The organism is Cytobacillus sp. FSL R7-0680, from assembly GCF_038009245.1.
Classification (GTDB): Bacteria; Bacillota; Bacilli; order Bacillales; family Cytobacillaceae; genus Cytobacillus; species Cytobacillus kochii.
On sequence record NZ_JBBPAO010000001.1, the window covers coordinates 1,900,901 to 1,958,571 of the forward strand.

Below are 57,671 nucleotides of genomic sequence, written 5' to 3' on the forward strand. Positions count from 1 at the left end.
TTAATTCAGTTAGTAATTCAAGTGTTCGATAAACAGTTGCTAAACCGATTTCTGGCGACTTTTCTTTAACAAGGAGGTATACATCTTCCGCACTCAAATGGTCCTCTTCATGTTCTAACAAAACGCGAACCGTGGCTTCACGTTGTGGTGTTAGCTTATAACTGGATGAATGCAACTGTTTTTTGATTCTGTCAATTCTGCTTTCCATACCGAAAGTCCCTCCCTCACCACTAACATTCTCATTATAACAGATAGATGTATAGAATCAAACTAAAATCATTATAAAGAGACCTTTATAATAACTCTTATATTAGAATTGTTATAATAGCTAAAACAACATAAAAGTACAGAACCTAACGTAGGCTCTGTACATGATAATTTATCCAAGTAGTCATTATTACTAAACTCATATGATAAAAGAATTATAGCATTCAAATCTTATATAAGCAATCGATGAGTTTAGAGGACTGAATCAATGACTGACTTCATTAACACCGGTGAAATATACGCCTCAATAGCTGATGCACCAGCTAATATAATAATGGCAATAAGGAAAGAAATTAAGTATTTACCTAGCAACGGCATAAATGGATTATTTACTTTCTTCATAAACAACCGACGAATCATCTTCATTGAAAATGAAATCGCAAAAGTAGATGTAATAATAAAAATTGGAATGATAATCATATTTTGTGGCAAAATGGACACAAAAGATAGTAAAAACCCATGCCACTTTAATTGACTTACTAAAAAACCGACAGTAAATCCAACGACCATCCCTTTCACAAATAATAAAACTAAAATAAGCGGTAATCCAATAATAGATATCCCCAATAGCCATATCACGCCTATATATTTACCATTATGAAGTAAGCTTTGTTCAAATATGTTAGCCGGTGTCGCCATTTCTTCATTTGAAACATGACCAAAAAACTGAGTCAAGTATTGAAATAAATCCTCTTTTTGCGTCAAACTTAAACTGTTTACGACCACCGCTCCAAATATGACACCCATCAAAAACAATATAATAACAAACAAGTAGATTGAGGAATGCTCACGGAAATGATTTGCTACGACGTTCTGGTACATTTTTTTTATCATTGCTCTTCCTCCTGAAAATGATTTCACTTACTAGAATGTATGCTAGACTTGCTGAGATCATGACAGAAAGATACGAAATAATATAACTAATCTATTAAAATTTTTATTGTCAATAAGATGTTATTTATTTACACTTTAAGAAAGTTACATTTACTATATGTAAAAGGGTATGATAGACCGGCGATAGGCGCTATTAAATTAAAAAGGAGAATAAAGAATGAATCCCATCTTAGTAGATTTTCCAGAGAAAATAGAAACAACACGTTTGTATTTTAGACCATGTTTGCCTGGTGACGGCAAGATAGTGCATGAAGCCATTGCAGTGTCGCGAGATTCTCTAAAAAAGTGGTTGCCTTTTGCTGTAAAAGAAGAGACTGTTGAAGAAGTAGAAGCTGGAATACGCGCATCTTTTGCCGAATTTATTAACCGAAGCGATTTCCGTCTACATATCTATCTGAAGGAGAATCATCTTTTTGTTGGCTCAATCGGCCTTCACCGGATAAATTGGGATATTAAAAAATTTGAAATTGGTTATTGGTGTGATAGCCGCCAAATTAAGAATGGCTATATAACAGAAGCTGCAGAAGCTTTGACAGCTTTCTGTTTTGAGCATTTCAAAGCGAATAGAGTTGAAATCCGCTGTGATGAAAAAAATATAGATAGTCGGCGAATAGCGGAACGTCTCGGTTTCCCATTAGAGGGCATATTGCGTAACGATAGCTTAGCAACCGATAACATATCCCTAAGAAGTACATGTGTGTATGCAAAAGTAAAAGTTGATGACTAATTGATATCCTCATACAAAAAGGTGAGGGCCTTGTCAAAATCTTAAACAAAGCCCCCACCATCTCAAGAAAAAAATAAACATATCCCCGATTAATTAACTCGCCTTTGACGACTGAATGAGGTCGTGGTCCTTTTTTGTTTTATGAGCCACATTACCATAAATAATCCCTAAAATGATAATACAAACCCCTAACCACTGAAGCGGGACAAGTTCTTCCTGTAAAACCAGTACAGACATTAGTAAAGCAACTGGTAATTCTGACGATGTCAATATTGTACCTAACCCAGCACCCACATGAGGCATTCCGATTGCAAATAACAATGGTGGTAAAGTGACACCAAAAAGACCTAAAAACAATCCGTACGGCATAAGTGCCGTTACAGTTGCTGCATCAGCTAAGAAAACTGGCGGGAAGATGACAAAAGTAATGAGTAATCCACCAATGGCAAAGACAGCGCTTCTTTGGATCGGCGGTACTTCTTTCCCTACCGTGCTACTAATATAGGCGAAGATGGAGAAGGATAATGCCGCAAGCATACCCCATCCTGCACCAACTAGAGAAAAGTCATTAAATCCTTGTGACAAAATACCTGTTGCCAAGAAAGAGCCAATAAGTAACAGCAAAATCGCACGTAATTTTTTCATTCCTGGTTTTTTTCTATCAACAATAAACTCAATAGCCGTACCAATCCAAACAAACTGAAATAAGAAAATGATGGCTAACGACGCATTTAAAGACTGTAAGGATTGATAATAAAATATTCCCGTTAAACCAGTTGGCACACCACATAATACGAGAAAGCTAAAACGCTTGAAGCTTATCTTCTGTTTTTTTGTAAACAAGAATATAAGCCAAATCAGTAACGTCCCAGCTAAAAATTGACTTCCAGAAACTTCAGCAAGTTCGAACCCCTCACCGTAGGCAAGCTTGACAAAGGTTGATAATACACCAAAGCAAGCACCTCCGATAAGGACTGCTAAAGGATACATTGATTGTTTCATCCGTATTTCCTCCTCAATCTACCGGTTGACAAATATCGTTTTAATAAAGATAAGAGCATTTTTTTAAAATACAAAAAGCCACACATCGATGCTACTTGCATCAATGTGTGGCGAAAAAAGAGTGTCTACTCTTAAAAAGTCCACAAATCCGTACCGGTTTTGGCATTCAATTATTTATACCACTGTATCTTATCCCCGACATGGGTAGTCTGTCAAGTCTAGTATTTAATCAATGCGAATTCTACCATATCTTCCTCCGCCACCTACGTCAAATTGTAAACTCCCTGATCTCGCCTGCTCAATCAGAAGCGCTGCTTGTTCAGGTATGACTTGTTGCAATGAGGCAAGAGGGACATCATGGATGATGGCCATTTCTGTGCCATAATGAAGAAGTAGCTTTTCTAATGTCTTTACCCCGATTCCGGGAATAAACTCTAAAGGAATTTGATGGATATATGGTGGTCGTTTCCTCCCTTGAGCCATTGAAGTTACATTTGCTAACTCTTGAATACGATTTTTTACCCCTTTAATGATTTTCTTACTAGCACAGTTACTGCATAGTACTGTCCCTTGTGGTTGGGCCACACCACATTGAACACAGACCGTCTCATGATATTTACCCAGAAGCGGATCTAATCCATAATTAGCTTCAACTGCTCTTCCATCCATTTGTTGCAGTGCCATAGTTAACTCCTTAAAACTTAATTCTTGGAGGGAGATTTTTTGGTATTCTCTTGCAATTTTCGCTAATGAATGCGCATCAGAGTTTGTTATAAATGGATAGTCATGTAACTCAGCTATCCTGTCGGCCATTTCTGTATTAGCGCTCAATCCTAATTCAATTGCATCAATCGAATGAGGGTCAAATACTTCCTTAAGTGAATGCTTTACGCCCTTTCCATATAAGCTTTTAAAAGGTGTAAACACATGGGCAGGAATAAACAAACCTTCTAATTCCTTTACCTTTTGTTGAAGCATACGTCCTTCTATATAAACACGCTGTGAACTCAGTTGAATATTCTTCATTAAAACTGACAACCAGTTTGAAAAATCTTTCATGTGGCTAAGTGTTGGGAAAAACGATAGAACATGGATGGGCCCATGACAATATTGATCATAAATCTCGAGCTCTGAACCAAGAATAATCATCATATCATCAAATAATAATCCGCCATCCTCATGTTCTTGTAACTCACCCTCCTGAAGTAAAGCCTCTATTTCAGTTATCACTTCTGGAGAATGACAATCGATAATCCCAATGATGTCTAACCCTTTTTGATTTTTTGCATGATGAATAATGTTTGTAAAAGTCAAGTTTTTTGAACCTGTGATTTTAACCGGCTTTCCAGTAGCGGTTCTCCCAATATGAATATGCAAATCTGCATAATAAGATTTCATTTTTCCTGCAATGCTTCTTTTAGTTGCATATATTGAACTGCATAAGCGGTTTTCGCATCATAGATTTTTTGCTCTCCTATTAATTGGACAGCTTCTTGAACAGTGACTTCTTTCAGATTAACAAATTCATCTTCATCAAGATTGGCCGAATTTTCTATCACATGTAAACCTTTTGCCATATACAAATGAACAATTTCATCAGCAAAACCAGGAGAGGTATAAAAAGAAATAAGCCACTCTATCTCATCACACCCATACCCTGTTTCTTCTTCTAATTCTCTTTTTGCACATTGTAGGGGATCTTCGTTTCCTTCTAATTTACCTGCTGGTATTTCAATTATCGTCTTCTCAAGTGCTTTACGGTATTGTTCAACCATAACCATTTTTCCTTCATCTGTTAGTGCTAATATTGCTACTGCACCTGGGTGCTTGACTACTTCTCTTTTCGACAATTGTCCGTTCGGTAGTTCAACTTCCTCTACTTGGAGTCGAATAATCCTACCGTCAAAGATTTTTTCCGTTTTTAACGTTTTTTCTTCTAGGCGACTCATTTTCTCTCGTCACTCCTGTTCTATCCGATTATTCTGCTCATACATTTTAACATACTTATGTTTAGGAGAGCTCTTGATGAAAATTTACGTTCATGAAAAGGGTATTACCTTTGTTGGTAAGGCATGGGAAATTAAAGAAAAACTAAAGGTTTATCAGAAGTCATTTACTTATGTTAGAGAATGGATAGATGGAACAACAAATGATGATTATTACAAGGAGCCCAAGAATAGCGAACGTGACTCATAAATTCTCCATGCAATGAATCAAAAGATTTGTTTAACCTCTCTCAGTATCGGTAAAATAGATAAAAAATACTCAGAGAAGAGCGGAGGTTCACAAATGAAAAAAGTACAGTTAGGTAAATCACCATTAATGGTTACTCCACTTGGTCTTGGTTGTATGTCACTTGGAACAGATAAACGAAAGGCACAAGCGATTATTGAAACAGCACTAGAAGAAGGTATTAATTATTTTGATACAGCCGACTTATACGACTTTGGTTTGAATGAACAGCTAGTTGGAGAAGCGTTAAAACGCGTACGAGAGGATGTCGTTATTGCCACAAAAGTAGGTAATCGGTGGACTGAAGGAAAAGAAGGCTGGCGCTGGGATCCGTCAAAAGCTTATATAAAAGAAGCCGTAAAACAAAGCTTGAAACGATTAAGTGTAGAATATATTGACTTATATCAATTGCATGGCGGGACGCTAGAAGATAATATACTAGAAACAATTGACGCGTTTGAAGAGCTTAAACAAGAAGGTTTTATTAAGGCATATGGTATCTCCTCCATTCGTCCTAATGTGATTCGCGAATATGTTAAGCATGCCTCTATTGATTCAGTAATGATGCAATATAGTTTACTTGATCGTCGTCCAGAGGAAGAAGTTTTACCACTATTAGCTGAAAATAACATTAGTGTCGTTACGAGAGGTCCACTCGCTAAAGGTTTATTAAGTGAAAACTGGATTGATAAACTATCGGAACAAGGATATTTAGATTATAGTGAAACTGAATTGCGTGCTCTTCTGACTGAGCTTAAAGCAAAGTTTACTGAAACACGCCATCTACAAGAAGCGGCTATACAATATAACTTGGCACATAAAGGGGTTACTTCTATTATTGCCGGTGCCTCTTCTATGGAGCAGGTTAAAGAGAATGTTGCCGCCGTTCGTGCAGAGCCATTATCTAAGTCAGAATTAACTTTCATGGAACAATTAGCTAAAATGAATAAGTACGAGGCACATCGTTAACACTTACTTAAATCAAAAAGGATGACGTACCTTTGGATACGTCATCTTTTCTCGTAATCTATTATTTAAATTCTTTCCAATTTAAGTTACTTTCGCCTAAAAGCTCTTCAAAGCTTTTATTTTTCTCACGTAATTTACGCTCTTCTGCTTTTCTACGTGATTCTTCCTCAAACTTTATTTCTTCCGCTTTTTTTAGCTCATTTTTCTTCACTTGCAACCCTCTGACAAGCTCAGGATTTAACATATCTCCTAAAGTAAGCGGCTTATCTTCACTTATTTTCTTTGATTGTGCTCGCTGTTTTCTCTGCTTCATGACTGGTGTCCTACCCCCTCATTCTTTTGTATAGAATGTATGGTTATTATAGCATAGAACCCTCTCACCATAAATTATTCTGCAAGCTCTATTACAGTTGCCACACCTTGGCCGCCACCAATACACAATGTTGCTAAACCTTTCTTCGCTTGGCGTTTTTGCATTTCATGGATGAGAGTAACTAAAATTCGTGCGCCACTTGCACCAATTGGGTGCCCTAGAGCAATTGCGCCACCGTTTACATTTAAGATGTCTTTCTTAAAGTTCAATTCACGATCAACCGCTAGGGACTGGGCCGCAAAAGCTTCGTTTGCTTCAATTAACTCTAATTCTTCCAATGTAGTATTTGCTTTCGTTAATGCTTTCTTCACCGCTTCTACTGGACCAATTCCCATAATACTCGGGTCAACACCAGCATTCCCATTTCCTTTAATTGTAACAAGTGGCTTAATTCCTAACTCTTCCGCTTTTTGTTTACTCATTACTACCACTGCCGCTGCACCATCATTGATACCAGATGCATTGCCTGCTGTCACACTTCCTTCTTTTCTAAATGCTGGGCGGAGTTTACCTAATTTTTCTGCCGTTGTACCTGCTTTTGGATGTTCATCTTGATCAAAAATGATTGGCTCTCCTTTTCGCTGCGGAATCTCTACCGGAACGATTTCATCTTTAAAGCGACCAGATTCGATTGCTTGCGTTGCTTTCTCTTGGCTCTCAGCCGCAAATTGATCTTGTTCCGCTCTAGAAATCTCATATTTATCACATAAGTTTTCAGCAGTTACACCCATATGATACTGATTAAATGCACATGTTAGCCCATCATCAATAAGGGAGTCATATAAAGTAGTATTACCCATTTTAAACCCATCACGTGCACCTTTTAGAATATAAGGTGCTTGGCTCATATTTTCCATGCCACCAGCGACAATAATGTCTGCATCTCCAGCGACAATTGCTTGCGTTGCTAAATGAACGGCTTTCAAGCCAGAGCCACACACTTTATTAATAGTCATTGAAGAAACACTTTCAGGTACACCTGCTTTTATAGCTGCTTGTCTTGCTGGGTTTTGGCCTAATCCTGCTTGCAGCACATTCCCCATAATAATTTCGTCAACTGCCGATGCTTCTACCCCTGATTTTTTTAATGCTTCCTTAATAACTACTGCTCCTAGATCTATCGCTGATACCCCTTTTAAACTCCCATTAAATGTTCCTAACGCTGTTCTTGTAGCGCTTACAATAACGACTTCTGCTCGTTCCATACTGTTTTTCCCCTCCATGGTTACCTTGTTATGAATCTACCTCTCTATTATGCCACACTTTACTTAATTCTTGCATTTCTGAATATTAAACCACTACAATAAAGTAAACGCTTTCTATAAAAGGAGGAATATAATGTTTACACTGCCAAAAGAAGTGACGATTATTGAAGTGGGCCCGAGAGATGGACTACAGAATGAAAAAAACTTCGTTCCAACAGATATCAAAAAACAATTTATTCAAAAATTAAAAAGTGCTGGTGTAAAAGAAATGGAACTTACCTCATTTGTTTCGCCAAAATGGGTACCGCAAATGAGTGATGCAGCTGAAATTGTTGCTGATACCCTCACATCACATACGCGAGATATGGTGCTTGCTCCCAACCGAAAAGGGATTGATCGTGTTTATGCTACTGATTGCCAGGCCGTTGCTACTTTTGTTGGTGTTAGTCAAACGTTCAACAAAAAGAATATTAATAAAACAACCGAAGAAAGTGTCGCTGAAATTGTGCCAATAATCAAAGAATTAAAAGGAAATGGATATTTTGTACGTGCTTGTATTTCCACAGCTTTTTATTGTCCGTACGAAGGAAAAGTAGATGTAAATGATACATTAAAATTATGCCAAGCCTTTGTCAATGCAGGAGCAGATGAGTTAAGTGTTGCTGATACCATCGGAATGGCGGCTCCGCATGAATCATTTGATGTATTTAAAAAGTTAAAAGATGCTTTTCCTGAAACACTCATTACCGCTCATTTTCATGATACACGAAAATTAGCTCTTCCTAACATCCTTGCTGCTCTTCAAGCTGGTGTCGACCGTTTTGATACTTCTGCTGGTGGGCTTGGCGGCTGCCCTTTCGCTCCAGGTGCAGCTGGGAACGCTGCTACGGAAGATGTGGTATATATGTTAGAGAGAATGGGTATCTCAACCAATATAGACTTGCAAAAGTTAGTTGAAGCCATTCATCTCGTTAAGCCACATATGACAAGGACAATTGAAAGTAGTTATTTTCAACTAAATGCTTAAACAATCCGTCCATCTTATGACACGAACCGGTGTTTTAAGATGGATATTTCTTTTGTCCAAATGGTAAAATAAAGGAAAACACCATGGAGGGAAAAAATGAAAAGAATCCTGCGCTATAGTTTATTACTGCTAACTGTTATTCTCTCTATTGGCACCTATTTCACAAATAAATTAATGTATATTCGTAAAAAAGATAACGCGGTTATCGTTGAAAGAGAAAGCATCGCTGGCAGATTAAATGTCTCAGCCTATGATCAATTAGAAAAGGAAGAACATTTTATCCATTCTCCTTTAGGATACTCTCTTAAAGTTGTCGTTGCTGCACCTTATCCTAGTAATAGATACGTCATCATTTCTCATGGGGTGACAGAGAATAAAACGAACTCTATAAAATATATGAACTTGTTTTTATCTCGCGGGTTCAATGTTGTTATTTATGATCACCGAAGACATGGTGAATCTGGCGGGAAGACAACGAGCTATGGCTATTATGAGAAATATGATCTTAAAGCTGTGGTAGATTGGCTCAAAAGGCAGAAAGGTCCTGATGTACTCTTAGGTATTCATGGTGAATCAATGGGGGCAGCGACAATGCTCTTATACGCTGGGAGCCTTGCTGATGATGCTGATTTTTATATTGCTGATTGTCCTTTTTCTGATTTATCTGGTCAACTTACTCATCATTTGCGTACGACCTTTAAATTACCACCTAAAGTAATCTTGCCAATAAGTAACGTTTTTCTTAGATTGCGTGACAAATATTCCATCCATGACGTGTCACCACTCGCTGTCGTATCTTATATCAGTAAGCCTGTTCTTTTTATCCATAGTAAAGATGATACATTTATCCCACCTGTTATGACGGAAATGCTGTATGAACAAAAAAATGAACCCAAAAAACTGTTCATTGCTAAAAATGGCGCACATGCTCAATCATACAATGAAAATAAAGAAGCCTATGAAGCAGCCATCGACTCTTTCTTTACGGATAATGGAATCCCCTTTCAAGTGGAAGATTCACCTGCCCATAAATTTGAGCGATAGCCTACCATAAGCTGATTTTTAACCAAATTCCCACCCTCTATCATTGACTAGACTGAAGCTTTTGTTTTTACTTGTTGCTCATTTCTCTTTTTAGCGCACACAGCTCTTTATAGATGCCCTCAACCAAGGCATAGAAAATCAAATTTGCTTAGCATAACTTTTCTAACCTATTATTCCTCGGGTTTATGGTGATAGCCTTTGTCATCATAAGCCTCTTCTTTAAGAATCCATTCTTTTCTCTTTTTTTGCAGTTCGAACTTCATATCGTTGATCTCACTTTTATCCTTCTGCCAGAGTACTTCATAACTAAACACTTCTTCACCGTATTTATGCCAATCTTCTTGTAATTCTTTGTTCATATGACGACCATCATTTAAGATCATTTTAGAAGTAAGCCAACGATTTTTCACATTTGGTACAGCATCAATAAATTTTTTTCCATTGCTTTCGTTTTTTATTCTAATCACACCATAATAGGTTTTCATCTCTTTATACTGTTGTTTTAATTCTTTCTTACGATCGGGTTTCAATAGTATTCCTCCTTAATCATTTACCCAATAGGCTTTGCCATCTGGCGTCCTGTTCATATATCCATAATCGATTAAATACCTTCTTATAGTGACATAATCATCGTATATGCCTACTAGTATTTCTTTTATTTCATCTTCTCCGTATGTGCGCCCAGTAACAAATTCTTTGATGATGCGACTTAAAATCGCGATTTTCTTTTTCTCTTTTTTCGGTAATCGTTTTAACTTGAGCGGATGGAGGCTCTCGAAATTTTCATTTATGATTTGCTCTCGTTCTTCTATTGTCATAAAGTAGCGTTCATCCACCATAGTCGCACCGTTATGAATAGGGATGATTTCTTCCTGAAGATGACCTAGAAACGCATTTTCATATATGGCTAAGTATAGCTTTGCTTGCTTTGCCTTTTCACGAAATGAAAACTTTTGATGGCGAATCGTTGAGTGAGATACATTCATCTCTTCTGCAATTTGGGCATCTTTTTTACCCGATTGAAAGGCGCTTAACAACTGCTTTTGTTTATCTGTTAGCGTATTATATTTACTCTCGTTTGAAAGTAGCTGCAGAAAATTCCCTCCGTGCTCTTCGGATATATGCCACTCTACTGCTTGTTTTCCTAAAAACATTTCTTCGGCAAATTGATAAACCCGCCCTGTTTCAAAAGTCTGTTGGCAATAATTACATACGTAAACAGCTTCTTGTGATCGATATTGATATCCTTGCTTTAGTTCAGTGACAGTTAATGATTGAAAGTCCATATTACCCTCCTTATATAAACAAATTTTAAATATGTTTACTAAATTAGTCAACAAAAAAAAGAGAAGATTTCTGTTTCTTCTCTTTCTCATTTCGTATAATCCATAAAAGCCATACGTGGATTCAAGTATTCATAATTATTTTTTAATTGAAAGCATCTTGCCTTATCACTATAATCAATCGTTACCTCTTCTGATAAAAAGACTTCCTTAGAAGGCTCGATATAAATAGACATGAAATCTGTTTGTACTTCGCTGTCATCTGGCTCTAGTTCTTTCACAAGCCACAAAGCAGTTACACCGCTTACAACACAGCCACAACCTTCAGTATCATATTTTAATTTTAAATAACCATCTTTATTTTTTAATTTTTCTGTTAGTTTCATTATGGCTCTTGGTGTAATTGTTATCTTCAACTTTACCGCCCTTTCTTCCTATGTTAATCATGATTATAACAACGAAAATGATTGAATAACAGCTTCAGTCCATTAGGTACCATTTGACAACCATCCAACTGCCATTATCTAATTATTATTTAATCTTTCTATTTCCAATCTGAGCTTTTCTTGGCTTTTAATAAACCAAAGTTCCTCTGGATATTGCGCCATAATGGCATTTGCAAATTCAACAGGATCATTACCCATAATATCCTGTAATGGAAGTTGCTCAATTGAACTTTCTTTAAATAATTGAAGCATATTTTCTAACACTTCCATAAAATTTTCTCCTTTGGCGAAATTCCACATATACTGTTCTAACGCATGAAGGGCGTCCTTGTAACTTTGTGGCAACTGCTCTTTTTCAGCTTTATAATCGTTATACCGCTTTTTACTGCCAATTAATTTTTCAAATAGGTTTTTCATTTACTATCATTCTCCTTTATGTCATTTAATTTTCTAGAGAGAAAAAACCATTTCTCCCAAAACTTATCGAGCTCATACTTTCCGGAATCATTTAACGTATAAAACTTCCTTGGTGGACCAAGCTCCGATTTTCTTTTTTCAACATGTAACAGCTCTTTCTTTTCAAGTCTAAGCAACACAGTGTACACAGTTCCTTCTGCAATATCTTCAAAGCCTATGTTTTGTAAATACTGTGTGATTTCATAGCCATAAGTCTCCCCCTGCCCTATTTTCTGAAGCACAATTCCTTCTAACACACCTTTCAATAACTCTGTTAACCCTTTCACTCGTTAAACCCCTCTTTCATTCTTAACTAAGTAGTAATACTAGGTAGTATACATAAACAACTTGTTCTTTAACATAAACGATATTAACTATATAGTAAAACTAAGTACTACTACATAATATGACTAAGTAGATAAATTGTCAATGGTTTAAAAAAATAAAAAACCACCTGAACTTCTTTTCTTAAAAGGTTCAGGTGGGAAGCACTTATGCTTACGCAATGATTGCTTGCTGTTTCTTTTCTTTCTTTTTATTTAAAAATAACACTAAACCTACAAGCCCAATACCGATAGCTGTTAAGATTGCTGCTGCGATATAAGCAGTCGTAAAGCTTCCTGTTGTTTCCTTGAAGTAGGAAGCGATACGTGGACCTACAAAAGCGCCCCCAGAATAGCCAAGAAAAACGATGGCATAGTTCATACCGAAATTCTTTTGACCAAATGACTGACTAGTTAAAGGCGGAAACACAACAAGTAAACCACCAAAAGCAAAACCGAGAATAATAATACAAATGGTGAAGTACACAAGTGATGTCGCCATCGTTAATAGTAATAATGCTGCAATCGTCATAACTAAATTAATTAATAGAGCGATATAGGAACCGAATTTATCATAAATAACACCAAACGCTAAGCGTCCAACAAAGTTCGATAATGTGCTAATACTGACAATGACTGCACCAACTGTCGCTGTTAACCCAACTTGGTCTTGAGCGATTACAGAAGCAGAAGATACCATCATTGTTCCTGCCGTACTCGCTGCCACTAAAGTTAAAAATAATAGATAAAACAGTGGCGTAGCAAGCATTTCCTTCCAATTTAGATTGATGATTGCCGCCTTTTTCTTTTGACTTTGTTCTTTTTCCGATGGTAATTTCCAGCCTTTAGGACGGAAGTTAGCTGGTGCAGTGTACATTAACCAACCCACAGCCCAAACACCGATAAAAAAGACGATCCCCAGTATACGAAATGATACTAGCACACCGAAACGTTCAATAATCATCGCCGCAATCGGAGACAATATAAATGGACCAATTGCTGCACTTGATAATAATAACCCTGAAATCTTTCCACCCTTATCAGGGAACCAGCGCATGGCTGTGACTAAGGCCGAATTATACATCATCCCCGCTCCACTCCCAGCGATTAGGCTGAAGGTTACATAAAGCATTGGAATGGTTGTCACTGAAGCAGTTAAAAACCATCCTAACCCAAAGAGTAACCCACCAATATACATCAGCCACTTGACCCCATAGCGGTCAGTAATCATGCCGGCAAATATGGCAACAATAGCAAAAATTAAAGTGTACAATGAGTAAGCTAAGTTATAGTCCGCACTTGACCATCCATGTAATTTTGTCATCGGTTCCGAAAAAACACTAAAAATCGCAATAGAGGCGACGAGAAAAATAATGATCCAGGCACTAGTGAAAATAAACCAGCGATTTGGTACTTTCTTTGATTTTGACATGTTTATCCCCCTTTTTCGAACAATCGCTTCATTTCTTATCTTTAAAGAAAGATAGCCATTAAGCCTTTACTGCTTAATGACTATCTTCAAAAAGTAATTATACGATTGTGTAGCCGCCATCAATTGGTACGACTGCACCGTTCATAAATTTCGATTCATCTGATGCTAAAAATACGGCTAGATCAGCCACTTCATAGTCATTACCGAAACGGTCTAACGGTATTTTATTTGTTGGACGTGTTTTTAACATATCTGCTGTTAATGGCGTACGGATTGTTCCCGGTGCAATCGCATTAATTTTGATACCTTTTGAACCATAGACTGCAGCAATATGCTTCGTATAACCGACTACCGCATGTTTTGACGCCGTGTAAGCGGCTCCACCCATTTGTGCAACAAGACCTGCAATGGAAGCAATATTGACGATTGTTCCTTCACCGCGCTTTATCATATTTGGTAATACAAGGTTTGTAATTTTATAAATGGCTTTCACGTTAATATCAAATATTAAATCCCATTGTTGCTCTGTTGTTTCTAAACTGTTCGTGTATTTATCAAAAATTCCAGCATTATTGATAACAACATCAATCTGACCGTAGTTATCCATAGCTGTTTTTACCATATTTTCTAAATCAGCTTGTTCTGTTACATTGACTTTTACCGCTAAAGCTTCCCCGTTGTTTTCCTTTATTTCTGTTACTACTGCTTCAGCACCTTCCATATTTAAGTCAGCAACAATTACTTTCGCTCCTTCACTAGCAAAACGAAGGGCTTCAGCCTTGCCCATACCAGATGCTGCCCCTGTAATAATAGCTACTTTATTTTGTAATCTCATAACTGTCTCCCCTTTGAAAGTAAATTAAATTAGGATAAGTGATTGCCTATTCCTTTGTCCTACGTTTACTATTGTAAAATAGTCTTTTAATAACGTATAATACATATTTATCTATAATTTATAACTTTGAAGTTATGAAAGAGGTGGATAGTTTTGGAGCTTTTACAGTTACGCTATTTTCAAAAAGTAGCTCATTTAGAAAGCATCACAAAAGCAGCGAATGAATTACATGTATCTCAACCAGCATTGAGTAAAATGATTGCAAGACTTGAACATGATTTGGGGGCATCTCTTTTCGATCGTCAAGGACGAACCATTCGCTTAAATGATTTTGGTCGCTCTTATTTAAATAGAATCAATCGTGTGTTTTTTGAATTGGAGGAAGGCGAGCGTGAAATAGAAGAAATGGTAACGACACAACATCGTATCACTTCGGTTTCCATTGCCCTGCCACATATCTTACCCTTCTTTATTGGAGAGTTTATGAAGGAGCATCCTAATGTTCATATTAAACAATACACCGGTACAGCAGCAGCGATGAAAAAGCAATTAGAGGATGGAGATATTGATTTTTGTATTTCTATGAGGCCTATCGAAGGGACAGAAATTGAGTGGATGACCCTCCTTGATGAGGAAATCTTTTTATCTGTTCCACCTGATCACCACCTTGCCCACCGATCTTCGGTTCATTTAAATGAAGTATGTAACGAGGTATTTATTAATCGTCCGATGGGCTATGATTTTAGAGATTTAACGGATCAGTTTTGCTCTGAAGCAGGCTTCACTCCCCATACTCCGCTTGAACTTGAAGAAGCAGGGGCTATTTTACGATTGATTGAGCTCGGTTTAGGGATTTCTTTTACACCACAGTTATCATTATTGCAAGAGAATTTACCGAAAACAGTGCAACTCCCGATCACTGCTCCTCGTTGTCGACGTAATATTGGACTCGCCTGGCATAAAGGACGTTATTTCTCTCAGGCTGCGACTGATCTCCATCAATTTACGGTGCGTTTTTTCAAACACATCGCTCTTACTTATTTTGACGATCAGAGTGTTGGCGATTGATACGGGGTATAGTTAACTTAACTTTCTTCTATATGAATGATTTCTGGTAGGAAAATGATATCAATACTGTCATCCTCCTTTACTACTCGAAGCGATTGTTTGAATGTATCTACATAATGAATGCGACCGGAAATAGTCACTTGTTCTCCTCGACGGAACAAGGTAAATGTTAACAAAGTATGAAACGCCATGGCCTCGCTAATCACCTCATCGAACTGTTCATATTGTTGTTCATCTAACTGAGGTTTAGTTTGTTTATGGTGACTTTCATCATACTCTCTTAAAAGCTTGACATGTTCCGGTAGCATCATTGAAACCCATTTCTTATTCCCACGATCACGAAGCATCACTTATTCCTTCTTTCTCATTACTATTTTTTATGGCCACCGACAAGTGTTGCTCTATGTCTCGCTGTACCTGCATCGGTATAAGAAACCGCTCGCAATAAGGAAGCAGATCCGAAGCGGGCACGAATGCGATCGACGGTATAGCCGAGCTTGCGCTTGTTAAAGCCGTTTTGATCAAATAAACTAAGCTGATACTCGTGATCATCGGTTATTTGTCCAAGAGAAATAGTAATCTTCCGAACCGTTTTGCCGTTATAATGTTCATCTAATAAAGCTAAACAAACATGATAAATGGTCATTGTTACATTTGTCGGCTCCTCCATTGTCCGAGAACGATAAAATCCACCACCAAACTCATCCTTGCTATATCCAAGCCCAAAATGAACGGTTCTTCCAGCCTTACGATGTGTGCGCGCCCTTCTTGCAACCTCCTCACACATCTCTAAAACAACATGCTTGATTTCTTCTCTATCAGTATAATCTCGAAGCAAGATTTGACTTTTCCCAAAGCTAATTTGACCTTGTAAAATCGGAGCACCGATTTCTGACAAATCTATTCCCCATGCGTGATAATATAGCTGATTGCCCATAATACCAAACTTTTTTTCTAGTGTAGTTAGATTAAAATGGGCAAGCTGACCAACCGTGAAAATGCCCATACTGTTCAAATTTTTCTCCATTCTACTGCCTATACCCCACATTTGACTTAATGGAGAAATCGGCCAAAGCTTTTCTTCTATCTGCTCATAAGTCCACTCAGCAATACCAGCCTTCTTTGCTTCTAAATCAAGACAAAGCTTTGCCATTAACATATTAGGACCAATTCCAACAGATGAAGGTAGTTGAAATTCCCTTTCGATATCATCTTTTATCTTTTGGGCAATCGTATAGGCGTCACCCCATATATGTTCTGTTCCGTCAATACGAATAAAACTTTCATCGACACTATAAGTGTGCACAGCCTCTTTTGGTACATAGCGATGAAATACACGTGTAATTTCCATAGAGACACGTAAATACGTAGCCATCTTTGGCTCTTCAATAATAATGCGCGGGTCATTGGGTACTTCAAATAGCCGCGACCCTGTTTTTATGCCAAATTCTTTCTTCATTCTCGGTGAAGCAGCAAGAATGACACTACCTTTACGATCATGATTTCCCGCCACTACAAGATAGCATTCCATTGGATCTAATCCCCGTATAACAGCTGAACAACTGGCATAGAAGCTCTTCATATCTATACATAAAATTTGTTGTTTTGGCATTACACTATAATCAACCATTAGATTGCCTCTTCTCACTATAAAATAAGAACTTATGTTCCGTTTATTTATACCCATAATATTAACCGAATATACGTTCTCTTTCAATGGAAATTTTACGACGAATTTCTTATATTCGACTGCCTAGACAAAAGCTGGGATTAAATAAGAATAGCTCTATCATTAGATGAGATGGACTATGGGTAAAACAAACTCTTGTACAGCAGAAGGCTGCTCCTTCCATTATTCTATGTATAAATATTCGACATATTATGATATTTTACCTAAATCTATAATCAAAAAAAGTCCCAGCTTTTCCTCTTTTATTTGACATGCCTGTTATTTAACGGGAATGTTTAATGGATAGTCGAAAAAATCAGTGTTGCTCCGCTTCTTTGGCGGTTTGTACGAGCAAATCTCTTTTGTAACCAAAATAAGACACAAAAAAAACATGAACAAATTGTTCATGTTCCTGTTTTCTAAAGATTCCTAGCGAGTAAATGGGACCCAACCTTCTGCAGCTAGGATCACTTCCCATAATCCGTTCGGAATGTCATATTTATCTCTTTCTTTTAAATTCAGGGCATATTCTATTTTCTCAAGACGATCTTCTTGAATATATGCAGCCCATCTTGGTGAAATGAGCAATTCTCTACCTATAGCAATAAGCGGTATATTTCGTTCTCTAACAGCTAATGCATCATCAGGTGAATTCACTTTTCCAACGGCCATCAACGGAACGCGTCCGTTAATTACTTCATTCACCAGCTCAATTCTTGTGCGCTCTGTATCCGCCCCGCGGTGAGGAGTAGATAGTGCATGCATAAGGGAAATGTGCAAATAATCGAATGGAAGATTTGATAAGGCATCCACTAGTTGAAAGGTTTCAGTCATTGTTAAACCAGGTGTCGACGGCTCTTCAGGTGAGAAGCGATAACCGAAAATAAATGGTCTCTTTGCATGCTTATCAATCGCTTTTTGGCAAGCTTCCGCAACAGCCAATGGAAACTTCATCCGATTTTCTACGGATCCACCCCATTCATCCGTACGGTTATTCGTATAAGGGGAATAAAACTGCTGTACTAAATACCCGTTTGCACCATGAATTTCTACTCCATCAAAACCTGCTTCAATTGCTCTTCTCGTTGCTTCTCCAAAAGCTTCGATGATTTCTTCAATTTCCCCTGTCGATAGGGCACGAGCCTTTTGGTTATCACGATCGATATTTGATGCAGATACAACATCACCATCGGGAACAAGTTCAGAGGGACATGAAATGCCGCCGTGATGAATTTGTATCACCGCTTTTGCCCCTTCTTGTTGAACCGTCTCGGCTAGTTTTTTTAAACCAGGAATAAATTGGTCATCGTAAATAGCCGGTTGACCAGGAAAAGCTTTACCATTTGGTGTTACATTGGCGCAAGCAGTAATAACTGTACCTAAATCCTTTGCACGGGCCTTAATAAAGACTAATTCTTCTTCCGAAATAGAGCCATCTTCATTAGAAGAATAATGTGTCATCGGTGCGAGTGCAAGTCGATTTTTAACTGTCACACCGTTAGGAAATGTATAGGATTCAAATAATGGTTCAAATTTTGCTTTCATACCTATCACCTTTTCTCTATAAATATCTTCACGATTTCACCATATAGATAAAAACAGCCCGATGCAAACCATTCAACTTGAAACATTATTTTTTATTAAACACACCGCGTCCAGCCCATTCAAATAATCTGGGAGCAATGGCAAATACTTTACTTCCTAAATTCATCCACCTTGGGAGATTGACCTCTCTTGTTGGCGTCAACATCACATCAACAACTTTTCGCGCAACATACTCCGGCTTTAACATATATCGCTGAACATTTTTCACATATGTGCCTTCTTTATCGGCAATATCAAAAAAATTCGTCTCAATTGGACCTGGGTTCACTGTTGTAATATACACACCTTGAGAAGCAACTTCCATCCTTAGGCTATTAGAATAACCTAATACTGCATGTTTGGTTGCAGAATAGGTACTTGATTTCGGCGTGGCAATTTTTCCAGCTTGTGAAGCGATATTGATAATATGCCCGCTTTTGGTCGCTAACATTTTTGGCAATACTTGCTGAGTGCAAGCAATTAAACCCAGTACATTCACATCGAACATGCTTTTTACTTCTTTCATATCTGCATCATGAGCATAAGTGAAAATGCCGTATCCCGCATTATTCACAAGGACGTCGATTACCTTAAACCGTTCGAGAATCAATGGGAAAACTTCCTCTACCTTTTCCATATTAGAGACATCTAAAGAAAATGTATAAATATCAATAGAATAGCGTTGCTCAAGCTCTTCTTTCATTGCAGCTAACTTATCTGTCCTTCTAGCCACTAAAGCAAGATTGGCTCCTCTTTCCGCACAAAGCCTTGCCATCTTTTCACCTATCCCACCTGATGCACCTGTAATAATAATGTTCTTTCCATGTAAATCTTTTACCATTTTATCACCTCATTTGGCTACTATAGAAAGACACACCGTCCTTCTTATACTCATTTACTTCCCCCATCGCAAGCAAATAGTCGAGCTGACCGATTGTTTCAGATACCGTAAGAGGTAATTGCATTTTGTAAGCTTTCGGAAAAAGGCGTTTACATATATCAAAGACCGTCATTGATTCTTCCATGAGCCATTTCTTGACCTTCATCGCACGTTCATGCTGTGCTTTTTTTCGTTGAGGAATGATTTCATTTACATTTGTGAAGACTTCCCCATGACCTGGCAATACAAGTGCAAGCGGATAACGGCTTAATTTATCAAGTGATTCGTTATATTGCAACAATGATTTAGGACGCTCAGATTGCCCCGGTAAAGGTGGCTCCATTAACGGATTCGGAGAAATATGAGCCAGCAGATGGTCACCACCAATATAAATTCCGTCACTTTCTCGCAATAAACCAATATGACTTTGCGCATGACCCGGCGTTTCAATAACACGCCATCCCTTTAACCCTGGAGGTTCGTCTCCCTCACAAATCTCTTGAGCTAATGAGCGATCACAGAAGTAGGCAAGCTCACTATGTAGTCTTGTCATTACTTTATCGTAATACTGAATCAAGCCAAACTCAGTGAGAACATGCTGATAAAAATCATTATTTTGCTGTAGGAAATCCTCTGTCCGATTGAGCCATCGCTCATTTAAGGGATGACCAATAATTTGCATATCAGCCGGAAAATAATCAAGCAGACCAACGTGATCTGGATGATGATGAGTAAGAATCACTTGCTCAATATCTGACAGTGTTAAGCCTAATTCATTTAGTTCTGACTGCAACGCTACCCAAGCTTCCTCTGTTTTAGGTCCAGCATCTATAAGGGTTAGCTTCTCTCCTTTGATGACATAAAGGTTAACATCACCTACAGGAAAAGGAGTAGGAATCACGAGTCGACCGATATCATTAATCCATTGTGCCATTTTCATACCCTCCAACAATCATTATATTTAAATAAAATATGTGTAGAACAACCTAATCTTTAAACATATATATATTTAATCTTAGCTTTATTTCTCAACAATGTCATTATTTTCACATAACTTTTAACAAATTATCTCTAAAAACGAATGAAAATGTTATTGACAATTTCCCTTGTTATCCCTCATAATCACAATAAATTAATGATTTAACGCGATGAATAAGAATAGTAGATGAACATAAGACGAAAAGAGAGTGAAACTCAATTAGGCTGAAAGGTTTCACCGTCCACTAGTCCATCGAACCTACCTTATGAGTGTTAGCAAAACTAACCGTAGCCGGCGTTAACGGATTCGAGATTGTCTGTTCTAATTTAAAGAACATGACAAATGAAGGTGGTACCACGGAAGCACGTCCTTTCGTCCTTTACAGGATGAAGGGGCTTTTTTTATTGACCTTGACGGAGTTTGCAAGTACGAACCTTATCAACATTATCAAGGAGGAAAAAAAAATGAAAATCGCATTTATTGGCGCAGGTTCGATGGCTGAAGCTCTAATATCTGGCATCATTACGCAAAAATTAGTAAGTGGAAACAATGTATGGGTAACAAACAAATGCAATCAAGAAAAACTCTATGAATTACAACAATCTTATGGTGTCAACATATCTTATGACATAAAAGACATCCTCTCTCATGTCAATATCGTCTGCTTAGCTATGAAACCAAAGGATGTTGGAGAAGCGATTCAAAGTATTCGAGCTTATTTACGTAAAGACATGTTAATCGTCTCCGTCTTAGCAGGGGTATCCATTACTTCTATTGAAGAAATGGTAGACACAGACCTAGCTATTGTTCGAGCCATGCCTAATACTTCAGCAACAATTGGTAAATCTGCCAGTGCATTAGCCATCAATCATAATGTAAACCATTTACAATTAGAAACAGTTAAAGGAATGTTTGAAACAGTTGGTTTAACGACCATCGTAAAAGAGGAAGACTTAGATGCGGTTACAGGATTATCTGGAAGTGGTCCAGCCTATATTTATTATCTAGTTGAAGCGATGGAAAAAAGTGCAGTAGAAATAGGGCTCGAAAAAGAGGTAGCGAAAAAGTTTATTATTCAAACCTTAATAGGTGCTGCAGAAATGCTTGAGAGATCGTCAAAGGAATCTGCACAATTACGAAAAGAGGTCACTAGCCCTGGAGGAACAACAGAGGCAGGATTAAAGGTACTCGAAGCACATGCGGTACAAGAAGCATTTGTAGAATGCATTAAAGCAGCGACAGCACAGTCTAAAAAACTTGGTGAGATTTTTGCTAATAACATGAAAGTTTAACCTAATAAATTGGTATCAATATTTACACTGCTGCACATTCATCATTTTTTTGCATTCTTTCTTGATTATAGATAGGGACTGGGACAAAAAAATACGAACAAACAGGATTACCACCATTTGCTCGTATTTCTATCACTCGATTAGCAGCTTGATATTGTCTCAGTCTTTCAATTGTTACTTGAATAGATCAAATAAACCAGAAGAATCTAAGAACACAATTACAATAATGATTGGTACGATATATCTCATCAAAAAGAACCAAACATTAAATACCCCTGTCAGCGCCGTAGAGTTCATGATAATTTCGCTTTTTAATAAGTCTTTTTTCATTCGATATGATACGAATAGAGCAATCAACAAAGCACCAAAAGGTAAAAGAATATTACTCACTAAGAAATCAGCACTATCAAAAATAGATTTACCAAAAATAGTTATGTCAGATAGTAAGCTATAAGAAAGATTAGAAGGAATTCCGACAATGAATATCGCCAAACCAAATAACCAAGCGATTTTACCCCTATTTTTTGTCGCTCCTTTCGTAACCGAAGCTACTGCAATTTCAAGCATTGAAAAGGCAGAAGTCAGTGTCGCGAATAAGAACAAAGCTAAGAATAACAACAAGAAAACTTTTCCAAAAATAATTTGATCAAATACAGCTGGTAAGACGATGAATAGTAGGCCAGGGCCAGCAGTTGGCTCAAACCCTAATGAAAAGACGGCTGGAAAGATGGCCAAACCAGCCAGTATAGAAATGAATAAGTTCATTGCGACAACAGAAAGTGCCGGTTGTAACAAACTTTCTTTCTTTGATAAGTAAGAACTATACGTAACCATTACAGAAATCCCTACACTAAGAGAAAAGAATGATTGCCCCATCGCATATAATAAACTTTCAGAGTTTAATAAAGAGAAATTGGGTTGCAAGAAGAACTTTATTCCCTCTGAGGCGCCTTCTAATGTAACAGAACGAATAATAATAATAATAAACAAGATAAATAATGCTGGCATCATAAATTTACTTACCTTTTCAATCCCTTGCTGTACACCCTTGGCAACAACGAAAATTGTAATGATGAGGAATAACGCCTGTGCACCTAAAGAAATATACGGATTAGATACAGTTTCATTAAACAGACTCTCATACCCCGACATCCCTACACCTTTATCACTTGTTACTCCATAAAATAAATATTGAATAACCCAGCCACCGATTACACTATAAAAAGAGAGTAATAAGAAAGAAGTAAATACGCCTAAGTAACCAACCCAATGCCACTTTGTTTTAGGTGCAATCGTTTTATAGGCAGTAATCGCTTCTTTTCCTGTACTGCGTCCGATAACAAACTCAGCCAGCAGTAATGGAAAACCAATAAATAAAGAGAACAAAATGAATAATAAAATAAAAGCGCCACCACCACTTTCCCCAGTCACATAGGGTAGCTTCCATATCGCGCCTAAGCCAATTGCTGAACCTGCAGAAGCAAGAATAAATCCAAGCTTAGAAGACCATTGTTCGTTTTGCATGATTTTTTCCTCCTTTTTTAACCTTTATCTATATCTTCCCCATTATTTCATCCCTGGAAATTAGGACATTTGTCAACGTGAATTTTGCTATAAAAATCCTCTATTCCTTATTGAAAATAAAACAAAAAAGCCGCAAAGCTCATAAAGGGACGTGTGACTCACGCGGTACCACCCTTTTTGAAAGCTTGCGACTTTCCACTCGAATTCATAACGGTATTGATAACCGTCCTTACTGTCTTCGGCCGAACATGACAGCAAAGAAAAAGCTCCAAGAATGAAATTCATCTTATTTATAGTTCAGCTCACACCAACCGCTGACTCTCTTTACTAGGGAAATAAGGTTTACTAGTTTCTCTTCATTGCTTTATAAAATATAATTTTAAAAGTATAAATGTGATTATAGTACGATTACTATCTATAAGTCAATAACTGTTTTTTTAAATTTTTAAGATAAAATGAAACAGATATTTCTCCCTATGTCCTGAGTTGGTCCTACTGTCGCATTTGGTTAAACCGATAAACTACGCAATTATTTCCTAGGGATATCTATTTCTTTAAAATCTTCAGCAAGGACTGCTGCAGGAAAATCTACCTTTGCCTGCTCTTCTAGCTGTGACCACTCACTACGTTCATAGCGTGAACTAATATGTGTGAGACATAATTGTTCTACACCCGCTTGCTGGGCTACAGCAGCTGCTTGGGCAATTGTTGAATGGTAATAATCATGTGCGAGCTGTTCCTCACCATTCGCAAAGGTTGCCTCATGAACAAGTAAATTTGCATTGCGTGCTAATTCAATTGCCGCCGAACAAAAACGCGTGTCACCTAAAATAGTCACGATTCTCCCCATTTGTGGTGGCCCAACATAATCTTTAGGATTAATTATGCGACCATCCTCAAGAGTAATTGTCTCACCCTCTTTAATTCTTTTAAAAATAGGACCTGGCCTTACACCATCTTCTATCAATTGATCAGCCATTAAAGTTCCCGGCAAATCTTTCTCTACAACCCGATAACCGAAAGATGGTATACCATGGTCAAGTTTCTTCGCTGTCACTATGAATTGATCATCACAACAAACGACCCCCTCGTCTATTTCAATAATCTCCAGAGGGTACTGCAAGTAAGTTTGACTAACCGAAAGAGACACTTCGATATATTCTTTTATTCCCTTTGGACCATACACTGTTAGCTTTTCTTTGCCGCCTTGATGTGAACGACTAGCTAAAAATCCCGGCAAACCATATATATGATCGCCATGAAGATGAGTAATAAAAACTTTCTCTATTCTTCTTGGCTTGATTGTTGTATGTAAAATTTGATGTTGTGTGGCTTCTCCACAATCGAACAACCATATGGCTCTTCTTTCATCTAAAAGCTTTAAAGCGATACTCGTAACATTCCTTGCTTTCGCAGGGACACCCGCACCTGTTCCTAAGAAAAAAACTTTCACTGCCTTTTCTTCCTTTCTCCTCATTCATTATTATCATCATACAGAAAAACACCATAAAGCTAAAGCGCTACAGTTATTTCCTTTTAAAAAAGGTTGCTGTTTTTCACTTTAAGCGATAAAATTTTATACTTGAGTGGGTATATATTTCATCGTTGAGATGAACCTAAAAAATAGAACTTTTTTACATAGAAAGGAATATCATTGTGAATAATTCAGAAAATCCAACTGCTTTGATTATGATATTCGGTGCAACAGGTGACTTAGCGAAACGTAAACTATTTCCATCACTTTACCGATTGTTTAAAAGAGGAAAACTATCTGAACGCTATTGTATCATTGGCGTTGCTAGACGAGAACTAACGAACAGTGCTTTTCAAGAAAGTGTGCGACAATCTATTGAAGAAGCTGAGGGGCATCATGATGACCTTAATGAGTTTATCACACACTTTTATTATCATTCCCATGATGTTACAGATTCCAGTTCTTATTTAGCGTTAAAAACACTAGCAAATGACTTAGATACACATTATCAATTAGAAGGTAATCGCATTTTCTATTTAGCGATGGCACCAGAATTCTTTGGCACAATTGCCGATCATTTAAAATCAGATGGACTAACAGATGTTGACGGTTTTAAACGTTTAGTGATTGAAAAACCATTTGGTCATGATCTACCTTCAGCAATAGAATTGAACAATCGCCTTCGCCAAGCGTTTGCTGAGGAAGAAGTTTATCGGATAGATCATTATTTAGGAAAAGAAATGGTCCAAAATATAGAGGTCATTCGCTTCGCCAACGCCATATTTGAACCACTATGGAATAATCGCTACATATCTAATATCCAAGTGACATCAAGTGAAGTATTAGGTGTTGAAGAACGTGGGAGATATTATGAGAATAGCGGTGCCCTTAGGGATATGGTGCAAAACCATATGCTGCAAATGGTTGCCTTACTTGCTATGGAACCACCAATTAAACTGACAGACGAGGAAATCCGTTCTGAAAAAGTAAAAGTGTTCCGTGCTTTGAAATCACTTGAAGGAGAGGCTGTAAAGGAGAATTTTGTTCGTGGCCAATATGGACCAAGCAACAAAAATAATGAGCCAATTAACGGTTATCGTCAAGAACCGATGGTCAAAGCTGACTCCAATACCGAAACTTTCGTTGCCGGAAAACTGATAATTGACAATTTCCGTTGGGCCGGTGTTCCTATTTACATCCGTACAGGAAAAAAGATGGCAACGAAATCAACAAAAATAGTCGTTCAATTCAAGGATATTCCAATGAATTTATACTATCAGCATGAAAAGACGTTAAACCCTAATTTACTCGTCATTCATATCCAACCAGATGAAGGAATTAGTCTTTACTTAAACGCACAAAAATCTGGTGACACAATGAATGCCACACCAGTAAAGCTCAACTTCTCCAACAATAGTGTCGATCACATGAACACACCTGAAGCTTATGAGCGACTCCTTTATGACTGTATGCGCGGAGACGCAACCAACTTTGCTCATTGGGATGAAGTAGCTTTATCTTGGAGCTTCGTCGATAAGATCTCACAAGTTTGGGAAAACCAACAAGCAGAGCAATTTCCAAACTACGAAGCGGGAACAATGGGTCCAAAAGCGGCTGACGAGTTATTAGAAAAAGACGGCTTCCACTGGTGGCCGGTAGAAAGTGGCGACTATCGTTAATATGAATGTACAATATAAAAGCATGGCATAAGGGAAAAAAACCTTATGCCTTGCTTTTATTTTTAGTTCAATTTTTAAGATTTAAAAAACACCACAACAAGATAGTTTGTGGTGTACATGTTTTCGCTTATTCTTTCTCTTTTTTTAATCGCTGTAAAAAATCTTTATTAAAGCTGGTTGATGTACCGATATTGGCTTTTTTCTTTTGTATAGACTCAAGAGACGCTGCCTGATCAACAATCGATGGGCCATACTTTTTCCTCAAACTTTCAATGGTTTGGTAAAGAGGCTCTTTTTTGGCGTCTTCTTCATAATGAAATAAATCTAATTGTTTCACAGCTTGTCCTTTTTCGACAAGATCCGTACCAGTTATGCCAAGCAACCTCACAGCATCACCACTCCAGTGTTTCATAAAGAGATGCTGAGCCTGATTATAGATTTCTTCCACTGACTGAATAGCAAAACCAATTTTTTTGCTTCTCGTAATCGTATGGCGGTTTTTATAACGGATCATCACGCTTATACCAGTAGCATAGACTTTTTTTCGTTTTAGCCTCGTAGACACTTTAAAAGCGAGTTGATTCAACACTTCAAAAAGTTCTTTCTGCTTACTCATATCCCGAGGGAGTGTCGTTGAGTTACCGATACTTTTAAATTCCTCGGCAGCTTCTGGATCAACCGGACGTGAATCTATGCCATTTGCTCTATCTTTTAAACGCTCACCATTAATGCCTAATGAAGATTTTATCATGAACGTGTCTGCCTTCGCTAAATCACCAATCGTATAAATACGCATACTTTCAAGCTTCTCACTTGTCTTCTGACCAACACCATGCATTTCTTTTACAGGAAGAGGCCACAATTTACTAGGCACATCCCTTTTTCTTAATATTGTAATGCCAAGAGGCTTCTTCATATCAGAGGCCATTTTGGCTAAAAATTTATTTGGTGCAATGCCAATACTACAAGGTAAATCTAACTGCTCTTTTATACGGTTCTGGATAATTGAAGCCACTTCAATAGGAGTGCCAAACTGGTCGCTAGCAGTAATATCCATATACCCTTCATCAATAGAGACAGGCTCTACAAGATCTGAATAATGATTAAGCACCTCAAACATACCAATTGACGCTGCACGATACCTTTCAAAATTAGGGCGTAAAATTATTAATTGCGGACATAACTTTTTCGCTTCCCACAATGGCATCGTTGTTTTTACGCCAAATCTCCTTGCTTCATAGCTGCAAGTAACAATAATCCCTCTACGCTCCTCAGGATTTCCAGCAATAGCAATAGGCTTCCCCTTTAATGTCGGATCATAGGCCATTTCTACAGATGCATAAAAACTATTCATATCAACATGTAAAATCACTCGGCCTGCTTTAGGATACATTGAATTCACTTAAAGCACATCCTTTAGGTTTGTATCCTCCAATTATAGCAAATAGATTATAAAGCTGCCTCTGCTTCTTTAGATTCTGTAATATATTCAGCAATGGAAACATTACCATCCAATGAGCTTAAGAAGCGATGGCTGTCAATGATAGAAATTAATCTATTTTTAAAATTAGCAATCCCTTTTAAGTAGTCTAGACGAATATGTAAAAGAAGTCCTGGCTTTTCAATAAGACCTTCCGCTATATCAATAATCTCCTTCGTTTCCGCAACAAGTAAACCGTATTCAAATTCTTCTCCTTGAATGATGATGATTCTTCTATCGTTACTTTCTTCAATCGCTCGATCATAAAATATCATTTCAATATCAAGAACCGGGACAAGGTGGCCCCGAGAACGTATCATACCTTTTACATAATGCGGGAGTTGTGGGACTGATGTAAAACCTTCTGCCCGTTCTATAGCAATGACCTGATCAATAGTAATCGCATACTCTTCCTGCCTACATCGAAACACAATATATTTATCCAAAAGATTCACTCCTTCTTTTGTTCATAGTAAAAATATATCATATAATTAGTAAAAAAGAAGAGAGAAGAGTAGGGACTATTTTCCTAATGGAGAATTATATCTTTGATAGGGTTCTATCATGTTCTTCACAACATTTCCACTGAATTCTATTGGGATCATTTATGTAAATGTCAATTCTAACGATGTACAATTTTGGTTATTTAAGAACGTACAAATATGTACTACGGGAATAAATAATCGCAAATTCATCTATTTTCTAGTGCTTTTTGTACGAAAACGTGACTTGTGCAACCCTCTGACTTATCCTTTTGTCTTTTGCACGTTAACATGATGTACTTCCAATCTTTCTTCTTTTGAATTGAACGAGCACACCCCATTTGCTCATATACCTTTCTAATAATTAGCAAAAATTCGCTGTGTATGAAGGTTATCCGTCCAACTCATTCTCCTACTTTTCTTCTCATTTATGTTCACCAAAACCACTCTAAGAATAATTTTTCATCAACAAAAAAGAAAGCCGCTAGCACAAATTAAAATGTGCTCTGCGACTTTCAAGGTTGGCCTTACTTGAGCTGTAGCTATGCTCTAACACGAGGATTTAAGCTGCTACTTCCTCGATAATTGCTATTACCATTTCAGCTAACTTATTGAGCTCTTCGATAGACATTCTTTCGTTCGTTGTGTGAATTTCTTCATAACCTACTGCCAAGTTTACTGTAGGAATATCAAATCCAGCAATAATGTTGGCATCACTGCCACCACCGCTATGCAATAATTCCGGTTTACGCCCTACTTTTTCCGCCGCCTTTTTGGCAACTTCAACAACATGGTCACCGTCTGCAAATTTGAATCCTGGGTACATCACTTCAATATTAACTTCTGCTCTGCCACCCATTTCTTCTGCTGCACTTTCAAATGCCACTTTCATTTGCTCAACTTGCGCTTCCATTTTTTCAGCAATGAGAGAGCGTGCTTCCGCAAGAACGTCGACATGATCACATACGATATTTGTTTGTTTTCCGCCTTCAAAGCGACCGATATTGGCTGTTGTTTCTTCATCAATTCTACCTAAAGGCATTCTAGAAATCGCTTTTGATGCCATCGTAATTGCAGAAATACCTTTTTCTGGTGCTACTCCAGCATGTGCCGTTTTGCCAATCATCGTTGCTCTCACTTTCGCTTGTGTCGGAGCAGCAACAATAATATTACCTACTTTTCCATCGCTATCAAGAGCATAGCCGAATTTTGCTTGAATGAGAGAAGAGTCTAATGCTTTTGCACCAACTAGTCCAGATTCTTCACCGACAGTAATTATAAATTGGATTGTACCGTGAGCAATATTTTGCTCTTTAAGTACTTTGACGATTTCAAGCATTACCGCTAACCCAGTCTTATCATCAGCACCTAAAATCGTTGTGCCATCTGTAACTACATAACCATCCTGAATTGAAGGTTTGACCCCGATACCAGGCACAACCGTATCCATATGAGATGTGAAATAAATAGGGTCAACGCCTTCTTTATTTCCTTGAAGTGTACAAATTAAGTTGCCCGCTCCATGCCCTGTCACCGCAGTCGTATCATCTTCAAATACTTCTACTCCAATGTCACGGAATTTCTTTTTTAATACTTTTGCAATCTGTGCTTCATCCTTTGTTTCAGAATCAATTTGCACAAGTTCTAAAAACTCATTTAACAGTCTTTCTTCATTAATCATCCGTCAATAACCTCCAAATATCACGAGCCTTATTATGCTTTTAAACAGTTCTCTTCAACACTAATTAGTATACTCCTAACGAAACTTATCAGCAAATAAAGAATGTTTTATTCTATAAAGGCATATTCCCATGCTTTTTAAACGGGCGTGTTTCCTTTTTATTTTTTAACATATCTAACGCCTGGATGATTTTTATTCTTGTTTCTCTTGGATCAATGACATCATCTACCATACCCCGACTGGCTGCGACATATGGGTTGGCAAATTTTTCACGATACTCTTCTATTTTTTGCGCTCTCGTTTGTTCAGGATTTTCACTCGTGGCAATCTCCTTAGCAAAAATAATATTAGCTGCACCTTGAGGGCCCATGACAGCCACCTCAGCGTTTGGCCAAGCAAAAACCAAGTCTGCCCCAATAGATTTACTATTCAGCGCTACATAAGCCCCTCCGAACGCTTTTCGCAGTATGACGGTTAACTTAGGTACCGTTGCTTCTGAATAGGCATAAAGAATTTTTGCGCCATGACGAATAATTCCCCCATGTTCTTGCTTAATCCCAGGAAAGAACCCAGTTACGTCCTCAAAAGTCACTAATGGGATATTAAATGAGTCACAGAAACGAATAAAGCGGGCTGCTTTATCAGATGAATCAATATCTAACCCGCCAGCCATCACTTTAGGTTGATTACAAACAAGTCCAATTGATTCTCCCTTTATCCTCGCTAAGCCAACAACAATATTCTTGGCAAAATCAGGTTGCACCTCTAAGAAAGAATCAGCATCCACCACTTGATCAATTACTTTACGAACATCATAAGGTCTAATTGCATCAAATGGAATGATATCCGTTAAATCTGGTCGATAATCATCTGTTGATTCATCTGCTTTTCTTGGTGTGCGTTCTTCATTGTTTTGCGGGAGATAACTTAATAAATCCCGAACTTGCGCAATGACCTCTTCCTCTGTCTTTCCTTTAAAGTGAGCATTGCCACTTATCGTATTATGTACGTTTGCTCCACCTAAATCTTCTGCCGTAATTTTTTCTCCAGTAACGGTCTCAATCACTTTTGGTCCTGTAATGAACATTTGGCTCGTATTCTCGACCATAAAAACAAAGTCAGTAATAGCTGGCGAATAAACAGCCCCACCTGCACACGGACCTAAAATAACAGATATTTGTGGGATAACACCTGAATAAATTGAATTTCTATAAAAAATCTGTCCATATCCATCTAAAGAAACGACACCTTCTTGTATACGGGCACCACCAGAATCATTTAAGCCAATAAACGGAGCTCCGTTCTCTGCGGCTAAGTCCATAACATTCACAATTTTTTTTGCATGCATTTCCCCTAGTGCACCACCAAAAACCGTAAAATCCTGTGAGAAAAGAAAGATCGGACGCCCGTTCACTTTTCCATATCCAGTAATAACCCCATCACCAGGCCCTTTTTGTTTATCTAAACCAAAATCATTGCTACGGTGTTCAATAAACGGATTTAATTCCACAAATGTACCATCATCGACTAATAAAGCAATTCTTTCTCTTGCTGTTAGTTTTCCTTTTTCATGTTGTTTTTCAATTCTTTCGTCTCCGCCACCAAGCTCTACTTCTCTTCTACGATCATAAAGTTCGTTAATTTTTTCATAGATGTCTGCCATTAGCTTGTCATTCCCTTCTTTTCACATAATTCATATAAAACACTGCCAGTTGATTTAGGATGCATGAAGGCTACACTCGCTCCACCTGCACCCAATTTTGGCTGATCTTGAATCATTTGAATGCCTTTTGTTTTCATTTCTTCGATTCTCTCTTGAATAGAATGGACGCCAAATGCCACATGATGAAGACCTTCTCCCCTTTTAGCGATAAACTTCGCTACAGCGCTTTCATCTGTTTGCGGCTCTAATAACTCAAGTTTCGTCTCCCCAATTTGAATAAAGGCTACTTTAATGCCTTCACTCTTCACTTCTTCAATTCCTAACAAAGGTAATTGCAATGTTTCCGTATAAAAAGGTAATGATTGCGCTAATGATCGAACAGCGATACCAATATGATCAATTTTTTTGATCAACGAAATCCCCCCTATTCTATCTATTTAAAAATATCATTATTTTCTAACTATATATAATTATAATAATTTTCCACGAATATGTCGAATATACGAGAAAAAAACTCTATGTTGTTCAAATGAGAAAATCCTAGTAAAATAAAGAGGAATACCACTCAAGGGAGAGGGTGAAAGAAATTGCCGAAAAAAACAATGAAGATCATAGTCTATTTGATGATTTTCGTTATGCTTGCATCAACACTTCTAATGGGTCTAACGATGTTCTTCTAATATAAAATTAAAAAAGCATGGAACTACTTGAAGCTTAACAAGAAAAAGGACGGCTCAGCACTCGGAAATTCCGAATGTTGAGCCGTCCTTTTATAACGCGCCATATTTTTTCGCTAATTGTTCTGTGGTTTCATCAGTTGAAACAATTAATATTTTCGTTCCAATAGGAATTCTCTCAAATAAAGCTTCAACATGGTCATTCTTCAGGCGAATACAACCATTAGAGACATAATGACCTATCGAATCTGGGTCATTGGTGCCGTGAATGCCATAAATTCTGCCATCTGTCTCCTTCGCATCAAACCCCATCCAGCGTGTGCCTAACGGATTATTTTTCTTTCCTCCTGGAATGTCTTTTTTTCGATAATAAGGATTTTCCGCTTTTACTATAATTGTAAACATACCCTCTGGTGTTAAGCTATCAGTCTTTCCTGTAGCAACATGAACAACCTGTTGAACCTCCCTATTATCAATAAAAGTTAGCTCATTTGTGCGCTTATTTACAATCACGAAAGGATCTCCCGGTAACGGGTTTGGGCCAATGGGCCAAAGTGGAGAAATCATTAACACTAGAAAAAGATGACTCATCACATTTAGCAATAGAATCACATCCTTTTTCCCTTTATTGTTCTCCAGTGGCTGTATTTTGATACAAACTCTTGCTTCCTTTTAACCCCGCAAATTGACTTTTGATAAAGAGATATTCTTCCATTTCTTTAATAAAATAAAGTAAATCCGCGCGTGCTTCAAATTCTTCTCTTGTTTGTGGTAATGGCATTTCAGCGAATTGGGCCCGCATTTGTTGTAACTTATCGATGAAGAGACTGGCCGTGTTTCCTGGATGAATATGTTCGGATAAATCCTCTATAAAATCAGCTATCATCTCTGCTTGCTCAACATTTTCATCTATCGCTGTCACCACTGGCAAAACATGCTCAATGATTTCAAATTGTTTCTCTCTCATTTTGAAATAACTATAATAGAGACTCTCGTTCCTTAATACATGATTTTCCACTTCTCTGAATGCTAATGCTTTTGCTTCTTCAATTAATTGATACGTCTCCGTGATTTCCTTACCATCCCAAGTACTTTCATTTGTTCTTAAATATATGACAATCTCATCAAAAATCAGTTTGAAATTTTGTTCAATTTCTACTTGATATTCCTTTAATTTCACGTCAAGGCTAGGCATGTATAAATTGGCTAATAATGCAATTCCAACCCCAATGATAATAATTCCTACCTCATTTAAAATCAGTCCCACTGTCACTTGTTCAGCTGAATAAATATGTAGAATAATAACGGAACTTGTAACAATTCCATCGCTAGCTTTGAACATCACCGCTAATGGAATAAACACAAGTAAGACGATACCAATAACTAATGGATGATAGGCAAGTATTTCAAAGAGTAGAGACGCAACAAATATAGCAATGAAACACGCGAATATCCGATCCCATGAAGCACGCAAGGAATCTTTTTTTGTCACCTTCACACATAAAATTGTTAAAATACCGGCGGAGACATAATTCTCCAAACCAAGCATTTGCGCAATCATAATAGCAAGAGTTGCTCCGACTGCCGTTTTCACTGTTCTATAGCCTATTCTAAATTTCATCTTATTACTCCTCGTATGTTCATCATGCTAGTGCATTAAGAACGAATCAGTCTCGTATTCTAAAGCGAAATGTATCATTCAACATCCTTCATAACCATTCCCTACAAAATATATGATTATAACATATCAACCATTCATTTAACAGAGATTGTCCTCTCATCCCTCATACAATGCTATGTTTTATTATTATACAGTATTCACTTTTCAATAATGAAAAAAAGATGATCAGTTTGACCATCTTTTTCCGCTTTTATAATACTTTTTGTAAGAAATCTTGCGCACGCGAAGACTTAGGGTTGGAAAAGAATTCGTTAGGCGGGGCATCTTCTACTAGCACGCCACCATCTAGAAATAATACTCGATCCGCCACCTCACGCGCAAACCCCATTTCATGGGTAACAATAGCCATTGTCATACCTGAATGTGCGAGTGTTTTCATTACATCTAACACTTCTTTTACCATTTCAGGATCAAGTGCTGAGGTTGGTTCATCAAATAGCATAATTTCTGGATTCATCGCAAGTGCGCGAGCAATCGCTACCCGCTGCTTTTGACCCCCTGATAATTTGTTAGGATATTCCTGTGCTTTTATAGCTAATCCGACTTTTTCTAGTAATTTCATAGCGTTATTTTCCGCTTCTGATTTTGTTATTTTTTTTACCTTTAATGGTGCATAAGTTAAATTCTCCAACACGGTCATATGAGGGAATAAGTGGAAATGCTGAAACACCATCCCTACATTTTGTCGGACTTTTAATATATCTGTTTGTCGATCGGTAATATCCGCATCTTTAATCCATATCTTCCCGTTTGTTGGCTCTTCCAATTTATTAATACAACGCAAAAAAGTGGATTTACCTGAACCGGATGGACCAATAATAGCAACAACTTCACCATTATTTATCTGTGTTGAAATACCTTTTAGCACTTCATTCTTCCCGAAGGATTTATGCAATTTTTCCACTTTAATCACTGGATCTCAACCGCCCTTCAACTAGTTTGCCTAAGAATGTGAGTATCGTTACTAAGATATAGTAAATAATTCCGGCAAGAAGGAGTGGTTCCATAAATTGATACTGATTCGCTCCTACTTGATACGCTCGTCTCATCACATCCATTACCCCAATTGTGGTCACAAGGGCAGATTCTTTCGTTAATGTAATGAATTCATTCATAAGCGCAGGTAAAATATTCTTCATTGCTTGTGGGAGAATAATATTTACCATTGTCGGACGATACGGAACGCCTAAAGCCATTGCCGCTTCTTGCTGTCCTTTATCAATTGCTTGTATGCCTGCACGAATAATCTCAGAAATATAAGCGGCCGAGTTCAATGCAAATCCGATAATGGCTGCTGTTACACCCTCTATTTGAAAGCCTAATACTTGTGGTGAGCCAAAATAAATAATCATCAATTGTAAAATTAATGGCGTACCTCTAAAAACGGAAGTATAAGCATTCGCTAACCAATTTAATAGCTTAATTTTACTAATCTTACATAAAGAAAGGATAATTCCTAATAAAAACCCTAAAATACCCGCTAAACAAACAATCTGTAGTGTGACACCGAGCCCTTGTAAAATGAAAGGTAGAGAAGGGAGGACAGAGGTAAAATCTAAATTCATATATTGCCATTCCTCTCAGTAATTAATATTTGAAATTCATTTGATCCACCCATTGAAGGGAAAAAACGCCCAGAAGGTTTTTTCCCTTCTGAACGTTGATTTGGGTTTACTGCTCAGAGAACCACTTTGTGATAATGTCCTCGATTTCCCCGTTATCAATCATTTCTTGTAAGGCTTTATTAAATTCTTCTGTTAGCTCACTACCTTTTGGTAAAGCAATCGCATAGCCGCCGTCAGCATCCTCAATCGTTACACCAGCTAAATCTTTCTCTTTTTCAAGAAAGCCTTGTGCAACTGTATCTTCAATAATGGCTGCTTCAAAGCGACCTGCTTTAATCTCTTGAATGATCTCAGGAATACGATTACGGCTTTCAACCTTCATATCTATCCCTTCAGCTAAATCATTTGCTTTTGTCTCTTGAATAGAACCTAATTGTACACCAACTGTTTTTCCTTCTAAATCTTCAGCTGTTTCAATACCGCTACCTTCTTTAGAGATAATCATATGTTTAGAAGTATAGTAGATTTCAGTAAAGTCAACATTCTCTTTTCTTTCATCCGTTGCAGACATGGCTGATGCAACAAAATCAACTTGTTCGGAGTTAAGTGCTTGAATCAGTCCACCAAAATCCATATCTTTAATTTCTAAATTGTATCCTAGCTTTTCAGTCACTGCTTTTGCGATATCAGCATCAATCCCAATAATTTCCTCTCCTTGTGCTGTATCGATATATTCAAATGGTGGATAATCTGCTGACGTACCCATTACTAATGTTTTTTTATCGTTATCGCCGCCCGCTTCTTCACTTGATCCACATGCAGCTAAAAATCCTGCAATTAATACCAATAACGCACTTAAAAGTATCCATTGTTTCTTCACAATCTTTCCTCCTAAAAATTATATAGTATGAAAATAAATTTCGTTTTTAATCAATTAATATTTATTCATCTAGATGTATTTTAACACATTCACATGAATATGCAATGATATATTTGCATAATTATATTTTTATAATATTTTTTTGATTTTTCTAACTAATTTTCAGTATAAAGGAAGGAATTGTATATGAAAAGAAAAAGTTTACTAGTTTTCAATTCTCTATTAAAAAATGGTAGAAGTGTTAAATGCAAAAAAAAGAATAACCGTACGGAACGGCTATTCTTTCCATGATAAAATAATGATATTATACTTCTTCACAATGTTCTTCGAATGATGCTTGAAGCTTTTGAACAACTGCCATTGGATCGTGTCCCTCAATATCATGGCGTTCAACCATCGTAATAATTTCTCCATCTTTTAACAAAGCAAAGGAAGGTGAAGATGGTGGAAAACCTGTGAAATATGAACGTGCTTCAGCAGTTGCTTCTTTATCCTGACCAGCAAATACTGTTACTAAATGATCAGGGCGCTTATCATAATGAATAGAGTGTGCTGCAGCAGGACGAGCAATTCCCCCTGCACACCCACAAACAGAGTTAACCATTACGAGCGTTGTTCCTTTTTTATCTAATGCTTGTTTCACATCTTCTGCTGTTCTTAACTCTGTATATCCTGCATGAACGATTTCTTTACGAGCTTGTTGCACAACATCATTCATAAACAAATTAAAATCCATACTCATGATTTCATTCCCCCTAAAGAATAATTAGGATCAAAGTGTCCTTATACGTTTTATTCGTTTACGTATAATTATATCATACCAAGGTCGTGAGTTTTTTTACAGTATAGAAACTTTTATCTTTTAGTTTTAAAAGAAAAACTTTGGGGTAACATACAATATATAACCCTCCCCCTGGGTGTTCCTGCTAGTAAAGCAGGCTTATATATACTAGAACTGCCCCTATCACGGTGAAGGGGCAGCTTTTTTTATTCTCTTGTATACCGCCTAAAAAGTTCCTCGACAACCGCTGTTACGGTTCGGTTACCTGCAATCACATCATTTTCAATTTTAGGCAGCATTTCTTTCACGACAGGTGAACCAAAAAAACGATAATGAAGTTGATCTGTGATCATGGAATAAATCCATTCTTTCGCTTGTTCTCTTCTTCTCTGCTCGAAGACACCAGAAGTTTGTGTATTGGCAATAAATTGTTGAATCACTTCCCACACTTCTTTTATACCTTCTTCATAAAGGGAAGAACAAACATAAGCCCTAGATGGCCATCCTTTCGTTGCAGGTTGAAGGAAATGAAGAATTTTTTCATATTCAGCTTTCGTTTTTTTGGCTGCATGTTTATTTTCCCCATCTGCTTTATTAACGATAATCGTGTCTGCTAACTCCATAATTCCTTTTTTCATTCCTTGCAGTTCGTCACCAGCTCCAGTTAAAACAAGGAGCATGAAGAAATCAACCATATCACGTACAATCACTTCGCTTTGACCAACACCGACCGTTTCCACTAAGATGACATCAAAACCAGCCGCTTCACATAAGATCATCGTTTCTCTTGTTTTGCGATGGACACCACCTAGTTTTCCTGATGTTGGTGATGGACGGATAAATGCGAGAGGATTTCTGGCGAGTTGCTCCATTCTCGTTTTATCACCAAGAATACTACCACCACTTAATTTTGAACTAGGATCAACAGCCAAAACAGCTACTTTTGCCCCTAACTCATTACATAAATACGAACCAAAAGATTCTATAAAAGTACTTTTCCCTGCACCAGGCACCCCAGTAATGCCAATACGAATAGATTGATTCGCATGTGGTAAAACTCTATGCAATAACTCTTGAGCTCCTTGAAAATGATGCTCAGCATTACTCTCTATTAAAGTAATGGCACGAGCAAGTGCACTTCGGTTACCTTCTAATAAGCCTTTTTCCAGTTCATCAATGGGTGGAGAGGTTTCTTTTTTCTTTTTAAAGTTACTTCCTCTTGTCAGAGACGAAAAACTGGATGAGAAGTCACCAGCCTGAACAGAATCTGTAAAAGCTTCATTAGACGGCCTTCCACGCTTCTTATATGTGTCCATATTAATTCGTCACTTCCTCATAGCCTAAACGATGATAAATCTCTCTTATTACCTTTTGCGCAGCCACTGGAATCACTGTTCCTGGTCCAAAGATAGCTGATGCACCATTAGCAAGCAAATACTCATAATCTTGCGGTGGAATTACGCCTCCTACGACAACTAAAATATCTTCACGCCCTAGCTTTTTTAACTCAGCCACTAATTGTGGTAACAATGTTTTATGACCAGCAGCAAGAGAACTAAACCCAACCACATGCACGTCATTTTCGACTGCTTGAATCGCTGTTTCCTCTGGCGTTTGAAAAAGTGGTCCAATGTCCACATCAAACCCTAAATCTGCAAAGGCTGTAGAAATGACTTTCGCTCCTCTATCATGTCCATCCTGTCCCATTTTAGCAATTAAAATACGAGGTCTTCTCCCCTCATTTTCTAAAAATTCATCAGCCATTGTCTTTACTTCATTAATTTCCTCTTCATTAGAAAAATGGGAGCTATATACACCACTAATAGAGCGAATCATCGCTTTATGTCGTTTAGCTACCAATTCAATACTATCAGAAATTTCTCCTAAAGATGCCCGCACTCGTGCCGCCTGAACGGATAAAGCTAAAAGATTCCCTTCACCTGTCTCAGCTGCTCTCGTAATAGCTGCAAGCGCTTCTTTCACCTTATCTTCATCTCTTGTCGCTCTTAAATGCTCTAAGCGTTCTATTTGCTTTAACCGCACTGCAGTATTATCAATATTTAGAATATCTAGAGGCTCCTCCTGCTCAAGCCGGTATTTATTTACACCAATGATTGTTTCTTTATTCGAATCTATCTGTGCTTGCCTTCTTGCAGCCGCCTCCTCAATCCTCATTTTTGGTAATCCTGTTTCAATCGCTTTAGCCATTCCGCCAAGTTCTTCAATTTCCTCAATATGCGCCCAAGCTTTCTCTACCAACTCATTTGTTAGACTTTCTACATAATAAGAACCGCCCCAAGGATCGATTACATTGGTTATGCCTGTTTCCTCTTGTAAAAATAACTGTGTATTGCGCGCAATCCTTGCTGAGAAATCGGTTGGTAAGGCAATCGCTTCATCTAGTGCATTTGTGTGTAGTGACTGTGTATGTCCCATCGCTGCTGCATGCGCTTCTATCAAAGTTCTTGTCACATTATTGTATGGATCTTGTTCTGTTAAACTCCAACCGGAAGTTTGCGAGTGTGTTCTTAACGCCATCGATTTCGGATTTTTTGGTGCAAAGTTTTTCATCATCTTTGCCCATATAAGTCTAGCCGCTCTCATCTTTGCCACTTCCATAAAATAGTTCATCCCAATTGCCCAAAAAAAGGACAATCTAGGAGCAAAAGAATCGATATCAATCCCTGCTTTCATCCCTGTACGCACATATTCAAGTCCATCTGCGAGCGTGTATGCTAATTCTATATCTGCCGGCGCACCTGCTTCTTGCATGTGATAACCAGATATACTGATACTATTAAATTTAGGCATATAATGTGACGTATACTCAAATATGTCTGCAATGATTTTCATTGACATATCGGGTGGGTAAATATAGGTGTTTCTCACCATATACTCTTTAAGGATATCGTTTTGAATCGTCCCCGCAAGCTTTTCCTGGCTCACTCCCTGCTCTTCAGCCGTGACAATATAGAACGCCATAATCGGTAAAACTGCTCCATTCATTGTCATGGAGACTGACATTTGGTCTAAAGGAATGCCATCAAACAATATTTTCATATCTAAAATACTATCAATGGCTACGCCTGCTTTTCCGACATCGCCAACCACTCGCGGATGATCGGAATCATAGCCACGATGTGTAGCAAGATCGAAAGCGACTGAAAGTCCTTTTTGCCCCATCGCTAAATTACGACGATAGAACGCATTACTTTCTTCCGCTGTTGAAAACCCAGCATATTGCCTAACAGTCCAAGGTCGATTAACATACATCGTTGGATATGGACCTCGTGTGTAAGGTGCGATTCCTGGCATATCATCAAGATGTTCCATCGACGTTAGATCATTATGGGAATAAATTGATTTAATATTTATACTTTCATTTGTTTCAAACACATCATGATGGATTTTATCAGGATGTTGCGCTTTGTCACCCTCATCAAATAATTTCACTTTCGTAAAATCAGGTTTGGTCATTTCACTTCACCCTCCCAATCTTCCACAATGGTGCTTAGTATATGGTAGCAATCACTTTTCATATGGAGAAACTCGGTGATGCCCGCCTCTTTCCAACATTTTTGTTCCTCTACTGTAGGATGACCAGCCAAATATAGTTTAAATATGCTTTGTTTCTCTGTCATTACTAACTTCACAGCAGTTAAAAGATCATCATCATATTGATCGTTTGCACCACAAATCACGTAATGAGATAAAGGATTATTTTCTATTTGTTCCTTTAGGTTCTCTGTATGCATAATTGGTATAAAATGAGAACGAATACCACCTGGAGCTAAAAAGCCGGTTACAAAATCCATACGCGGCTTATGCTTTTTTAAATCTCCAAGACATAATAAGCCCACCTGAATATCAACGCTACTCGCCTTCATCATTTCTACTTGATAGCGCAGCTTTTCATATGGAATGGATAAACGGTTGCCTAGGGTCACTGCATTCTGCAGCGGTGATTCATCTAAATTCGCATATTTGTTCGTGCCAACAATACTTTGCTTTCGCGTATAAATATCAGCTAACCGCTTTTTTTGCACTTGCGTAATCTGTTCTTGAATCCAACCTGTCTCTATGGCAACTTCCATACCACCTTGATCTTCTATTGCTAAAAATAAATCCCAAGCTCTTTCAGCAATTTGATTCGTGATTGATTCAATATAATAAGACCCTCCTGCCGGATCAATGACTTTATTTAGATGCGCTTCTTCCCTTAAAATCAATTGGGTATTTCGAGCAATTCGATTCGCAGTAAAAGAGGAGGCTTCACTAGGTTCATCAAATGGTGACACGTGTAAATAATTGATCCCACCTAGTATGGCTGCAAAGGCCTCATTCCCTGCCCGTAAAAGATTGACATAGGGGTCGTACAATGTTTTTGTAAATGGTGAAGTTTGAGCAGAAATGGTCATGTTCATTAGCTTCTCATTTAGTCCGTATGCTTCTAAAACTTTAGACCATAGGATTTTTGCCGCTCTTAATTTACTGATTTCCGTAAAAAACTGAGCGCCAATGGAAAAATGAAATACGACCTTATCTACTATTTCTTCTATAGAGAAGTCTTCGCTGAGCAAGCGCTCAATATGAGAAACAGCAGAAGCAATGGCAATTGCCAGTTCTTGAATAGCATTTGCACCTAGTTCATGATATATGGTCGTATGAATTAAAATGGTTTTTAGCTTAGGTGAGGACTTTTTCGCATGTACAATTGCTTCTAACCAATCATTATCGTAACCTTTACTATTATTCATTAAACTGGCTAACGGATCTTTCCCAATAAACCCCTTCGAATTTTGCTGACCAATCGTTTTGTATAAATCTAGTGAAGAATTTTCCGTCATTAAACAAAATGGATATTCTTCTAAGCCTTCAACAATCGCTGCTACTTCTGAAAGCTTGTAAAGATCAGGGTTAAATGAAATGGCTGATTGCCCTTTATTTAATTCTTCTAATAATTGTTTTTTCATTTCTTTTGCCGATGTAGAAGAAAGCCGTTGCGAGACGTTCCATGGTTCTTCAAGATATCCTGAAGAGGTATATCCTCGACGAAAGTCTGAACTTCCTGGAAGTGGATTTTGGATAGGTGATGGTAAATCTTCTCGTGAATAAAGCGGTTTCAATTTAATCCCTTCATAAGTGACTGTTGATAAACGATCGATGGACCCACCCTTTAATGATTCCTCTGCTTTCTCCTGCCAATCGCGTAAAGTCGGCTTTGTAAATGTCTCATTTTTCATTTTATTTAAATTCATAAAATATCTGTCTAAAAAGACAGGACCTCCCCTCATCATAGCGATCAAAACATTAATAAAATTCTAATAAATCTTAATTTTATTGTAGTATAGATAGGAAAAAGCTGCAATCTTTTGTAGAATTCCATCAATTTATCATCTAGAAATACTTTATTTATGGGGTAATTTATTGTGGTTCTTGAAACTTGATATTTATTTTCATAAAAAAAAGAGAGGCGAATGGCCTCTCTTTTTTTACGATCACTTCTTAGTATACAGATGTATTTTCTTTAGAAGTATTTTCAAGAATTTCTCTTACACGTTGCATGAATTGACCACATACTAATCCGTCTAGTACACGGTGGTCAAGTGACATACAAAGGTTAACCATGTCACGAACAGCAATCATACCGTTGTCCATAACAACTGGACGCTTCACAATAGATTCTACTTGAAGAATCGCTGCTTGAGGGTGGTTGATGATGCCCATTGATTGAACAGAACCGAATGAACCAGTGTTATTTACAGTGAATGTACCACCAGACATATCAGCACCTGTTAATTTACCAGCACGTACTTTACCAGCTAACTCACCGATTTCACGCGCAATACCTTTGATTGTTTTTTCATCAGCATTTTTGATAACTGGTGTATAAAGAGCGTCTTGAGTTGCTACTGCAATATTCAAGTTGATGTCTTTTTTACGTACAATTTTGTCGCCAGCCCACATAGAGTTGATTTGTGGATATTCTTTAAGTGCTTGCGCAACTGCTTTTACGAAGAAAGCAAAGAATGTAAGGTTGAAGCCTTCTTTCTTCTTGAACTCACCTTTAATTGAGTTACGATACTCAACAAGATTTGTTACGTCTACTTCCATCATTGTCCAACCATGAGGAGCCTCATGTTTGCTCTTAAGCATGTTAGCTGCAATTGCTTTACGTACACCAGTCACAGGAATTTCTTCATCTCCTGGTACAACTGGTACATTTGTGCCTGCTGCTTTTGCTGGTTTAGAAGCTGCCGCTTTTGGTGCTTCTTGCTTAGGTGCTTCTGCTTTTGCTGGTGCTTCTGCTTTTGGTGCATTATCAGCAGTTGGAATATTACCAGACTCAATAATTTTGTTTAGATCTTTACGTGTGATTCTTCCGCCTGCTCCAGTACCAGCTACTTGGCTAAGGTCAATGCCATGCTCTTGAGAAAGCTTAAGTACAGCTGGAGAATAACGTCCACCTTTAGGTGCATCTGCTGCAGGTGTAGAAGCGACTGATTTGCTTTCTGATTTTGGCGCTTCTTCTTTTGCTGGTGCAGAAGTTTCTTCAGAAGCTTGAGGCTCGCTGCTTCCGCCACCTTCAGTTTCAATTGTTAAAATGACTTCTCCTACTTCATATGTGCCGTCTTCTTCGGCAATTAGCTCTTTAATTACTCCATCAAAAGATGAAGGAACCTCAGCATTTACTTTATCAGTCATTACTTCTGCAAGTGGATCGTACTTATTTACTTTATCTCCAACAGATACTAACCATTTACTAATTGTACCTTCTGTTACACTTTCACCTAATTGAGGCATTTTTATTTGTTCGATAGCCATTATTAAAGTGACCTCCTTATTACTTATCAACATCTATTTGGAATGTGGCAAAAAGAGTCGGATTTCCGCTCTCATTGCCACTTTTGATTAATATTCAGCTAATTCTCTCATTGCTTTTTCTACTTTATCCGGGTTAACCATGAAGAATTTCTCCATTGTTGGTGCATATGGCATTGCTGGTACATCTGGACCTGCAAGGCGCATAATTGGTGCATCTAAGTCAAATAGGCAGTTCTCAGCAATAATCGATCCTACTTCACCCATAATGCTTCCTTCTTTTGTATCTTCTGTAAGAAGAAGGACTTTACCCGTTTTAGAAGCTGCTTCGATAATCGCTTCTTTATCTAATGGATAAACCGTACGTAAGTCTAAAATATGAGCAGAGATACCATCTTTCGCTAGTTTTTCTGCTGCTTGAAGAGCAAAGTGTACGCATAATCCGTAAGTGATGATTGTAATATCTTCACCTTCACGTTTAACGTCAGCTTTACCAATTGGAAGTACATAATCATCTTCAGGTACTTCACCTTTAATTAAACGGTAAGCACGCTTATGCTCGAAGAACATAACAGGATCGTCATCACGAATCGCTGCTTTTAAAAGTCCTTTTGCGTCGTATGGTGTAGAAGGCATAACAATTTTTAAACCTGGTTGGTTTGCAAATACAGCTTCTACTGATTGAGAGTGATAAAGGGCACCATGGACACCGCCACCATATGGTGCACGAATAACCATTGGAGCACTCCAGTCGTTATTTGAACGGTAACGAACTTTTGCTGCTTCTGAAATAATTTGGTTGACAGCAGGCATGATGAAATCAGCAAATTGCATTTCTGCGATAGGACGCATACCGTACATTGCCGCACCAACACCAACACCAGCGATTGCAGATTCTGCAAGTGGTGTATCTAGCACACGGTCTTCACCAAATTTTTCATATAAGCCGTTTGTCGCTCTGAAAACTCCACCTTTACGACCAACGTCTTCTCCTAGTACAAATACTTTTGGGTCTCTTTCCATTTCTTCGCGCATCGCTAAAGTGATCGCGTCAATATAAGACATTACTGCCATGTGTTATTCCCCCCTACTTATTCTGCGTACACATATTTCAATGCATCTTCTGCATCTGCATATGGTGCATTTTCAGCATAATCAGTTGCTTCATTCACGATTTTCATAATACGATCGTTCATTTCTTTTTCTTTTTCATCATCGAAAAGACCAATTTCTTTTAAGTAGGCTGCAAAAGTAATAATCGAATCTTTTTCTTTCGCTGCGTCTACTTCTTCACGATCACGGTAGCTGCGATCATCATCATCAGAAGAGTGTGGAGTTAAACGATAAGAAACTGTTTCAACTAATGTAGGACCTTCACCTTTACGTCCACGATCAGCTGCTTCTTTAACTGCTTGGTACACTGCTAATGGATCGTTACCATCTACAGTTACACCAGGCATACCGTAACCGATTGCACGATCTGATACTTTCTCACATGCCAATTGTTTTTCAATTGGTACAGAGATCGCATACTTATTATTTTCACACATGAAAATAACTGGTAATTTATGAACACCTGCAAAGTTTGCTCCTTCGTGGAAATCTCCTTGGTTAGAAGAACCTTCACCGAAAGTAACAAATGTACAAAGATCTTTATTTTCCATTTTCCCAGCAAGTGCAATACCTACTGCGTGAGGAACTTGTGTTGTAACTGGAGAAGAACCTGTTACGATACGGTTTTTCTTTTGCCCAAAGTGACCTGGCATTTGACGGCCACCTGAGTTTGGATCTTCCGCTTTAGCGAATGCTGATAACATTAATTCTTTCGCAGTCATACCGAATGCAAGAACAACACCCATGTCACGATAATATGGAAGGGCATAATCTTTCTCTCTGTCTAATGCAAAAGATGCACCTACTTGCGCAGCCTCTTGTCCTTGACATGAAATAACGAAAGGAATTTTACCTGCACGGTTTAAAAGCCACATACGCTCGTCAATACGGCGTGCTAAAAGCATGGTTTCATACATTTCTAATACTTGCTCATCACTTAAACCTAAAGCTTTATGACGATTTTTAGTTTTACCCATTTCAAAACCTCCTAAATATATATAGAAGAACGTGGAACGCTCTTATATTCTCCACTTAATGAAGTGAGGCTTCTAGATTTCCAACAAAATCTAGAAGTCCACTTTAATAAATCCTAACGCTTATCCGTGAATTGCTTTTCCGTCTACTGCTAATGCAGCTTCTCCGATTGCTTCAGATAAAGTTGGGTGAGGGTGAATCGTATGTGCTACTTCCCAAGGTGTAGCATCTAATACTTTTGCAAGACCTGCTTCAGAAATCATATCTGTCACATGTGGTCCAATCATGTGTACACCTAAGATGTCATTTGTCTCTTCGTCAGCAATAATTTTAACAAAGCCGTCAGACTCACCGAATACAAGCGCTTTACCAATCGCACGGAACATGAATTTACCGACTTTCACTTTATAGCCTTGTTCCTTCGCTTGATCTTCTGTGATACCTACACTTGCAGCTTCTGGTGAAGAATAGATACATTTAGAAATAAGATCATAATCCATTGGCTCTGGATTTTGGTCTGCGATATGTTCTACTGCATGAATACCTTCATGTGAAGCAACATGTGCAAGTTGAAGTCCACCAATTACATCACCAATTGCATAAATATGAGACTCTTTTGTTTGGTAATGCTCGTTCACAACGATGCTTCCTTTTTCTACTTGAATATCAGTATTTTCAAGACCAATACCTTCAGTATTTGCTTGACGACCTACAGATACAAGAAGCTTTTCAGCTGTGAATTCTTTTGTTTCGCCTTTTACTTCAGCAGAAACCGTTACACCGCCATCTTGTTTCAATGTTTCAGGAAGTACTTTCGCTTTAGTAACGATATTTACGCCACGTTTTTTCAGTAGACGTTGCATTTCCTTACTTACATCCTTATCTTCAGTAGGGATAATACGGTCAGCAAATTCTAGTACAGTTACTTCTGCACCGAAATCAGCAAGCATAGAAGCCCACTCGATACCGATTACACCGCCACCAACGATAATAATTGACTTAGGAATTTCCTCCATCGATAATGCTTCATCAGAAGTCATTACATTTCCGCCAACTTCTAAACCAGGTAATGTTCTTGGACGAGAACCTGTTGCCACAATAACATTTTTAGGTACAAGCATTTCATTCTCATCACCATTATTCATTTCAACAGAAATTGTTCCTGCTGTTGGAGAGAAGATGGATGGTCCTAAAATACGTCCAAAACCGTCGTATACATCAATTTTTCCTTGCTTCATAAGGTGTTGAACACCTTTATGCAATTGATCAACAATTTTGCCTTTTCTCTCTTGCACTTTTGCAAAGTTTACTGATACTTCGCCAGTAGAAATACCGAACTCATCACTATTCTTAGCAGTCGCAAAAACTTCCGCACTTCTTAGCAATGCTTTACTTGGGATACAACCTTTATGAAGGCAAGTACCGCCAAGATTTCCTTTTTCTACTAACGCTGTTTTAAGACCAAGTTGAGAAGCACGAATAGCAGCTACATAACCACCAGTACCTCCGCCAAGAATGACTAAATCATATTCTTGTGCCATTAATAAACCCTCCTATTACTACTTACTTAACTGTTGTTGTATTTAATTCATCAATAGAGTAATTCTTAGCTTCTTCTTCGCCACGAAGAACACGAAGTGCACCTTCTGCAAGCGCTTGAAGTTCATCTTCACCAGGTTCAATGATGACATCTGCAATCCAGTTAACATAGCTTGAAATATCATTTACAAATGCTTTCCCATAAGCTAGTCCACCTGTTAAAATGATCGCGTCTACTTTACCTTTTAATACCGCACTTGCAGTACCAATTTCTTTTGCAATTTGGTAACCCATCGCATCGTAAACGAGCTTCGCTTTTTCATCGCCAGCTTCAATCATTTTTTCCACTTTAACAGCATCGTTCGTACCAAGGTAACCTACAAGTCCACCTTCACCAACTAACATGCTCATGATTTCTTCACGGTAATATTCACCAGAGAAGCACATATCAATAAGGTCGCCAGCTGGAACAGTTCCTGCACGTTCAGGACTGAATGGCCCTTCACCATGAAGTGCATTATTCACATCAATTACACGGCCTTTTTCATGAGCGCCAACAGAAACTCCGCCACCCATATGTGTAACAATTAAGTTTAAGTCTTCGTATTTCTTACCTAATTTTTTTGATACTCTTCTTGCTACTGCCTTTTGATTTAATGCATGGAATATGCTTGTTTTATCAATTTGTGGGAAACCAGTAACGCGGGCGATCGGTGCTAATTCATCAACAACAACCGGATCGACAATAAAGGAAGGAATATTTAGACCTGAAGCAATTTCGTAAGCCAAAATCCCACCTAAATTGGATGCGTGCTGACCAGCATAACCAACTTTTAAGTCCTCAATCATCTCATTATTAACCGCATAAGTACCACCAGGAATTGGGCGTAAAAGTCCTCCGCGACCGACTACTGCGCTTAGTTTTGAAATGTTAATTCCTTCAGCGTCTAAAGTTTCTAAAATAGCGTTTTTACGGAATTCATATTGATCGAAAATTGTTTTAAACTTTTTAATCTCGTCTGTATCATGTCTTAATGTTTTTTCAAACACAGAACTATCATTATCGAAAACACCGATCTTCGTTGAAGTAGATCCTGGGTTGATGACGAGCATTCTCTTGATTTGATCTTGCACAACAGACCCTCCATTATTTATCCATTTTTGAAATTACATAAGGAAATAGCTAGCGCCTTATGAAGGCGCTCGCCACTTCAATATGAACCATAATTACTTACGGCGGCTTAAGATGTGATGACCATTTTGAAGGAATGTGCTGCGAGATTGTTTCATTGTCGCAATTCTTTCTTCTGCCATACGGTCAGCAGCTTTATAAGTTGGGATATTTTCTTCTTTAGAAATTTGCATAATACGGTCAATTGTATCGTATAGACCTTCAACTTTTTTCATTGCACGTTCAGCATTGTAACCATAAAGTTCGTCAGCAACGTTAATAACACCACCAGCATTGATTACATAGTCAGGAGCGTATACGATACCCATTTCGTGGATTTGATCGCCATGACGTTCTTCTTTTAATTGGTTGTTAGCAGAACCTGCGATTACTTTTGCTTTAAGTTGTGGAATTGTATCATCATTTACAGTTGCACCTAATGCGCATGGGGCATAGATATCACATTCAACACCATAAATGTCATTAATTCCCACTGCTTCTGCACCGAAATCATCAACTGCACGTTGAACAGCTTCTTTGTTAATATCAGTTACGATTAATTTTGCTCCTTCTTCATGAAGGTGTTTACATAAGTGATATGCAACATTACCTACACCTTGAACAGCAATTGTTTTACCTTCAAGAGAGTCAGTTCCGAATGCTGCTTTTGCTGCTGCTTTCATACCTACGTACACACCGTAAGCAGTTACAGGAGAAGGATTACCAGAAGAACCAAATGCTGGAGAAATACCAGTTACATAATCAGTTTCTTCATGAATTAAGTCCATATCAGCTACAGTTGTACCAACATCCTCTGCAGTGATATAACGTCCGTTAAGACCTTGAATATATCGTCCGAAAGCACGGAATAATGCTTCATTTTTATCTTTCTTAGGATCACCGATGATAACTGTTTTACCGCCACCAAGGTTAAGTCCAGCTGCAGCATTTTTATAAGTCATACCTTTTGCAAGACGAAGAGCATCTTCAATCGCTGCCTCTTCTGACTCATAAGTCCACATACGTGTTCCGCCTAATGCAGGTCCTAAAGTTGTATCATGAATAGCGATGATTGCTTTTAATCCTGATTCTTTATCTTGGCAAATAACGACTTGTTCGTAATCATATTTCTCTAGATATTTAAAAATTTCCATGGTTGTAAATCCTCCTTGTTTTTAAAAGAAAATATATTATTTAGCAGAGCAAATAGCTAAAGCAAGTGAATATAATTTACTCTCTGCTGAGTCTGCTCTGGAAGTTAAAACGATTGGTGCTTTTGCACCTGCAATCACTGCACCAACTTTTGCTTGAGCAAAGTAGATCAATGATTTGTATAAAGCATTTCCAACTTCAATAGTAGGCACAAGTAAGATATCTGCTTGTCCAGCAACATCACTTGTAATACCTTTATGCTCAGCAGCTTCAATAGAAACTGCATTATCAAGTGCTAAAGGTCCATCAACGATGCAGCCTTTAATTTGACCACGTTGATTCATTTGCGTTAATGCCGCTGCATCTAATGTTGCTTGCATATTTGGGTTTACTACCTCAACCGCAGCAATTGGTGCAACTTTAGGCATTTCCACCCCGATACTCTTAGCAATACCTACTGCATTTGCTGTTATTTGCGCTTTTTGACTTAAATCAGGCGCAATGTTCATCGCAGCATCAGTGACAATCGTAAATTTGTCAAAGTTAGGAACTTCAAAAACAGCAACATGTGAAAGAACGCTACCAGTTCTCAAGCCATATTCTTTGTTAAGTACGGCTTTTAGAATAACTGCTGTAGGAACATTTCCTTTCATAAGTACGCTTGCTTTTTTTTCTTTGACAGATTTAACCGCCATTTCAGCAGCTAAAGCAGCTGTTTCAGCATGCATAATTGTTAGGTGGTCGCTACTAGCGACATCTGCATGGTTTGCATTCAGTATTTGCGTAATCTTTTCAGAGTTACCGAATAATAGAAAGCTTGCCATGTTCTTCTTTAGTGCACCAGCTACAGCTTCTAAGACTTCTTCGTCTTCTGCTGCGGCAACTGCAACTACATTGCCTTCATATTGGGTTGCTTTCTCTATAAGCGAATCCAATTTCATCTGTCTCAACCCCTTTACTTCAAAGTGCGTGCAAGTAAAAAGTTTTTTTGCTGCACTCATATTTTTATTATGCAATTACCGTGCCAAAATTAAAATGCGATGAAAACGCTTTATTGCTCAAAATCTACCGTGAAATTTATTGCAAACCATGCAAATTATTGCATGCTTTTATTTTCAATTTGATATTTTTCCAATTTATAGTATAAATTCCTTACAGATAGCCCTAAATGTTTGGCTGCTTGTGTCTTATTACCATCCGCTTGTTTCATTGCTTTCGTAATAATTTCTTTTTCAAAACCTTCCAGTTGCTTTGCTAATGGCTCTCCTTGTTGAATAGATGCATGCATTTCAGAATCTACGAGAACTGGACTGTCACTATTCGCTAATGTAGATAAATGTTCACTGTCAATATGTGTTTGATAGCCCATAAATATAATCGCTCTTCCAATAATATTATCTAGTTCACGGACATTACCTGGCCAATCATATGCCATTAAAACCTTCATCGCTTCTTCTGTTACACCTTCTACATTACGGCCATATTCAATATTGATTTTTTCAATTAAGCGGTCCACTAGTAAAGGGATATCTTCTTTTCTTTTTCTCAAAGACGGAATATGAATTGGCATTCGATTCAAACGGTAGTATAAATCCTCTCTAAATCCGCCGTTCGCAATGGCTTTTTCCAGATTAACATTGGTTGCAGCAATAATTCGGACGTTAATCTGAAGAGGCTTTGTACCACCTACTCGGGTAATCTCTCCTTCTTGTAGCACCCTTAATAGTTTAGCCTGTGTGCTGGCAGTTAACTCGCCAATTTCATCCAAAAAGATACTTCCTTTATCCGCTTCTTCAAATAAACCCCTTTTTCCGCCTCTTTTCGCGCCAGAAAAAGCACCTTCCTCATAACCAAATAATTCACTTTCCAGTAGTGATTCCGATAAGGCAGCACAGTTTACACGAACAAATTTATTATATTTACGGTCACTTGCATTATGAATGGCATGTGCAAATAATTCTTTACCTGTTCCAGATTCACCTCTCAATAGAACGGTTGCTGGCGTTTTTGCTCCAAGTTTAGCTTGTTCAATTGCAATGGCCATTTCATCAGACTGACCAATAATATCTTCAAAAGTATACTTAGCTTCTAAATTTCGAATAATTTGTCTCGCGCGGTTTAATTCGCGACTCATACTTTGTAGATCTGAAACGTCATGCAAAACCCCGACGCTTCCTTTTAAAATACCATCTACAATTACCGGAGCTACATTGACGACAACTTCTTTTCTCTTCGGACCTACACGCATTGGTACACCCCTGATGGCTCTGCGTGTTTTAAGCACCTTCATATGAACACTTTCACCTTCTGAGATATCAGCAGTTGCCGGTTTACCAATGACTTCCTCTTCTGCTAATCCAGTGATTTTTGAATAGGCCGGGTTAATAATTAACCCCTTCCCATCTTCATCTACTACAGAGATCGCTTCATCACTTGATTGTATAATAGCTTGAAGCATTGTTTTTAAATTTTTCAAATCAGTAATTTCTTCAGCTAAATCAACTAATTCCGTAATGTCTTTAAAAATAGAAACCGCACCGATTAATTGACCGTTATCACCGATTACAGGAATTCTCGTAGTAATAATTTTCAACCCACTACCTAAAACAAACTCTTGGTTTGTTTCCACTCTCCTTGAATGCAACACTCTCGGCAGTAAGCTTCCGCTAATTACATCTCCGATCTTTTTACCTATCGCCTGTTTCTTTTCTATTCCTGTCATCGTTTCTGCGCTTTTATTAAAAAGTATAATTTCCTCGTCAGGATTGATGACGATCATACCGTTATCGGTCGTATTAAATATGAGGTTGAATTTATATGTTTGATTAGAAAGTGCGGATATGAGCTCTTCCTTTTGAGACAAAAGTTTGGCCATTAAATAAGCGACACTACCAGGGATAAAAATTACCTCTTCTTTGATTGAAGATCTAATTTGTTTACTAACTTCTTCATCTCCTGTTACTTCAATAATAATATCAACAGGTTCTTTAATAAATTGGCGCCAATCATAACCAATTTGCACACCATCTTCACTCGCAAGTTGAAGTCCTTTTGCTTCGCGATTAATATCAACAACCGCTGTTACTATTAACATTTCTGTTTCTTTCAATAATCGATATATCGAGGAGCCACCTTGACCAGCCCCGATGATAATTACTTTTTGCATACTTTCACCTTACCCTGAATATTCTTTCAAATCTACTATGCAATTTCTTTCATTTATAATGTAACCTTAATTGTTCTTGTTGACAAATATCTTATACTGTTAGTGTTAATATTTTTTCTCATATGATGCACCTATGAAATCTCCCTTTAATAAACGTTTCCTATCATATATAATGAGTTTATTGAATATTTTAGCAGCGGAAGAAAGGAATAATATGATTAGACTAATTGCATTAATGATACTTGTACTTCCCGGTGTTTTAGCGGTATACGGAATTAAATTAATGAGGGATATGGTATTTGGCATTTTACAAAGCCCTTTCCCATCTTTACCTTTGCAGTTTGTGTGTGGATTATTATTTGTTATATTAGGAATTGGCTTTATTGCCGGATTTATTTTGCATCGTGATCGTAAAAGAAATAAAGTGCAAGACCGTTTTAAGAAAGAATCATAAAAAGCGTCAGCATAATAAAAATGCTGACGCTTTTTTGTTTATTCGTGTGGACGATATGTTCACACGCCTAGCTTTTTCAAGAAGCCTTATGCTCTAACCTTAACTTATCGGCAACCATTGCAATGAATTCTGAGTTTGTTGGCTTGGCCTTTGTCATGCTGACTGTATAGCCAAATAAAGAAGAGATAGAGTCAATATTTCCTCTGCTCCATGCCACTTCAATTGCATGACGAATTGCCCTTTCCACTCTACTAGCTGTTGTATTATACTTCTTGGCAATGTCAGGATACAGAACTTTTGTAATTGAGCCAAGTAACTCAATATCATTATATACCATTGAAATCGCCTCTCTTAAATATAAGTAACCCTTTATATGAGCAGGCACACCAATTTCATGTATGATACTTGTAATACTTGCATCGAGATTTTTGGGTTTTGTCTCTGCTTGTGAACGGTAATTGGTTGTAGAAGGTGATTTACGAATCATCGGACTTGATTTTCCGCTCACTTGGCGGATATGACTAGCCAAATTATCCATGTCAAAAGGTTTCAATATAAAATAAGATGCACCAAGATCAACAGCTTTCTTTGTCACGTCTTCTTGACCAAAAGCAGTTAACATAATAACGCTAGGAAGAGTTTTTAAGTTAAGTTCTCTCATTTTTTCGAGAACTGCAAGTCCATCAAGATGCGGCATAATGATGTCTAATACAAGCACATCTGTTTCGATTTCATCAAGAATATTTAAACAGTCTTGTCCATTATGCGCCACTCCGACTATTTCCATATCTTCTTGAGAAGAAATATACTCTTCAAGTAAAGCTACTAGCTCTCGATTGTCATCAACTACACATACTTTGATTTTTTTCACTAATTTTTTCCTCCTCAACCCATAGTTGAATCTATTTTCTATTTTTTTGTCTCTATTTGCTAAGTGACAATTTCGACAAAGGGGATAAAAATCCTTTACCAAATTTTATTTTTCTTTAAAAAACTAATAAAATCTTAAGTTTTCTTTGTTTTCCTCTATTTTTCGACTATAATCGATATCTTTCTTCTTCATTGTCGAAAAATCTTTGTTTCTTTGCTTATTTTAACATATATATGTTAGTCATGCTTTTTCAAATTGAATGATTTAAATCCACATTCACCTTATATATCTAAACAAACAAAAAAGCGGGCAAAACCGCTTTTTTGTTTAAGATGCTCGCTCTTCATGGTTTTCGTAAATATTAATGCCCGCTTCATTTAACATCCATTCAATATGCACACCATAACCACTGGTCGGGTCATTCACAAAAACATGTGTTACCGCTCCTATAACCTTGCCCTTTTGAATAATCGGGCTGCCACTCATACCCTGGACAATACCCCCTGTTTTTTCGAGCAATTCATCGTCAGTGACCTTAATGACCATTCCTTTTGTAGCAGGAAATTTTTGCGGGATCGTACTAACAATTTCGATATCAAACAGTTGAACTTTATCATTTTCAACGACTGTTAGAATTTTTGCTGGTCCTTCCTTTACTTGATGTGAAAGAGCAATTGGCATTGGTTTATCCATTAGCCCGTTAGCCAATCCACGATTAAGCCTTCCAAAAATGCCAAATGGACTATTTCGATCAATGTTGCCTATAACTTCTTTTTCATCTTTAAAGCGTGCTAATTTTTCTCCTGGATTCCCATTACTCCCCTTTTCAATGGAAGTAACAGTAGACCGTAGTATTTGACCATCATCAACGACAATTGGCCTTTTTGTATCCATATCAGAAATAACATGACCAAGAGCACCATATTTTTTTGATTGTGGATGATAAAAAGTCATTGTGCCTATTCCAGCCGCTGAATCACGTATATATAATCCAAGCTTAAAGTTTGGTTCATTTTTATCTTTCAATGGTAATAATTCTGTCTCAAATTTCCCTTCATCACGAGTAACTGATATTTTTAGGGGTTTACCACTATCTCCTGCTGCTTGTACAAATGGAGCAACATCAGACATTTTTTCAATTTTTGTTCCGTTTATTTCTGTAATAATATCACCTATTTTAATACCTGCTAAATCTCCCGGTGACATCTTTCCATTTATTGTATTAATTTGGTGATGTCCGACCACCAATACGCCAACTGTATTCAATTTTACACCTATTGATTGCCCACCCGGTATAACTTTAAAGTCCTTTAAAACTTCCACATCTACTTTTTTTATCGGAAAACCAGCCAAATCAAGAAACATTTCATTCTTGCCTGGTTCATTAGCAGAGAGTGTAATGACTTCTTTATCCTGAACAACCGCCAATTGTCCATCGGGTGCTTGTGTTGTTGCATTTACTGTTTCCGCCATATTATATCGTACTTGTTCACCCTCAAATACGGTAAGGTTTATAGGAATGTGAATATACTCTTGAAACGGTTTAGAAAATCCTATACATATGATTGAAACAAGGAGAATTCCACCAATTATTTTTCTCAATATATCTCTTGTCATTTCAACACTCTCCTCGCTTCTTGTTTCATGGCTACATATATAATTTTGCCTGCTTCAAGAGCAATTATAACTGGCAACTTAATAAAAAAAGCTACCCTCCATTGGATAGCTTTTCATGGTATTTTTACATTTTTGGCAAGGCTCAGTAATTCCTTCGCATGCTCCCTTGTCAGTTCAGTCATTTCCACACCAGAGATCATACGACCAATTTCTTTAATCTTTTCCTCGTCATCCAACGGCTTTACCGTTGTTTTTGTACGGCCAGCTTTGAGTGTTTTAGAAATAAATAAATGCGTATCTGCCATTGCAGCTACTTGTGGCAAATGGGAAATGCAAAGAACTTGCGAATCAATCGCTACTTGATGAATTTTTTCGGCTATAGCTTGTGCGACTCTTCCACTTACCCCTGTATCAACTTCATCAAAAATAATAGATGTTACCCCTTGATGTTTAGAAAAGATACTCTTTAAAGCAAGCATAATTCGGGATAGTTCACCACCTGATGCAATTTTTGATAATGGTTTTAACGGTTCTCCTGGGTTAGTGGATAAGTAAAATTCGACTGTATCAATACCTTTTTTATGAAAGCTTTCTTTATCCGTAATAAAATGGACCTCAAATACAGTCTTTTCCATATAAAGTGCTTTTAATTCACGATGAATCATTTTTGTTAATCGTTCCGCAGCATTTCTTCTTAATTCACTCAATTCCTTTCCTTCGACAAGTAAATCAGCTTGTAATTCTTTAGCCTGCTTGAGCAAGTGTTCGATATGAGTTTCTTTGTTGGTTAATGTTTCAATTTCTTCCTCAATCTTTGCAACATATTCCAATATTTCCTCTATTGATGGTCCATATTTTCGTTTGAGCATATTGATTTCATTTAATCGCTCTTCAATTTCATTCAATCGAACAGGATCAAATTCCATAAAATCTAATTTACTCCTTAAAATAGCTACCGTGTCCTCTAATTGATAAAAACTGTTGGCAACAACTTCTTGCAACTCAACTAACTCTTCATCAACTTCTGCCGATTGTTGAAGGTGATTCATAGCTAAACTAATCCAATCAAGCCCTTTTTGTTCTCCTTGCAAAGCATTATAGCTAATTTTTACGCCTTCATACATCTTCTCAAAATTAAGTAAGCGGTTTCGCTCTTCTAAAAGTGCATCATCTTCATTGAATTTTAAATTGGCGTTTGTTATTTCTTCATATTGAAATTGAATAAGATCCAGGCGAT

Annotated in this window: 56 protein-coding genes and 1 other annotated feature (2 of these 57 running past the window's edge); of the genes, 10 read left to right on the forward strand and 46 right to left on the reverse strand. The window is 37.6% G+C overall.

What is annotated here, in order from left to right; all coding sequences use genetic code 11:
* Together fur and spoIIM are read right to left on the reverse strand one after the other, a co-directional pair.
* Nucleotides 1-208, reverse strand: the 5' portion of a protein-coding gene (fur, locus tag MKY26_RS09430) for a ferric iron uptake transcriptional regulator (protein ID WP_224936064.1). Its footprint begins 257 nt before the window's first position; the window shows 208 of its 465 coding nt (coding positions 1-208); its start codon is at nt 206-208; its stop codon lies off the left edge, out of view.
* 251 nt (nt 209-459) lie between these two features.
* Nucleotides 460-1,101 (reverse strand): stage II sporulation protein M, encoded by a 642-nt coding sequence (gene spoIIM, locus MKY26_RS09435; RefSeq protein ID WP_307312990.1) that lies wholly within the window; start codon nt 1,099-1,101, stop codon nt 460-462.
* Between the two features lie 217 nt (nt 1,102-1,318).
* Between spoIIM and MKY26_RS09440 the strand changes: the two genes are divergently transcribed.
* A complete protein-coding gene (locus MKY26_RS09440) occupies nt 1,319-1,888 on the forward strand; it encodes a GNAT family N-acetyltransferase (RefSeq protein ID WP_095372687.1) in 570 nt (189 codons plus the stop codon).
* A gap of 93 nt (nt 1,889-1,981) precedes the next feature.
* Here MKY26_RS09440 and MKY26_RS09445 read toward each other — a convergent pair whose 3' ends face one another.
* From MKY26_RS09445 to MKY26_RS09455, 3 genes are all read right to left on the reverse strand, one after another.
* A complete protein-coding gene (locus tag MKY26_RS09445; protein WP_307312989.1) occupies nt 1,982-2,890 on the reverse strand; it encodes an EamA family transporter in 909 nt (302 codons plus the stop codon).
* A 225-nt stretch (nt 2,891-3,115) separates the two neighbouring features.
* Nucleotides 3,116-4,288: an endonuclease Q family protein gene (locus tag MKY26_RS09450; RefSeq protein WP_095372685.1), complete on the reverse strand. Its 1,173-nt coding sequence runs from the start codon at nt 4,286-4,288 to the stop codon at nt 3,116-3,118.
* Nucleotides 4,285-4,839: an NUDIX hydrolase gene (locus MKY26_RS09455; protein WP_095372684.1), complete on the reverse strand. Its 555-nt coding sequence runs from the start codon at nt 4,837-4,839 to the stop codon at nt 4,285-4,287. Before MKY26_RS09455 ends, MKY26_RS09450 begins: the two co-directional genes overlap by 4 nt.
* A gap of 76 nt (nt 4,840-4,915) precedes the next feature.
* Here MKY26_RS09455 and mciZ point away from each other — a divergent pair, with 76 nt between their 5' ends.
* Together mciZ and MKY26_RS09465 are read left to right on the forward strand one after the other, a co-directional pair.
* Nucleotides 4,916-5,086, forward strand: a complete 171-nt coding sequence (mciZ, locus tag MKY26_RS09460) for a Z-ring formation inhibitor MciZ (RefSeq protein ID WP_307312985.1) — start codon at nt 4,916-4,918, stop codon at nt 5,084-5,086.
* A gap of 93 nt (nt 5,087-5,179) precedes the next feature.
* Entirely contained in the window at nt 5,180-6,091 is a 912-nt protein-coding gene (locus MKY26_RS09465) for an aldo/keto reductase (protein ID WP_095372682.1), read from the forward strand.
* 61 nt (nt 6,092-6,152) lie between these two features.
* On the opposite strand, the gene MKY26_RS09470 is transcribed toward MKY26_RS09465, so the two are convergent.
* On the reverse strand, nt 6,153-6,404 hold the full coding sequence (locus MKY26_RS09470) for a YqkE family protein (RefSeq protein WP_307312981.1): 252 nt from the start codon (nt 6,402-6,404) through the stop codon (nt 6,153-6,155).
* A gap of 74 nt (nt 6,405-6,478) precedes the next feature.
* Complete coding sequence (locus MKY26_RS09475) at nt 6,479-7,669, reverse strand: acetyl-CoA C-acetyltransferase (RefSeq protein WP_341096294.1); 1,191 nt, start codon at nt 7,667-7,669, stop codon at nt 6,479-6,481.
* 133 nt (nt 7,670-7,802) lie between these two features.
* Between MKY26_RS09475 and MKY26_RS09480 the strand changes: the two genes are divergently transcribed.
* A complete protein-coding gene (locus MKY26_RS09480) occupies nt 7,803-8,696 on the forward strand; it encodes a hydroxymethylglutaryl-CoA lyase (RefSeq protein ID WP_180316951.1) in 894 nt (297 codons plus the stop codon).
* Between the two features lie 96 nt (nt 8,697-8,792).
* On the forward strand, nt 8,793-9,740 hold the full coding sequence (locus tag MKY26_RS09485) for an alpha/beta hydrolase (RefSeq protein ID WP_095372678.1): 948 nt from the start codon (nt 8,793-8,795) through the stop codon (nt 9,738-9,740).
* Nucleotides 9,741-9,910: 170 nt separating this feature from the next.
* On the opposite strand, the gene MKY26_RS09490 is transcribed toward MKY26_RS09485, so the two are convergent.
* The 7 genes from MKY26_RS09490 to MKY26_RS09520 all read right to left on the reverse strand — a co-directional run bounded on the left by MKY26_RS09490 (nt 9,911) and on the right by MKY26_RS09520 (nt 14,515).
* Nucleotides 9,911-10,270, reverse strand: a complete 360-nt coding sequence (locus MKY26_RS09490) for a GIY-YIG nuclease family protein (protein ID WP_322909571.1) — start codon at nt 10,268-10,270, stop codon at nt 9,911-9,913.
* 12 nt (nt 10,271-10,282) lie between these two features.
* Entirely contained in the window at nt 10,283-11,026 is a 744-nt protein-coding gene (locus MKY26_RS09495) for a DUF2087 domain-containing protein (protein ID WP_095372677.1), read from the reverse strand.
* Nucleotides 11,027-11,112: 86 nt separating this feature from the next.
* Entirely contained in the window at nt 11,113-11,439 is a 327-nt protein-coding gene (locus MKY26_RS09500; RefSeq protein ID WP_095372676.1) for an iron-sulfur cluster biosynthesis family protein, read from the reverse strand.
* A 108-nt stretch (nt 11,440-11,547) separates the two neighbouring features.
* Nucleotides 11,548-11,886, reverse strand: a complete 339-nt coding sequence (locus tag MKY26_RS09505; RefSeq protein WP_307312973.1) for a DUF1048 domain-containing protein — start codon at nt 11,884-11,886, stop codon at nt 11,548-11,550.
* Nucleotides 11,883-12,212 carry a PadR family transcriptional regulator gene (locus MKY26_RS09510; RefSeq protein ID WP_095372674.1) on the reverse strand — a complete coding sequence of 110 codons (330 nt, stop codon included), beginning with the start codon at nt 12,210-12,212 and terminating at the stop codon, nt 11,883-11,885. The genes MKY26_RS09505 and MKY26_RS09510 overlap by 4 nt, the downstream gene beginning before the upstream one ends.
* Before the next feature lie 211 nt (nt 12,213-12,423).
* Nucleotides 12,424-13,680: an L-lactate MFS transporter gene (locus tag MKY26_RS09515; RefSeq protein WP_341056214.1), complete on the reverse strand. Its 1,257-nt coding sequence runs from the start codon at nt 13,678-13,680 to the stop codon at nt 12,424-12,426.
* A 97-nt stretch (nt 13,681-13,777) separates the two neighbouring features.
* Complete coding sequence (locus MKY26_RS09520; protein ID WP_095372672.1) at nt 13,778-14,515, reverse strand: SDR family NAD(P)-dependent oxidoreductase; 738 nt, start codon at nt 14,513-14,515, stop codon at nt 13,778-13,780.
* A 153-nt stretch (nt 14,516-14,668) separates the two neighbouring features.
* On the opposite strand from MKY26_RS09520, the gene MKY26_RS09525 reads away from it, so the two are divergent.
* Complete coding sequence (locus tag MKY26_RS09525; protein WP_095372671.1) at nt 14,669-15,583, forward strand: LysR family transcriptional regulator; 915 nt, start codon at nt 14,669-14,671, stop codon at nt 15,581-15,583.
* 17 nt (nt 15,584-15,600) lie between these two features.
* On the opposite strand, the gene MKY26_RS09530 is transcribed toward MKY26_RS09525, so the two are convergent.
* The 5 genes from MKY26_RS09530 to MKY26_RS09550 all read right to left on the reverse strand — a co-directional run bounded on the left by MKY26_RS09530 (nt 15,601) and on the right by MKY26_RS09550 (nt 20,650).
* A complete protein-coding gene (locus tag MKY26_RS09530) occupies nt 15,601-15,930 on the reverse strand; it encodes a YolD-like family protein (protein ID WP_095372670.1) in 330 nt (109 codons plus the stop codon).
* Nucleotides 15,931-15,953: 23 nt separating this feature from the next.
* Nucleotides 15,954-17,213, reverse strand: coding sequence for a Y-family DNA polymerase (locus MKY26_RS09535; protein WP_322909575.1), 1,260 nt, complete (start codon nt 17,211-17,213; stop codon nt 15,954-15,956).
* A 468-nt stretch (nt 17,214-17,681) separates the two neighbouring features.
* Complete coding sequence (locus MKY26_RS09540; RefSeq protein WP_095372668.1) at nt 17,682-18,797, reverse strand: NADH-dependent flavin oxidoreductase; 1,116 nt, start codon at nt 18,795-18,797, stop codon at nt 17,682-17,684.
* 85 nt (nt 18,798-18,882) lie between these two features.
* Nucleotides 18,883-19,677, reverse strand: coding sequence for an SDR family NAD(P)-dependent oxidoreductase (locus MKY26_RS09545; protein ID WP_095372667.1), 795 nt, complete (start codon nt 19,675-19,677; stop codon nt 18,883-18,885).
* A gap of 4 nt (nt 19,678-19,681) precedes the next feature.
* Nucleotides 19,682-20,650 carry an MBL fold metallo-hydrolase gene (locus MKY26_RS09550; RefSeq protein WP_095372666.1) on the reverse strand — a complete coding sequence of 323 codons (969 nt, stop codon included), beginning with the start codon at nt 20,648-20,650 and terminating at the stop codon, nt 19,682-19,684.
* Nucleotides 20,651-21,159: 509 nt separating this feature from the next.
* Here MKY26_RS09550 and proC point away from each other — a divergent pair.
* Nucleotides 21,160-21,987 (forward strand): pyrroline-5-carboxylate reductase, encoded by an 828-nt coding sequence (gene proC / locus MKY26_RS09555; protein WP_095372665.1) that lies wholly within the window; start codon nt 21,160-21,162, stop codon nt 21,985-21,987.
* 174 nt (nt 21,988-22,161) lie between these two features.
* Here proC and MKY26_RS09560 read toward each other — a convergent pair whose 3' ends face one another.
* Nucleotides 22,162-23,514 (reverse strand): sodium-dependent transporter, encoded by a 1,353-nt coding sequence (locus tag MKY26_RS09560; protein ID WP_341058638.1) that lies wholly within the window; start codon nt 23,512-23,514, stop codon nt 22,162-22,164.
* A gap of 139 nt (nt 23,515-23,653) precedes the next feature.
* Nucleotides 23,654-23,880: a binding site (T-box leader), on the reverse strand.
* 160 nt (nt 23,881-24,040) lie between these two features.
* A complete protein-coding gene (gene rnz / locus MKY26_RS09565; RefSeq protein ID WP_340975431.1) occupies nt 24,041-24,964 on the reverse strand; it encodes a ribonuclease Z in 924 nt (307 codons plus the stop codon).
* A gap of 236 nt (nt 24,965-25,200) precedes the next feature.
* Between rnz and zwf the strand changes: the two genes are divergently transcribed.
* Nucleotides 25,201-26,664: a glucose-6-phosphate dehydrogenase gene (gene zwf / locus MKY26_RS09570; RefSeq protein WP_307313734.1), complete on the forward strand. Its 1,464-nt coding sequence runs from the start codon at nt 25,201-25,203 to the stop codon at nt 26,662-26,664.
* Between the two features lie 127 nt (nt 26,665-26,791).
* On the opposite strand, the gene MKY26_RS09575 is transcribed toward zwf, so the two are convergent.
* From MKY26_RS09575 to mce, 5 genes are all read right to left on the reverse strand, one after another.
* Nucleotides 26,792-28,066: a DNA polymerase IV gene (locus MKY26_RS09575; RefSeq protein WP_341096344.1), complete on the reverse strand. Its 1,275-nt coding sequence runs from the start codon at nt 28,064-28,066 to the stop codon at nt 26,792-26,794.
* 47 nt (nt 28,067-28,113) lie between these two features.
* The gene (locus MKY26_RS09580; RefSeq protein WP_157733941.1) at nt 28,114-28,590 is read right to left on the reverse strand and encodes a chemotaxis protein CheW; all 477 of its coding nucleotides are present in this window, start codon (nt 28,588-28,590) and stop codon (nt 28,114-28,116) included.
* Nucleotides 28,591-29,188: 598 nt separating this feature from the next.
* A complete protein-coding gene (locus MKY26_RS09585) occupies nt 29,189-30,307 on the reverse strand; it encodes a M20/M25/M40 family metallo-hydrolase (RefSeq protein WP_341096363.1) in 1,119 nt (372 codons plus the stop codon).
* A 112-nt stretch (nt 30,308-30,419) separates the two neighbouring features.
* The gene (locus MKY26_RS09590) at nt 30,420-31,970 is read right to left on the reverse strand and encodes an acyl-CoA carboxylase subunit beta (RefSeq protein WP_307312961.1); all 1,551 of its coding nucleotides are present in this window, start codon (nt 31,968-31,970) and stop codon (nt 30,420-30,422) included.
* Nucleotides 31,970-32,383 carry a methylmalonyl-CoA epimerase gene (gene mce, locus MKY26_RS09595; RefSeq protein ID WP_328197499.1) on the reverse strand — a complete coding sequence of 138 codons (414 nt, stop codon included), beginning with the start codon at nt 32,381-32,383 and terminating at the stop codon, nt 31,970-31,972. Before mce ends, MKY26_RS09590 begins: the two co-directional genes overlap by 1 nt.
* A 189-nt stretch (nt 32,384-32,572) precedes the next feature.
* Here mce and prli42 point away from each other — a divergent pair, with 189 nt between their 5' ends.
* A complete protein-coding gene (prli42, locus tag MKY26_RS09600) occupies nt 32,573-32,650 on the forward strand; it encodes a stressosome-associated protein Prli42 (protein ID WP_218971988.1) in 78 nt (25 codons plus the stop codon).
* Between the two features lie 90 nt (nt 32,651-32,740).
* Here prli42 and MKY26_RS09605 read toward each other — a convergent pair whose 3' ends face one another.
* From MKY26_RS09605 to MKY26_RS09685, 17 genes are all read right to left on the reverse strand, one after another.
* A complete protein-coding gene (locus MKY26_RS09605) occupies nt 32,741-33,238 on the reverse strand; it encodes a L,D-transpeptidase (protein WP_307313732.1) in 498 nt (165 codons plus the stop codon).
* 34 nt (nt 33,239-33,272) lie between these two features.
* Entirely contained in the window at nt 33,273-34,268 is a 996-nt protein-coding gene (locus MKY26_RS09610) for an aromatic acid exporter family protein (protein WP_224936034.1), read from the reverse strand.
* A 250-nt stretch (nt 34,269-34,518) separates the two neighbouring features.
* Nucleotides 34,519-35,241, reverse strand: coding sequence for an amino acid ABC transporter ATP-binding protein (locus MKY26_RS09615; protein ID WP_095372656.1), 723 nt, complete (start codon nt 35,239-35,241; stop codon nt 34,519-34,521).
* Nucleotides 35,234-35,893 carry an amino acid ABC transporter permease gene (locus tag MKY26_RS09620; RefSeq protein WP_095372655.1) on the reverse strand — a complete coding sequence of 220 codons (660 nt, stop codon included), beginning with the start codon at nt 35,891-35,893 and terminating at the stop codon, nt 35,234-35,236. Before MKY26_RS09620 ends, MKY26_RS09615 begins: the two co-directional genes overlap by 8 nt.
* A gap of 106 nt (nt 35,894-35,999) precedes the next feature.
* Nucleotides 36,000-36,773 (reverse strand): transporter substrate-binding domain-containing protein, encoded by a 774-nt coding sequence (locus MKY26_RS09625; RefSeq protein WP_095372654.1) that lies wholly within the window; start codon nt 36,771-36,773, stop codon nt 36,000-36,002.
* Nucleotides 36,774-37,077: 304 nt separating this feature from the next.
* Nucleotides 37,078-37,515 (reverse strand): BrxA/BrxB family bacilliredoxin, encoded by a 438-nt coding sequence (locus tag MKY26_RS09630; protein ID WP_095372653.1) that lies wholly within the window; start codon nt 37,513-37,515, stop codon nt 37,078-37,080.
* 245 nt (nt 37,516-37,760) lie between these two features.
* A complete protein-coding gene (meaB, locus tag MKY26_RS09635) occupies nt 37,761-38,870 on the reverse strand; it encodes a methylmalonyl Co-A mutase-associated GTPase MeaB (protein WP_095372652.1) in 1,110 nt (369 codons plus the stop codon).
* Between the two features lies 1 nt (nt 38,871).
* Nucleotides 38,872-41,031, reverse strand: coding sequence for a methylmalonyl-CoA mutase (scpA, locus tag MKY26_RS09640; protein WP_095372651.1), 2,160 nt, complete (start codon nt 41,029-41,031; stop codon nt 38,872-38,874).
* Nucleotides 41,028-42,797 carry a methylmalonyl-CoA mutase subunit beta gene (locus tag MKY26_RS09645; protein WP_233435224.1) on the reverse strand — a complete coding sequence of 590 codons (1,770 nt, stop codon included), beginning with the start codon at nt 42,795-42,797 and terminating at the stop codon, nt 41,028-41,030. The genes scpA and MKY26_RS09645 overlap by 4 nt, the downstream gene beginning before the upstream one ends.
* 262 nt (nt 42,798-43,059) lie before the next feature.
* A complete protein-coding gene (locus MKY26_RS09650) occupies nt 43,060-44,379 on the reverse strand; it encodes a dihydrolipoamide acetyltransferase family protein (protein WP_095372649.1) in 1,320 nt (439 codons plus the stop codon).
* A gap of 87 nt (nt 44,380-44,466) precedes the next feature.
* Nucleotides 44,467-45,450, reverse strand: a complete 984-nt coding sequence (locus tag MKY26_RS09655; RefSeq protein WP_095372648.1) for an alpha-ketoacid dehydrogenase subunit beta — start codon at nt 45,448-45,450, stop codon at nt 44,467-44,469.
* Between the two features lie 17 nt (nt 45,451-45,467).
* A complete protein-coding gene (locus MKY26_RS09660; protein WP_095372647.1) occupies nt 45,468-46,466 on the reverse strand; it encodes a thiamine pyrophosphate-dependent dehydrogenase E1 component subunit alpha in 999 nt (332 codons plus the stop codon).
* A gap of 120 nt (nt 46,467-46,586) precedes the next feature.
* A complete protein-coding gene (gene lpdA / locus MKY26_RS09665; RefSeq protein WP_095372646.1) occupies nt 46,587-48,005 on the reverse strand; it encodes a dihydrolipoyl dehydrogenase in 1,419 nt (472 codons plus the stop codon).
* 22 nt (nt 48,006-48,027) lie between these two features.
* Nucleotides 48,028-49,116: a butyrate kinase gene (buk, locus tag MKY26_RS09670; protein WP_370873267.1), complete on the reverse strand. Its 1,089-nt coding sequence runs from the start codon at nt 49,114-49,116 to the stop codon at nt 48,028-48,030.
* Nucleotides 49,117-49,230: 114 nt separating this feature from the next.
* Nucleotides 49,231-50,328, reverse strand: coding sequence for a branched-chain amino acid dehydrogenase (bcd, locus tag MKY26_RS09675; RefSeq protein WP_095372644.1), 1,098 nt, complete (start codon nt 50,326-50,328; stop codon nt 49,231-49,233).
* Between the two features lie 36 nt (nt 50,329-50,364).
* The gene (gene yqiS / locus MKY26_RS09680; protein WP_233435223.1) at nt 50,365-51,267 is read right to left on the reverse strand and encodes a phosphate butyryltransferase; all 903 of its coding nucleotides are present in this window, start codon (nt 51,265-51,267) and stop codon (nt 50,365-50,367) included.
* Nucleotides 51,268-51,422: 155 nt separating this feature from the next.
* A complete protein-coding gene (locus tag MKY26_RS09685; RefSeq protein ID WP_095372642.1) occupies nt 51,423-53,492 on the reverse strand; it encodes a sigma-54 interaction domain-containing protein in 2,070 nt (689 codons plus the stop codon).
* A 214-nt stretch (nt 53,493-53,706) separates the two neighbouring features.
* Between MKY26_RS09685 and MKY26_RS09690 the strand changes: the two genes are divergently transcribed.
* Nucleotides 53,707-53,946: a DUF2627 domain-containing protein gene (locus MKY26_RS09690; protein ID WP_095373649.1), complete on the forward strand. Its 240-nt coding sequence runs from the start codon at nt 53,707-53,709 to the stop codon at nt 53,944-53,946.
* Nucleotides 53,947-54,022: 76 nt separating this feature from the next.
* Here MKY26_RS09690 and spo0A read toward each other — a convergent pair whose 3' ends face one another.
* The 3 genes from spo0A to recN all read right to left on the reverse strand — a co-directional run.
* On the reverse strand, nt 54,023-54,817 hold the full coding sequence (spo0A, locus tag MKY26_RS09695) for a sporulation transcription factor Spo0A (protein ID WP_307312941.1): 795 nt from the start codon (nt 54,815-54,817) through the stop codon (nt 54,023-54,025).
* A gap of 327 nt (nt 54,818-55,144) precedes the next feature.
* On the reverse strand, nt 55,145-56,434 hold the full coding sequence (gene spoIVB / locus MKY26_RS09700; protein ID WP_095372621.1) for a SpoIVB peptidase: 1,290 nt from the start codon (nt 56,432-56,434) through the stop codon (nt 55,145-55,147).
* A gap of 113 nt (nt 56,435-56,547) precedes the next feature.
* Nucleotides 56,548-57,671: the 3' portion of a DNA repair protein RecN gene (gene recN, locus MKY26_RS09705; RefSeq protein WP_340975440.1), read on the reverse strand. The gene runs 565 nt beyond the window's last position; 1,124 of the gene's 1,689 nt are visible here — the last part of the coding sequence; its start codon lies off the right edge, out of view — the gene reads right to left on this strand; its stop codon occupies nt 56,548-56,550.

Bases quoted from the DNA above. Each gene is read 5' to 3' on its own strand.
- spoIIM (WP_307312990.1), bottom strand. From the start codon at position 1,101: ATGATAAAAAAAATGTACCAGAACGTCGTAGCAAATCATTTCCGTGAG.
- MKY26_RS09440 (WP_095372687.1), top strand. From the start codon at position 1,319: ATGAATCCCATCTTAGTAGATTTTCCAGAGAAAATAGAAACAACACGT.
- MKY26_RS09445 (WP_307312989.1), bottom strand. From the start codon at position 2,890: ATGAAACAATCAATGTATCCTTTAGCAGTCCTTATCGGAGGTGCTTGC.
- MKY26_RS09450 (WP_095372685.1), bottom strand. From the start codon at position 4,288: ATGAAATCTTATTATGCAGATTTGCATATTCATATTGGGAGAACCGCT.
- MKY26_RS09455 (WP_095372684.1), bottom strand. From the start codon at position 4,839: ATGAGTCGCCTAGAAGAAAAAACGTTAAAAACGGAAAAAATCTTTGAC.
- mciZ (WP_307312985.1), top strand. From the start codon at position 4,916: ATGAAAATTTACGTTCATGAAAAGGGTATTACCTTTGTTGGTAAGGCA.
- MKY26_RS09465 (WP_095372682.1), top strand. From the start codon at position 5,180: ATGAAAAAAGTACAGTTAGGTAAATCACCATTAATGGTTACTCCACTT.
- MKY26_RS09470 (WP_307312981.1), bottom strand. From the start codon at position 6,404: ATGAAGCAGAGAAAACAGCGAGCACAATCAAAGAAAATAAGTGAAGAT.
- MKY26_RS09475 (WP_341096294.1), bottom strand. From the start codon at position 7,669: ATGGAACGAGCAGAAGTCGTTATTGTAAGCGCTACAAGAACAGCGTTA.
- MKY26_RS09480 (WP_180316951.1), top strand. From the start codon at position 7,803: ATGTTTACACTGCCAAAAGAAGTGACGATTATTGAAGTGGGCCCGAGA.
- MKY26_RS09485 (WP_095372678.1), top strand. From the start codon at position 8,793: ATGAAAAGAATCCTGCGCTATAGTTTATTACTGCTAACTGTTATTCTC.
- MKY26_RS09495 (WP_095372677.1), bottom strand. From the start codon at position 11,026: ATGGACTTTCAATCATTAACTGTCACTGAACTAAAGCAAGGATATCAA.
- MKY26_RS09505 (WP_307312973.1), bottom strand. From the start codon at position 11,886: ATGAAAAACCTATTTGAAAAATTAATTGGCAGTAAAAAGCGGTATAAC.
- MKY26_RS09515 (WP_341056214.1), bottom strand. From the start codon at position 13,680: ATGTCAAAATCAAAGAAAGTACCAAATCGCTGGTTTATTTTCACTAGT.
- MKY26_RS09520 (WP_095372672.1), bottom strand. From the start codon at position 14,515: ATGAGATTACAAAATAAAGTAGCTATTATTACAGGGGCAGCATCTGGT.
- MKY26_RS09530 (WP_095372670.1), bottom strand. From the start codon at position 15,930: ATGCTTCGTGATCGTGGGAATAAGAAATGGGTTTCAATGATGCTACCG.
- MKY26_RS09535 (WP_322909575.1), bottom strand. From the start codon at position 17,213: ATGGTTGATTATAGTGTAATGCCAAAACAACAAATTTTATGTATAGAT.
- MKY26_RS09540 (WP_095372668.1), bottom strand. From the start codon at position 18,797: ATGAAAGCAAAATTTGAACCATTATTTGAATCCTATACATTTCCTAAC.
- MKY26_RS09545 (WP_095372667.1), bottom strand. From the start codon at position 19,677: ATGGTAAAAGATTTACATGGAAAGAACATTATTATTACAGGTGCATCA.
- MKY26_RS09550 (WP_095372666.1), bottom strand. From the start codon at position 20,650: ATGGCACAATGGATTAATGATATCGGTCGACTCGTGATTCCTACTCCT.
- proC (WP_095372665.1), top strand. From the start codon at position 21,160: ATGAAAATCGCATTTATTGGCGCAGGTTCGATGGCTGAAGCTCTAATA.
- zwf (WP_307313734.1), top strand. From the start codon at position 25,201: ATGATATTCGGTGCAACAGGTGACTTAGCGAAACGTAAACTATTTCCA.
- MKY26_RS09585 (WP_341096363.1), bottom strand. From the start codon at position 30,307: ATGATTAATGAAGAAAGACTGTTAAATGAGTTTTTAGAACTTGTGCAA.
- MKY26_RS09590 (WP_307312961.1), bottom strand. From the start codon at position 31,970: ATGGCAGACATCTATGAAAAAATTAACGAACTTTATGATCGTAGAAGA.
- prli42 (WP_218971988.1), top strand. From the start codon at position 32,573: ATGAAGATCATAGTCTATTTGATGATTTTCGTTATGCTTGCATCAACA.
- MKY26_RS09605 (WP_307313732.1), bottom strand. From the start codon at position 33,238: ATGAGTCATCTTTTTCTAGTGTTAATGATTTCTCCACTTTGGCCCATT.
- MKY26_RS09610 (WP_224936034.1), bottom strand. From the start codon at position 34,268: ATGAAATTTAGAATAGGCTATAGAACAGTGAAAACGGCAGTCGGAGCA.
- MKY26_RS09620 (WP_095372655.1), bottom strand. From the start codon at position 35,893: ATGAATTTAGATTTTACCTCTGTCCTCCCTTCTCTACCTTTCATTTTA.
- MKY26_RS09630 (WP_095372653.1), bottom strand. From the start codon at position 37,515: ATGAGTATGGATTTTAATTTGTTTATGAATGATGTTGTGCAACAAGCT.
- meaB (WP_095372652.1), bottom strand. From the start codon at position 38,870: ATGGACACATATAAGAAGCGTGGAAGGCCGTCTAATGAAGCTTTTACA.
- scpA (WP_095372651.1), bottom strand. From the start codon at position 41,031: ATGACCAAACCTGATTTTACGAAAGTGAAATTATTTGATGAGGGTGAC.
- MKY26_RS09645 (WP_233435224.1), bottom strand. From the start codon at position 42,797: ATGAAAAATGAGACATTTACAAAGCCGACTTTACGCGATTGGCAGGAG.
- MKY26_RS09650 (WP_095372649.1), bottom strand. From the start codon at position 44,379: ATGGCTATCGAACAAATAAAAATGCCTCAATTAGGTGAAAGTGTAACA.
- MKY26_RS09655 (WP_095372648.1), bottom strand. From the start codon at position 45,450: ATGGCAGTAATGTCTTATATTGACGCGATCACTTTAGCGATGCGCGAA.
- MKY26_RS09660 (WP_095372647.1), bottom strand. From the start codon at position 46,466: ATGGGTAAAACTAAAAATCGTCATAAAGCTTTAGGTTTAAGTGATGAG.
- lpdA (WP_095372646.1), bottom strand. From the start codon at position 48,005: ATGGCACAAGAATATGATTTAGTCATTCTTGGCGGAGGTACTGGTGGT.
- buk (WP_370873267.1), bottom strand. From the start codon at position 49,116: ATGCTCGTCATCAACCCAGGATCTACTTCAACGAAGATCGGTGTTTTC.
- bcd (WP_095372644.1), bottom strand. From the start codon at position 50,328: ATGGAAATTTTTAAATATCTAGAGAAATATGATTACGAACAAGTCGTT.
- yqiS (WP_233435223.1), bottom strand. From the start codon at position 51,267: ATGAAATTGGATTCGCTTATAGAGAAAGCAACCCAATATGAAGGCAAT.
- MKY26_RS09685 (WP_095372642.1), bottom strand. From the start codon at position 53,492: ATGCAAAAAGTAATTATCATCGGGGCTGGTCAAGGTGGCTCCTCGATA.
- MKY26_RS09690 (WP_095373649.1), top strand. From the start codon at position 53,707: ATGATTAGACTAATTGCATTAATGATACTTGTACTTCCCGGTGTTTTA.
- spoIVB (WP_095372621.1), bottom strand. From the start codon at position 56,434: ATGACAAGAGATATATTGAGAAAAATAATTGGTGGAATTCTCCTTGTT.